This is a genomic window from Sinomonas soli, from assembly GCF_054782415.1.
This window is the reverse complement of sequence record NZ_BAAGSN010000002.1, coordinates 1-55,151: the sequence shown is the minus strand read 5'-3', so window position 1 is coordinate 55,151 and position 55,151 is coordinate 1. Positions and strand designations below refer to the sequence as shown.

The window sequence follows — 55,151 nt, the reverse complement described above, 5'->3', positions numbered from 1 at the left end:
CGAGGTACGGGCCCTTCAGAAGGCGCACCAGGACGTGGCGGACCCGCAGCGGGAGGACGCCGGTGTCGCCGTCGTACAGGGCCGTGCCGGGCACGAACGGCTCCTCCGGGGCGACCTCGGCGTCCAAAGGGGTGACCTCGGCAGCAGTTTCCATCAGTTCTCCTCCCGGGAGGTCGCAGGGGCCATGGTGCTCCCGGCGGCTGCCGGCGTCCCCGCCGGTCCCACGGTCACCGTCGTGTTGGGGACGAAGGCGGTGCGCCGCGTCCCGTCGACCTGTTCGAATTCCAGCGGCGCCCACGCGTCCCGGCCGAAGCCCACGCCCCGGTTGAGCAGGTGCCCGAGGAGCGCGCGGATCGAGTTGATGTGCTGCTCGTCGGCGGGCAGCTGGGACCAGATGTCGGGCAGCTCGGCGCGGCCGCCACCGGCCTCGAGGGCCACGTCCACGGCCTCCCGCAGCGCCGCGGCCCGGGCCTTCCCCGTGCGGGCGGAGCGGACGCGGTCCTCGCGCCCGAAGGAGATGGGGTCGGCGAGTCGGGGCGGCGGCGCGAGTTCGTCCGGGTCGAAGAGCTTGACCATGGACAGGGACTCGAACTCTGCACCGAACAGCTCGGGCGCCGGCGCGAACCCCGACTCCTCGCGGACGTACGGGAGCTGGCGTACGGCCTGCTCCGCCCGCCGGATCGCGTCGCGGAGCCGGACGGACTGGCGGTAGTCGTCGCTCTGGACATAGGTGTTCAGGCTCTCCGAGAGCTTGCCATAGATGCGCTGGATCTGGGCGTTGGCCTCGCGCAGCTCCGCCACGAGGTGCCGGAGGGTCTCGCGCTCCTCGTGCCCGAGGCCGTCGGCGAAGTCCCGCGAGAGGACCTCGGAGATGGCACCCCGGAAGCGCATCTGCTGCTCGGGGTCGTCCAGGAACGCCGTGAACGAGCGGAAGGTGCGGCCCTCGCTGGAGGCCCGCAGCCGACGGTCCGCCTCGAGGACCTGGGCCATCGTGGCGCCCTTGGTCAGCGACTCCTCGATGATCTGGTTGCGCAGCTGGCCCACCGAGTCCTCGATGCGGTCCCGCATGCGCTTGAAGTCGGCGGGGACGCCGGCGGCGAGGTCGAGGATGTTCTCGGCGGCCTCGAGGGCCGTCTCGTCGTCGAGGCTCCCGGTCTGCTCCCCGGCGCGCATCGCCCGCACGAGCTCGAGCCGCTCCTCGATCTCGGCCTCGAGGGCCTCGATCCTCGCGGTCGTGTCCGGATTGGTCTCGCGCGCGAGCCTCTCCACGTCGCCGAGGAGCGTGCCGAGGCGTGATCCGGTGAGCGTGGAACGCTCGGAGGAGAGCGAGTCGAGGAACGCCAGCACGCGCGCCGTCGCCTCGGTGAGCTCGTACACGATCCGGCCGCCGTGCGCGCGGCGGGCGAGGAACCGGCGGCGGGTCCAGTCGTCGGCGACGGCGCGGCCGGTCGCGGCGCCGGCGGTGGGCGCGGCCCCGGAGGCGGCGTCGTGGGCGCGGAGGTCCTCGAGGAAGGCGTCGAGCTCCTCGTGGAACTGTTCGAGCTCCACCTGCGGACGGTTGCGCGAGAACGCGGTCTGCAGCGCCGCGATGGTCCACGGGGCCGAGCGGGTGAGCGCCCACGCCGGCCCGCGGTGGAGCGACTCGAGCTCGGCGAGCCGGACCAGCATGGCGGACGACGGCGACCCCGCCGGCGCGGGTCCCTCGCCGCGCGCCGGGGTACCTGCAGGCGAGGGGGCCGGCAGCGGTCGCGGAGAGGGTTCTGGCACGGCTGACCACTCTACCGGGCGTCCACCCGGCGTCCACCGGCACGGCAGGAACCCGCCCGGCCGCTCCCCCGTTGGAACACGAGAGAGACTGCTCGGACCGGGGGGATACAGAACTGTCGGCGGCCCGGGACATAATGGGCCTTGGCTGGTCTGGGGGGAACCGCTCCTCGGCTCGTGCAGCCTATTGATTGCCGCCCGGCACCCCGGGCCTGAACGAGGAGCTCTGCGCCCTAGGTGTTTCTGAAGACGTTCGGTTGGTCCTTCGGCGTGAGCGCCGTGGCGCTCGTCGTGGCCTTCGTCTACGGGGGCCCGCAGGCCCTCTTCCTCGCGCTGGTCCTCGGCATCCTCGAGGTGAGCCTGAGCTTCGACAACGCGGTGGTCAATGCCCGCATCCTCGAGCGCATGAACCCGTTCTGGCAGCGGATGTTCCTCACCGTCGGCGTCATCATCGCCGTGTTCGGCATGCGGGTGCTGTTCCCGCTGCTCATCGTCGGCGTCACCGCGAAGCTCAACCCGGTCGAGGCGGTCCAGCTCGCCCTGGCCAAGGGCCCCATCGACGAGCCGGGCACCTACGCGTACGTCCTCCACCACGCCCACCCGCAGATCGCGGCGTTCGGCGGCATCTTCCTGCTCATGATCTTCCTCGACTTCATGTTCGAGGACCGCGAGCTCAAGTGGCTGCACTGGTTCGAGGCGCCGCTGGCGAGGATCGGCAGGATGAACGGGGCCTCGCTCGTGGTCGGGCTCTTCGCCCTCGGCCTCATCGGCCAGCTCTCCGGCCCCGAGCTCCAGGGCAGCGTCCTGATGGCCGGCATCTTCGGCATGGTGACGTACTTCCTGGTCCAGGGCCTCGGCGAGCTCTTCGACACAGGAGACGAGGACGAGGACGCCGAGCCCTCCGAGCAGGCGGCCGCGGCCGGGACGCGCCCCAACAAGGCGATCCAGGTGGCCGGCAAGGCCGCGTTCATGCTGTTCCTCTACCTCGAGGTCATCGACGCATCGTTCTCGTTCGACGGCGTCATCGGCGCGTTCGCCATCACCTCGGACCCGATCATCATCGCCCTCGGCCTCGGCCTGATCGGCGCGATGTTCGTCCGGTCGCTCACGGTCTACCTCGTCCGCCAGGGCACCCTCGACGAATTCGAGTACCTCGACCACGGCGCGCACTGGGCCATCGGCGCCCTCGCGGTGATCCTCCTGATCACGATCGGCGTCGAGGTCAGCGAGGTCATCACCGGCCTCATCGGCGTGGTCTTCATCGGCGCCGCCTTCGTCGCCTCGGTGATGCGCAACCGGCGCAAGGCCCTCGAGCCCGAGCACGCCGCCACCGCCTGAGAAGGACAACCGCACCCTGTAGGGACAACGTAAGGAGCACACCGTGGGACTGAGCTTGCAGAAGGGGCAGGGCCTCTCGCTGACCAAGAAGGACGGCTCTGGCATGACCCAGGTCCGCCTCGGACTGGGATGGGATGCGGTCGAGCAGCCCCGCAAGGGACTCTTCGGGAGCCTCTTCGGCGGGGGCGCCGCGGAGATCGACCTGGATGCCTCGGCCATCCTCTACAACGCCGGCCGCCAGCCGCTGGACACGGTCTTCTTCAACCAGCTCACGAGCAAGGACGGCTCGATCCGGCACACGGGCGACAACCTCACCGGCGCCGGCGAGGGCGACGACGAGACCATCATGGTGAACCTGCCCTCCGTCAACGGAGCGGTCGAGCACATCGTCTTCGTCATCACCAGCTACTCGCAGCAGACGTTCAACGAGGTCCGCAATGCGTTCTGCCGGATCGTGGACGACTCCGCAGCCGGCAGCCCCGAGGTGGCCCGCTACACGCTCACCGAGCAGGGGCCCACCACGGGCATGATCATGGCCAAGCTCTCCCGCGAGGGTGCAGGCTGGAAGTTCACGGCCATCGGGCAGCCTGCGAACGGCCGCACGGTGGGCGACCTCGTCGGCCCCTCGGCCGCCGTCCTGTAGACCACCGAACCACCGCACAGCACAAGGAGCACCGTGGCAAGCCTCACCCTCAGCAAGGGCAGCAACCTCTCCCTGACCAAGGCCGATCCCGGCCTCACCCGCGCCATGGTGGGCCTCGGCTGGGACCCGCGCACCACCGCGGGCGAGATGTTCGACCTCGACGCGAGCGCCCTGCTCGTCTCGGCCCGCGGCAAGGTCCGCAACAACGACGACTTCATCTTCTACAACCAGCTCGAGGCCAAGGACGGCTCGGTGGTCCACCAGGGCGACAACCGCACCGGCGAGGGCGAGGGCGACGACGAGCAGATCCTCATCGACCTGACGAAGGTGGCGGCCGACGTCGACAAGGTCGTCATCGTGGTCTCGATCGACCAGGCGGAGGCGCGGCGGCAGAACTTCGGCATGGTCAGGGGCGCGTTCTGCCGGGTCGTCAACGACGTCACCGGCCAGGAAGTGGTCCGCTACGACCTCACCGAGGACGCCGCGAGCGAGACCTGCATGATCTTCGCCGAGATCTACCGGCACGGCGGCGAATGGAAGTTCCGCGCGGTCGGCCAGGGCTACGCGAGCGGCCTGGCCGGGCTGGCGACCGACTTCGGCGTCGTCCTCGACTGACACCGCATCCGAGACGGAAGAAGGAGCACTTCACATGGCGGGACTGACCCTGACCAAGGGCGGCAACCTCTCTCTGACCAAGACCGATCCCGGCCTCACCAGGGCGATCGTGGGGCTCGGCTGGGATCCGCGCACGACGACGGGCGACGCCTTCGACCTCGACGCGTCGGCGCTGCTCGTGGGAGCCAGCGGCAAGGTCCGCTCCGACGCGGACTTCATCTTCTACAACCAGAAGCAGTCCCCCGACGGCGCGGTGACCCACCTGGGCGACAACCGCACGGGCGAGGGCGAGGGCGACGACGAGCAGATCCAGGTCGACCTGACCAAGGTGGCGGCGGACGTCGAGCGCATCGTCGTGGTGGTGAGCATCGACCAGGCCGAGAGCCGCCGGCAGAACTTCGGCATGGTCCGCTCGGCCTACTGCCGGATCGTCAACGAGGGCACGAACGCCGAGGTGGTCCGCTACGACCTCTCCGAGGACGCCGCGAGCGAGACCTGCATGATCTTCGCCGAGCTCTACCGCAACGCCGGCGAATGGAAGTTCAAGGCTGTCGGCCAGGGCTACGCGAGCGGCCTCGCCGGCGTCGCGACCGACTTCGGCGTGAACCTCGGCTGACGCAGCCCTCCCACCCACCTTCTGCAAGGAGCACCCCGATGTCCATCTCCCTGACCCCGCCGGATCCCACCGAGTCCGAGAACGCCCTCGTGCTGCAGGCGCCGGAGCCCGCCCCCGTCATCCAGGAGGAGCAGGCCCCCGGCATGGTCCCGGTCCCCACCGAGCGCCAGACCGAGATCGCCAGCCAGGCGAAGGCCTATGTGGCCGAGATCGCCGCGATGGACTCGCGCAGCCCGGAGTTCCAGCAGAAGGTCGAGGGCCTCAACCGGTTCGCCGGACGGGAGATGGTGGCGTCCTCGGACGCCTCGAGCCGCATGCTCGACCGCTCGAGCACCTCCCTCGCGAGCGCCAAGAAGTCGAACAACAGCGCACAGATGTACGTCGCGTCCACGCTCGGCGAGCTGCGCTCCACGGTCGAGGACCTCACCCCGGGCCAGGAGCTCAGTGCGGGCCGGAAGATCCTGGGCTTCGTGCCGGGCGGGAACAAGCTGGCCCGCTACTTCCAGCGCTACGAGTCCGCCCAGACCCAGCTGGACAAGATCATCAAGTCCCTCATGGCCGGCCAGGACGCCCTCATGAAGGACAACGCCTCGCTCGCCCAGGAGAAGACGAACCTCTGGGAGACGATGAAGCAGCTGTCGGAGTACGCGGTCTTCGCCCAGGAGCTGGACAGGGCCACGGTCGAGAAGATCGAGGAGGTCCGCCGCAGCGGCCAGACCGAGCACGCGCAGCAGCTCGAGTCGGACGTGCTGTTCCCGGTGCGCCAGCGCCGTCAGGACATCCTCACCCAGCTCGCCGTCTCGGTGCAGGGCTACCTCGCGATCGACATGATCCGGAAGAACAACACCGAGCTCATCAAGGGCGTGGACCGCGCCCGCACCACCACGATCAGTGCCCTCCGCACGGCCGTGATCGTCGCGCAGGCGCTCGCCAACCAGAAGCTCGTCCTGGACCAGATCGACGCGATCAACACGACGACGAACAACATGATCCTGCGCACCTCGGAGATGCTGAAGGACCAGACCGCCCGCATCCACCAGCAGGCCTCCTCCTCGGGCGTCTCCGTCCAGACGCTCGAGAAGGCGTTCGCGAACATCTACCAGACGATGGATGCCATCGACACGTTCCGCTCGCAGGCGGCCAAGAGCATGGAGAGCACGGTCCAGGCGCTCGAGACGGGCCTGGAGAAGTCGCGCCCGTACATCGAGCGCGTGCGCCGGCAGGAGGGCAACGCGGGCTAGGCCTGGTCGCCGGCCTCGTCCTCGTCGTCGAAGCCCTCCTCGAACTCGTCCTCGTCCCCGGCCTCCTCCTCGTAGTCCACCACCGCGTCGTACACGGCGTCGAGGGCGGCGACCGGCACGTTGACCATGCCGTCCGAGGTGTCGGCGAGGCCGAGGGCCTCGAGCTCGCGGATCTCGCGCAGCAGGGCCTCGGAGAGGCCCTGGAGCTGCTGGGCGGCCCCGGGGCCGAGCTCCTCCTCGTCCTCCTCGGCCTCGCCGTCCTCGGCGAGGCCGGTGCCGAGGGACGCGACGTCCTCGAGGGGGAACGGCTGCTGGTGGACCGCGGCGGTGAGGATCGTCGTGAGCACGGCAGCGGTCTCGCCGTCCGGAGTCCCGGGAGTGCCGTCGGTGCACGCGGCCACCACGATCTCCGTGCCGAGGAACTGGGCCTCGAGCCGCCCGAGACCGTCGGCGCCGCCCAGATCCGCGGCGCCCTCGCCGACGCGGGCCACGCCGCCGGCGGTGTCCACGAGCTCGGCGTTGACCATGGCCTCCCAGAGCCTCTGGGCGCGGGCCTCGGAGCCGACCACCTCGGCGGCGGACGCCAGCGCGTCGGCCGGGAGGGTCGCGTCCGGAGTGACCTCGCGGCCGGTGCCGAGCCAGTCGAGCAGGGCCCGGGCGTGCCGCACGAACGGGGCACCGGAGGCGAAGGCTGCTGCCTCCTCCTCGCTGGCCTGGGGCAGGTTGGCCCGGGGCCCCTCGTCCACGATCCCGCCGAGCGCCTCGGCCTGCGCGTCGAGCACCTCGGCGACGGCCTCGAGCTCCTCGGCGGTCCCCTCCCAGCGGGCGGTCTCCTCGAGGAAGGTGAGCCAGTCGATCAGGGTGCCGATCACGTAGCGCTGGTCGTCGATCGACTGGTCCTCGTTGTCCGCGGCGGCGGCGACGTCCTCGAGGAACGGCGGGAGGAAGCCGGCCACGTGGTCAGGGTCGAGCCGGAGGGACGGCGTGCCCTTGGCGAGGCTCGAGACGATCGTGACGAACATCTTCACGACGGTGAGCTGGCCGGCCGCGAAGCCCGCGAGGTCGGCCTCCTCCCGCGAGGCCCACGCGACGTACTCGGGGGTGAGGCCGTCGATCATGAGGTCGATGCTGCGGCGCCGCCGCTCGTAGTCGTTCCTCGAGGTCGTGGTGCGCGGGCGGGTGTTCTTCGGCTTGCGCGTGCGGCTCTTCGGCATGAGAAGAGCCTACGCCGCCCGCGCACGACGGCGGGTCCCCGGCCCGCGCCGGCTCGGCCGCGGCAGGCGGGGCGCGCCGCCAGCGGCCCAGGGGTCAGGGCGCGGTCCGCTCGCCGGTCCCCTGCCGGGCGGCGAGCAGGCCGAGGACGTCCTGAGCGGTCCCGGTCTCCCCGAGGCGCGGGAACACGGCCGAGACGGCGTACTCGTGGGCCCCGGGGCTGAAATCGGTCATGGCATCGACCGCGAGCGCCACCGAGTAGCCGAGGTCGTGGGCGGCGCGGGCCGTGGACTCGACGCCCATGCTCGTGGAGATCCCGGCCAGGACGATCTGGGTCACGCCGAGCCCGCGCAGGACCGCGTCGAGGTCCGTGGTCGCGAAGGTGCCCACGCTGCGCTTCGTGAGCAGCACATCGTCGTCGGCAGTGTGCAGGCCCTCGACGAGGGCCGCGAAGTCGTCGGGGAGCTGCGCCGGCAGGCGCCGCCCCAGGTCGGTCCGGCCAGCCGGGGCGCCGGCGACGTTGACGAGGACCACGGGCAGGCCAGCGGCCCGGAACGCATCGGCGAGCCGCGTCGACGCGGCGACGACGTCCGGGATGCGCGGCGCCCCGGAGGGCTCCTGAGGCCGGCCCGTGATCCCCTTCTGGAGGTCGATCACCACGAGGGCGGTGCGGGGGTCGAGGGCGGTGAGGGCCATTGCGGGACTCCTTGGGGCTGGGGGTTCGGTCGGGAACCGGGCTCAGGCGACGTCGGCGATGCGGGCCAGGAGCGCGAGGGCATCGCGGAGCCGGGCGAGCTCGTCCGCGTCCAGCTCGCGGGCCAGGGTGCGCTGCAGCCAGTCCTCCTTGGCGAGCCGGTGGGCGGCGAACCGCTCGCGGGCCTCCGGGGTGAGGGACAGGGGCGCCTTGCGCCCGTCGGCGGGGTCGGGGTCGCGGCGGAGCAGGCCGACGCCCTCGAGCGCCGCGACGGTGGCGCCCATGGACTGCGGGCGCACTCCTTCAGCGCGGGCGAGCCCGCTCACGGTGGCCGGGCCGTCCCGCTCGAGCCGGACGAGGACGTTGATCTGGGACCGGGTGAGGTCCACGGGGTCCGCCTGCTGGCGCAGCCGGCGGCTGAGGCGGGCGAGCACCGGCCGGAGCTCACCGGCGAGGGCTGCAGCCTCGGGGCTGGCCACGCGGTCTGTCTCCATCCGCCCATTCCAGCACATGCGAAGGAACCTGCACAGCCTCCTTCAGGGTTTCCCGGCGCCGAACACAGCGCGAGCGGCTAAGGTGAATCCATGGTCGGGAAGTTCTTCGGATCGCTGTTCGGCGGGGCCGGGCACGAGCCCGAGCATGGCCTCGATGAGCAGCTGCCCCTCACCCAGGCCCAGGAGCTCGAGCAGACGCGCGAGGCCCTCGGGACGCTGCGCAGCGCCATCCGCCGCGCGGGTGCCGTGCTGCCCACGCTCGCGTCCTCGCGGGTCCGGCAGACCGACGACCTCCTGGCAGGGCTCATCGGCTACATCGCCGAGCACGGCGCCTCCACGGAGCAGCGGGTCCTGCTCAACGCGATCGTCACCGACTACCTCCCCACGTCGCTGCGCGTCTACCGCGCCCTGCCGCCGTCCACCCACACGGACTCGAGCCCCGAGTCGGAGAAGCTGCTCGAGCAGCTGGACATCCTGCACTCGACAGCCCTGGACCTGGACAACCAGGTCCGCACCGGGGCCCTCGCCGAGCTCAGCGTCCACGGGCGCTTCCTGCAGGACAAGTTCGACGTCGGCGGCATCCGCCTCACCTCAGCTCCGCAACCCCGAGAAGGAGACGCACTCTGATGGCCACGATGGTCGCAGGCAGCAATGCCCCCCTCACGGCGGAGAACCCCGGGCTCGGCGGGGTGATGGTGGCGATGGGCTGGCAGATCGTGCCGAGCAACGGCCCCCAGTCCGAACTCACCTCGCTCGCGATCATCTGTGGCGAGGACGGGCGCGCCCTCTCTCCCGAGCACCTCGTCTTCTTCAATCAGCTCACGACGGCGGGCGGCGGCGTCCGCTTCACCGGCGGCGAGGAGGGCGCGCACGGCGCGACGCACGACCAGGAGCAGATCGACGTCGAGTTCGGGCTCATCCCGGCCGAGGTCGCCAAGATCGCGTTCCTCGCCTACGTGGACCCGGAGGTGCGCGGCCCGGGGACCTTCGGCGCCGTGCGCAGCGCCTACATCCGGCTCGCCCGGCCCGACGGCTCGGAGCTCCTGCGCTTCGACGTCCCGGAGCTGCACGGGGACCGGATCAAGGCCATGATGTTCGGCGAGCTCTACCGGCACCGCGACGACTGGAAGTTCCGGGCCCTCGGCCAGGGCTACGAGAACGGCCTCGCCGGCGTCTCCCGCGACTTCGGGCTCGACCTCTGATGAAGGGCCTGGCTGGCTCCGATGTGCCGTTCATGACCCGGCGGGTCACGACGCCCGCGCCGGCGGTTGATCCCCGCCGAAACGCCGAAGCGGCGGTTGAGCCCCGCCGAAACGCCGAACCGGTGGGTGAGCGCAGCCGAAACCCCCTCGACCTCGGCGAGCCTACGGTCCCCGCTCCCCCGTCCTCTGCCCGCGTGGCATCCGCCGGCCTCGACCTCTCCCCCGCCCCGGCCGCCGGGGGCCAGCCGCCCGCCACGGCCCGCAACCCGGGCCCGACCGCGCTCGAGTCCCGCCTGTACCCGGCACCGGCGTTCGGCGAGCTCCACCAGCTCGCGGAGGGCGCCGCCGTCGTGCGCCTGAACCCGCGCCAGTCCGGGATCGGGTCCCTCTTCGTCACCGGCGCGCGCGGCACGGCCTGGGAGGGCGAGGACCGCACCACGGGGGCGCAGAGCGTGCACCGGGAGCAGATCGGCACCCCCATTCCGACCCCCGGGAACCGGCCGCTCGTGGGCTTCGTTAATCGGGACGCCGTCGTGGTGCTGCGCCATGTGCGCAGGCTCCGCCGGGCCCTGTTCATCGGGGCCGGCGGGACCATGACGGTCCAGACCTTCGACGGCTCGGCCATCGCGGTCCAGGGCACCCTGGGCCCGAGCCAGCGCACGGTCCTGACCGCGACCCGCATCGGCGCGCTCCTCGAGCTGCGCGCCGAATCGGTCCCCGAGGACTGGGACGACGGCGAGATCTGGCGCGAGTTCGCCTTCACGATGACCGTGGGACTGGGAGGCCTGCGGCGCTAGCCTGGCCGCGCACCCGGCCGTCCCGACCGCCCCGGCCCCGCGGCTTGCGGAGCCGCCCTGTTCCTGCACGCACCGACACCTGGGGGACCCCGTGCTGCACTACTCGTACCTCACCACGAGCACCCGCGAGCGGCTCTTCGCCCGCCGGCCGCGCGAGCTGGGTCCCGACAGCGGCGCGGAGGCGCTCGCCGTCGGCCTCGGTGCCACGCTCTACACGCCGGGCACCCGGCCGGGCCTCGCCGAGGGGATCCTCCGCCGAGCCCGCTCCGGCTGCACGAGCACCGTGCTGTGCCTCGAGGACGCCGTCCCCGACTCGGCCGTGGAGAGCGCCGAGGACAACGTGGCCGGGGCCCTCGCGGAGCTCGCGGGGCTCGACGCGCCGACCCGGGCGCGGACGCTGCCGCTGCTGTTCGTGCGGCCCCGCTCCCCCGAGCAGCTGCTCGCCCTCGGCCGCCGGCTCGGGGACGCCGCGGAGATCCTCACGGGCTTCGTGCTCCCCAAATTCGAGAACTCCTCGGGCCGCGCCGAACGGTTCCTCGAGGCCCTCGGGCAGCTCAACGCCGAGCTCTCCCCGCGGGTCCCGCTGCGGGCCATGCCCATCATCGAGCACCCCGTGACCACGCACCGGGAGAGCCGGCCGGAGGCCCTGCTCGCCGTCCGCGACCTGCTCGAGGCGCACCGCGAGCTCATCCTGTCGGTGCGGATCGGGGCCACGGACATCGCCTCCACCTACGGGCTGCGGCGCTCGCGCGACCTGACCATCTACCACGTGGCCGTGGTCGCAGAGGTGATCGCGGACGTGGTGGGCATCCTCGGCCGGGCCGACGGCGGGTGGGTCATCTCCGGTCCCGTCTGGGAGCACTACACGAACACCGAGCGGATCCTGCGGCCCCTGCTGCGCGCCACCCCGTTCGACGCCGCGAACTCGGGCGTGCTGCGCGAGCAGCTCCTCGGCGCGAACCTCGACGGGCTCCTGCGCGAGATCGAGCTCGACCTGGCCAACGGCCTGCTCGGCAAGACCGTGATCCACCCCTCCCATGTCCCGCTCGTGCACGCGCTGCACGTCGTGGCGCACGACGAGTACGTCGACGCCGTGGACATCATGGCGGCCGAGGGCGGCGGGGCGGTCGCCTCCCGCTCGGGCGTGCGGATGAACGAGGCCAAGCCCCACCGGGCGTGGGCCCGCCGCACCCTCCTGCGGGCCGACGCGTTCGGCGTCGCCCGGCCGGACGTGACCTTCGTGGACCTGCTGGAAGCGAGCATGAAGTGACGGACACCGCCGAGGTCACCCCGTGGGACCGCGAAGTAACCCCGCCGGAGGACGAGTGGCCCGGCACGGTGGTCCGCGACCGCCTGGGGATCACGCTCGCGACGGCGCCGGGCAGCCTCCTGCCCGTCGACGCCCTCGTGGGCCTCGCGGTGCGGCGCAACCCGAAGCGGGCCCAGTTGCTCGTCTCGCGCGTCCTCGCCAAGCACGTGCCCACCCCGCCGGCGCTCGCCCTGGGCGCCGCCCGGCTCCTCGGCGCGGCCGTGGCCCGCGAGCTGGGGCTCACTCCCGCAGACGGCATGCCCCCCGGGCCCCCGCTGGAGGAGGCCGCCCGGGCGCTCCTGGCCCGCCTCGCCGGGGACGCGCCGTCAGACGCGCCGCCCCTCCCCCTGCCGCCGGCCCCCTCCGGCGGCGAGCAGATCGCGACCCTCGGCTACGCCGAGACCGCCACCGGCCTCGGGCACGTGGTCGCCGAGTACCTCGGTTCGTACTACCTCCACTCGACTCGGCTGAGCACGCCCGTGCGTCCCTTCGGCGGCTTCGAGGAGGAGCACTCGCACGCGACGGGGCACGCCCTCGTGCCGAGCGACCCCACCCGCCTCGCCCGCGCCGCCACCGTGGTGCTGGTCGACGACGAGCTCTCCACCGGCCGCACCGTCCTCAACACGGTCCGCGAGCTGCACGCCGCCTGGCTCCGGGAGGCCGCGCACGACGCCGGCCCCTCCGTCGGAGCCTCGCCGCGCCGGCGGTACGTGGTCGCCACCCTGGTTGACCTTCGTTCGGCCGAGGACCGCGCCGAGTTCGAGCGGCTCGCCGGGGAGCTCGGGTGCGCCCTGACGGTCGTGGCCCTCGGGGAGGGATCGGTGGGCCTGCCTGCCGGTGTGCTCGAGCGGGCCGCACACTGGCTGGCCGAGTCCCCCGGCCGCGACCTCGGCACTCCACTGGGCGACCTCGCGCACCCACCGGGTGACCTCGCGCACCTACGGGGTGACCTCGGCACGGCCCGGAGCGCCCGGTTCGGCGTCGACACCGCCGGGCCCCACGGGGTCCGGCTCGCGGACCTCGCTGCCCCCACCGCACGCGCCGCGGCCGCGGCCCTCGCCCGCGCCGGGTTCTCCCGGAACGCCCGGGTCCTCGTGCTCGGCGCCGAGGAGCACCTCGGGCTTCCCCTCGCCGTCGCCGACGCCCTCGCCGCCGACCTCCCCGGCGTCCTCTTCTCCTCGACCACGCGCTCGCCCGTGCACGTCCACGACGAGCCCGGCTACGCGGTCCGCTCCGCGCTGACGTTCGCCTCCCACGACCACGCCCTCGACGGCGCGCCGGGCACCGGCCGCCGCCACGCCTACAACGTCCTGACCCCCGGAGAGCGCTTCGACGCCATCGTCTACGTGCCCGAACCCGGCACCGAGCCTGAGGACCTCAGATCCCCGGGGCGCCCGGGAACGGAGGCCCACGGCGAGCCCAGCGTCGCCGAGGCCCTCGCCCGGGCGGCGTGCACCGTCGTCGTGCTCCACCTCGGCGCCGAGCCGCCGTACGCCGAGCCGCTGCGCGGCGGCGCCCACCCCGGGGGCTTCGGCTCCTACCCGCCCGAGGACGTCGGCTGGCTGCTCAAGGACCTCTCCGGCGCGCGCCTCGAGGCGCCGGCCCACGAGCGCGAGGCCGCGATCCAGTCGGGCCGGGCGAGCTACGCCGAGTCGCTGCCGCAGGAGTACGAGCCGAGCCCCGAGTACCAGGCGCTGTTCCACGAGGCCCTCGCGGCATCCGGGCAGCGCATCGCGCAGGCCGTCGCGGACGTCACCGAGCAGGTCCTCGCCCTGCGCGGGCGGGAGCCGGTGCTCGTCTCGCTCGCCCGGGCCGGGACGCCCGTCGGGGTGCTCATGCGCCGCTGGGCCGCGCACGCCCACGGGCTCGACGTGCCGCACTACACGATGAGCATCGTGCGCGGCCTCGGGATCGACGCCAACGCGCTGCGCTGGCTGCTCACCCGCCACCGGCCCGAGCAGATCATGTTCGTGGACGGCTGGACGGGCAAGGGGGCGATCGCGCGGGAGCTCGGCGCGGCGCTCGAGGACTTCGCCGCCTCGGACGGGGTGCGCCTCTCCTCCGAGCTCGCCGTCCTGGCCGACCCGGGGCACTGCGTGCGCGTGTTCGGCACCCGGGACGACTTCCTCATCCCCTCGGCCTGCCTCAACTCGACCGTCTCGGGGCTCGTGTCCCGCACGGTGTTCAACCGCGTGCTGGTGGGCCCGCACGAGACGCACGGGGCCAAGTTCTACCGCGAGCTCGCCGCCCGGGACGTCTCGAACGAGTTCGTCGACGCGGTGGCCGCGCACTTCCCCGGCGTCCGTCGGCGGCTGCGCGGGCCCCTCACCGAGCCCACGTGGGCCGGCTGGGCGGCCGTGGAGCGGATCGCCGCGGAACAGGGCCTCGGCCCGCTCGAGAACGCGGTCAACCTCGTCAAGCCCGGCGTCGGCGAGACCACCCGCGTGCTGCTGCGCCGGGTCCCCTGGAAGGTGCTCGCGCGCCCGGAGCTGCTCGCCACGGACGACGCAGGCCGCCTCCTGCGCGGCGACCTCGCCCACGTGCTCCTGCTCGCCGCCCAGCGGGACGTGCCGGTGGAGCCGTCGGCGGGCCTGCCGTACAGCTGCGTGGGGATCATCCATCCGCGCTTCACCCCCGCCGCGACCGGGGCCGACGGCAGGGCGGTGCGCGATGTCTAGGCCGGTCGTGGCGTGCGACCTCGACCGCACACTCATCTACTCCGCCAGGGCGCTCCACCTCGAGGGCCCCGACCAGGACGCGCCGCGGCTCGTGGTGAGCGAGGTGTACGAGAACGCCCCGCTGAGCTACATGACCCGCGTGGCCGAGGACCTCCTGCACGAGCTGCTCGGCCACGCCGTCCTCGTCCCGGTGACCACCCGGACCCAGGCCCAGTTCGCCCGAGTCCAGCTCCCCGCCACCCCGTACGCGATCACCACCAACGGCGGCATCCTCCTGCACCACGGGACGCCCGACGGCGCGTGGTCCGCGCGGGTGAGCGGCGCCGTCGGCCGCGGCTCGGCACCCATCGGCGAGGTTCTGGCACGCCTGTGCGAGAACGCTCCGCCATGGGTGGAGCGGGTCCGGACGGCCGAGGACCTGTTCGCCTACGCGATCGTCGACCGGGCCGCGCTGCCGGACGAGTGGCTGGCCGAGCTCACGGGCTGGTGCGCCGGGCGCGGCTGGGTCGTCTCGCTCCAAGGGCGCAAGCTCTACTGCGTCCCGGCGGCGGTGACCAAGGAGGCCGCCGTTGCCGAGGTGATGGAGCGGGCGGGGTCAGGGCGGCTCATCGCCGCCGGCGACTCGCTGCTCGACCGGGGGCTCCTCGAGCTGGCCGACGTGGCCCTGCGGCCCCGCCACGGCGAGCTCGAGGCCGCGCGCTACACGCGACCGGGGCTGCAGGTGACGGAGCGCGCCGGGGTCCTGGCGGGGGAGGAGATCCTCCGGGCGGCGCTGGAGGCCGCGCGCGCCCTGCCCGCCCGCGCTCAGCCGACGGCGGCGGACGCGGAGGCGTCCTTGGCCCACTCCTCGGCCATGAGGCGGTAGGAGCGCTCGCGCATCGCGGGATCGTGGGCGTAGCCGGTGAGGACGATCTCGTCGATGCCGTACGAGGCCGCGAAGACCCGCAGGAACTCGGCTGCCTCGCCGGGGGTGCCGACGGCGGAGAAGCGCAGCGCCGAGGTGGCCATCTGCTCCTCATGCTGGGCCCAGTCCATCTCGCGGACCGGCGGACGGAGCGGCCCGCGGGCGCCGCGGCGGATCGCCACGAACATCTGCTGGTGGGTGGTGAAGAGGAACTCCGCCTCCTCGCGCGTCGGGGCGACCATGAGGTTGGCCCCGGCCATGACGTAGGGGTCGGGGATCTGCGCGGTCGGCGCGGACGGGTTGAACATCTGCCGGTAGGTCCAGATCGCCTCCGAGAGCTGGAACGGGGCGAAGTGGCTCGCGGCCGCGTACGGCAGCCCGAGCTGGCCCGCGATCGCCGCGCCCGCCGTCGAGCTCCCGAGGATCCACAGTGGGACCTTGGTCCCGCGGGCCACCGCCGCGTGGACCCCCTGGGAGAGCTGGACGCTCTCGGCGTCGTCCTCCTGCACGCCGAAGAACCACGCGAGGAGCCGGATGTTCGCGGCGAAGGCGGCCTCGCCGTCGTCGCGCGCGCCGCGGCGCAGGAGGGCCGCCGTGCGCGGATCGGTCCCGGGGGCGCGCCCCAGGCCGAGGTCGATCCGGTCGCCGTAGAGGTTGGCGAGCGTGCCGAACGCCTCGGCGACGGCGAGCGGCGCGTGGTTCGGGAGCATGATCCCGCCCGAGCCGACGCGCAGCCTGGACGTGTTCGCTGCCGCGTTGGCGATCAGGAGCGCCGTGGCGCTCGAGGCGAGCGCGTCCGTGTTGTGGTGCTCGGCGTACCAGAGCCTCCGATAGCCGGCTTCGTCCGCGAGGCGCGCGAGGCGGGTCGAGGCAGCCAGCGCGCCGGCCACGTCGGAGCCTTCCACGATGGGGGCGAGGTCAAGGATCGAAAGTGCGGTCACAAGGGCGGCAACCGGTACGCGGGCCGAGATGTTCCCGAGACAAGTGTGAGCCCGATGTCACGTTGGATAACAGCTCCATTGCGTTTCAGCAACGTCCTCGATTCCGGGTGTTACAAGCGTGGCCAGCGGGAAAGAATGAAGGCGTTGTGGCCGGCCGGGGACATCCCGAGCTCGTGGGAGGAGCTGCTGTGGACGATGCGTTGATGGTGACGAACCTTGTGTACTTCGGGACGCTCATGATCGGGGGCGCGCTCCTGCTGTTCCTCGCGGTGGCCACCGTCATCACGCTCGTGATCGCCGGCGCGGGCCAGGGAGTCGCGTCGGCGGCCATGGCCGCTCTGCGGGCAGCGCGCGGACTGGTCCAGCGAGGGCTCGCACGGCGCGAGGCCGCGGCCCAGGGGCCCGCGGTCGAGACCGAGGATGCCCGCGCCGAGTACGCCCGCCGGGCCGTGATCGCCAAGGCGGATGCCCTCCTCGCCGCGAAGCGGTCCTCCGCCACCGCAGCCTCGGCCGCCGCGGACTCGCGCGCCCCGCGGGCCGTCGACGCCGAGGAGGCGCAGCCTGCCGACGAGGAGGTCGCGATACCGGTCCTGCTGCCCGCCCTCAGCGTCGCCTCGGCCCCCGCTCCTGCCCCCGCCCCGGCTCCTGCCCCGTCCGAAGACCACGCGGCGCCGGCGCGCCCGAGCGAGCCCGCCGCCGTCGCCCGCATGCGCCCCGCCCGGCCGATGCCCGCCCGGCCCGGCCCGCACACCGGGACCCAGCCGATCCTGGTGGTCAGCCGGGCCAGCTGACAGGACCAGCACGCTTCGGGGCCCGACGCCGCGCCAGCCGCGGTGCCGGGCCCCTTCCCTGTGTGGAGTTCTCCCCATCGCGCGGGGTGCCGGGCGGCGTATAGCGTGGAGCCAGTCCACGGGGGAAGCCCGAGGGGCAGGACGGAAGGGAAGACCATGGCTATTCAGCAGGGCGCCAACGTTGCCGAGCTCCGCGGTGTCGCGAAGCAGTTCGACGCGAAGGCCAACGAGGTGGACCAGATCAAGAACAACCTCAATGCGCTGATCAACAACAACATCCCGGCGAACTGGGCCGGCCGCGACGCCGAGCAGTTCAAGGGCGAGTGGCAGTCCACGGGCATGAAGTCCCTGGCCAAGCTCGTCGAGCAGCTGCGCGACGCCTCGCGCACCATGAACACCAACGCCACGGCGCAGGAGCAGACCTCCAGCAGCCTGCACTAGCGCCCGCACGGCCACCGCGCCGCCCGCGCACGCGAGAGGCCCCGCGGCATCTGCCGTGGGGCCTCTCGTTGCGTTCCGGCTCCCTTGCTGGAGTCCCGGGGGTCCTGCTGCGGCCGGGTCCGGTGTGACCGCTCGGGCCAGGGCGGTCGGTGTCCCGGGCTGGCCGTCGCCGCGCCGTCCGGGCCGGTGGGCCCGTCGGGCTGACTGCTACCATCAGAGCAAGTCACGGGCACCAGCGACAACTGTGCCGCCGATCGATGGTCAATCTGACCAAGAGAACCCGCTTTGAGCCGTGGAGAGTGATCAGAACGCAGCAGCTTGACCGCACCGACCGCCGGATCCTCCTCGCGCTCGACGAGGACCCGCGCGCGCCCATCATGGTCCTCGCGCAGCGCCTGGGCCTTGCACGGGGCACCGTGCAGTCCCGCCTCGAGCGGATGGGCGCGAGCGGCGTGCTGCGCGCCAGCAGTACCCGCGTGCACCCCGAGGGGCTGGGCCGCGGGGTCCTGGCCGAGGTCAGCGCCGAGCTGGACCAGAGCCACATCAACGAGGCCGTGGCCGCGCTGCGGCGCATCCCCGAGGTCCTCGAGTGCCTGGCCCCGGCCGGGGACACCGACCTCCTCATCCGGGCGGTTGCCACGAGCCCGGATGACCTCTACCGCGTGTCCGAGGAGATCCGCCTGTGCCCAGGCATCCGGCGCACGTCGACCCGGATGATCCTGCGCACGGTCATCCCGTACCGGACCACAGCGCTCCTCGAGGCCGATGACGGCGGCGCCCCTGCGCCGTCCCCCGCGGCCCCGCCCCCGGCGACCCGACCAAGGTCCCGCCGCCCCTGACCATTTCGGGTACGCATCTCGTCGCCCTTTCGCCGTTTCGGGTACGCATCTCGTCGCCCTTTCGCCGTTTCGGGTACGCATCTCGTCGCCCTTTCGCCATTTCGGGTACGCCAGGCGCGTACCCGAGACGCTGTTTCCGCAGCGAGATGCGTACCCGGAACCGGGCGAGTGGGGACAGGGCAGCGGCGGCTCGGCAGCGCCGGGTGCGCACCCGGCGTCGTCCGCAGACGGGCCGCCCGGCTACTCCCCTGAGCGGCGCTCGAGGTCCTCGAAGTCCTTCAGCCACAGCTCGCGGGCCTCGGTGTCCCGTGCGCGCCGGGCCTGCGTGAGCGCGCGCAGCTCCTCGAACGCCGAGGAGGGGGCGCAGGCGGCGGCGCCGCGCCGGCGCCGGGACACACCCAGCATGAGCAGCGCCCGCTCGGTGGCGGCGGAGTTCTTGACCGCGAACGCGGTGCGGCGGCGCCGCAGGGCCTCGCGGACGGCGGCAAGGGCATCGGCTCGGCGGCCGAGCTCGCGCAGGGCCCGCGCGCGGAGCACGAGGAGGGCCGCGGCGAGGTCGCTCGCGTTCGCCAGGCCGTCGGTCCAGGCCACGATGTCGTGCGGGCGTCCCAGCACCTCGGCGAGGCGGCACGAGGCCAGCGCCGTGGGCATCGAGGGCGGCAGCGGGGCGAGGACGGCGAGCGCCTCGTCCGGCCGGCCGACCTCCCGGAGGCTGTGGGCGAGCGCGAGGCACACGGCCTCCTCGCTGAAGAGGACCTCAACCTCGACCCCTTCGGAGACCTCGATCCAGTGCCGCACCGCTCCGAGGTACTCGGTCGCGAACGCGGCGGCGGCCGGCTCACTCGTGCCCGCGAGCCCGCGGGCCAGGAGCTCGGCGGCCTGAGCGTGGTGGTGGGACCGGTACGCCTGGAGGCCTCCCATGACGTAGCAGAGCCCGGACCAGCCGGGGTGCGCGCGGGCGATCATCACGAGCCGCTCCGGCTCCGCGTGGGCGAACACGGCCGTGTGGACCTGCTTCTCGACCTTGGACGCGAACGGCCGCAGGCGCGGGGCCCTGGTCCTGCCGGTGACCCGCTGGGCGAGACGGCGTCTGATGCCGCGGACAGGGGCGTAGACCTGCGCGCCGCGGAAGGGCGTGAGGTCGCGCGGGTCGTGGAACGGGGGGCGGCCGCCCAATTCGCGGGAAGGCATGCCCACCATGCTAGCGACGCGGCGCCGCCCACCCCCAGCCGGGCTTTCGGGTACGCATCTCGCCGGGGAAACGGCATTCCGGGTACACCGCTGCCCGCGCCGTTCCTTCCCCCGAGGGGAAACCCCGGCGAGACGGCCGACGGCGGCGCTGCGCGTCGTCGTGCGCGGAGGCCGCCACAGGGGGCGGCGCGGGCCTGCTGCGGGCTGGGCACGGGCAGCCGTATACCCGGAGGCCCTCAGAGGCGACGAGATGCGTACCCGGAACGGGAAAGGCGCGACGAGATGCGTACCCGGAACGGAGGCCGGGGGTCAGCGGGTCGCGAAGTGCACCCAGGCCCCGATGACCCAGACGGTCACAGCCACGGCGGCAAATGCGAACTCGGCGAGGCGCCCCAGCCCCAGGGCCTTGAGCGCAGCCCACGAGGACGCCCCGGCCGCCCGCAGGTCGCGGGTCCTCACCCATTCGCTCCCGAGCAGCCCCACTGCGAAGCCCAGGAACAGCCCGACGACCGGCACCGCGAACATGCCGATGACGGCGACAACGGTGGCGGCGAGGATGGAGCCGTTGGGGACCTGGCGGGCAGCGAGTCTTCGCCCGGTAAGCAGATAGGAAGCGCCCATACCGGCGGTGAAGAGCACCGTGCCGATGGCGAACACCGCCCATCCGCCGGCCCCGGCCCCGCCGAAGAGCGCCCACTCGAGCAGGGCGAGAATCCCGAGGACGCTCCCCGGGAGTACCGGCAGGATCGTGCCGAGCACTGAGACGGCGAGGGCGGTCGCGCACAGGAGGGCCGCGAGGAGGCTGGTGTCCACGCGGCCATCCTGCCACGGGCGGCCCCACGGCGCGGCCCGGCGGCCGGCCCGCCCCCGGGCCACGGCAGGGTGAGCACGGGCGCGGCGCGTCGCCGTGCTCATCCCGCCCTTGGTCGGGGGGGGGAGCGCCTACTCGCCCGGGACGACGGCGGCGGCCACCGCGGCGGTGACGGCGGGGGCGACGCGGGGGTCGAGGGGGCTCGGGACGATGCAGTCCGCGGAGAGCCCGTCCTGGGCGAGCCCGGCGATGGCCCTGGCGGCGGCGATCTTCATCGCCGGGGTGATCCGCCGTGCCCCGGCATCCAGGGCCCCGCGGAAGATCCCCGGGAACGCGAGCACGTTGTTGATCTGGTTCGGGAAGTCGCTGCGCCCCGTCGCCACGACGGCCGCGTGCCGGGCCGCGACCTCGGGGGCCACCTCCGGATCGGGGTTGGACAGGGCGAACACGATCGCCCCCTCGGCCATCCCGGCCAGGTGCTCCTCCGGAACCGTCGAGGAGGAGACGCCGATGAACACGTCCGCCCCGGCGAGGGCCTCGGCCGTTCCGCCGGCCACGCCGCGCGGGTTGGTCCGGGCAGCGTACTCGGCCTTGAGCCCGGACAGGCCGGGCCGCCCGGCGTGGATCGCGCCCCGGGAGTCGAGCAGGACCACGTCCGTCAGCCCGGAGGCCAGCAGGATCTCGGCGATGGCGATCCCGGCCGCCCCGGCGCCGGCGATCACGGCCCGCAGCGAGCCCAGCTCCTTGCCCACCACGGCGGCGGCGTTCGTCAGCGCGGCGAGGACCACCACCGCGGTGCCGTGCTGGTCGTCGTGCATCACGGGCATGTCCAGGGCCTCGATCAGCCGGGCCTCGAGCTCGAAGCAGCGCGGCGCGGCGACGTCCTCGAGGTTCACCGCCCCGAACGAGGGCGCGATCCGCACCAGCGTCTGGACGATCTCGTCCACGTCCGTCGTGTCCAGCACGATCGGGATCGAGTCCAGCCCGCCGAAGGTCTTGAACAGGGCGCTCTTGCCCTCCATCACCGGCAGCGACGCGGACGGGCCGATGTCCCCCAGCCCCAGCACCGCCGTCCCGTCCGAGACCACGGCGACGAGCCGCGAGGCCCACGTGTGCGTCCGGGCCACGGCGGGGTCCGCGGCGATCGCACGGCTCACCTGGGCCACCCCGGGCGTGTAGGCGATCGAGAGGTCGCGCTTGGTCGCCAGCGGGCGCTCCACCGCGACGGAGAGCTTCCCGCCCTCGTGCGCGGCGAAGATCTCCTCGGTGCTGATCGGCTCGGCGAGCGAGTCGGAAGAAGGGGCAAAGGTGTCGATGGGAGCAGTCACGGCAGTGTCTCCTGGGTCAGGTGCCGCCGCGCTCGCGGCTCGGGCCGCGGGTAGTGGGGGGCGCACGACGGCGTGGCGGGCCTCGCGCGGGAAGACGGCCGACCGCTGTGTCGGCGCAGGTCTCCCGTGCGCAGCCTGGTGGGATCCGGGGTGATTGCCGGGTTCGGCACTTCCGGGAGCCGGCTCATGCGCGGGGATGACCGCGCGGGTACCGGCCTCGGGAAAGAGGTAAGGACATCATAGGTGGATGGAGCCCGCCTTCCGCAAGGCGGAAGCCACAGTGGTCGTCACGCTGCCTGCGGGGCCGGCGAGCGCCCGCACCCCCCCCGCCCCGGGCGGTCCGAGGCCGCTGGCGTATAGTTGGACAGTCCCCCGGTCCCCCTCTCTGTCCGCGTGCCGAACGGCCCCCCAGCGTCCGGAATGAGGTTGCTTCGCAGTGCTCGAATTGCCCCACGATCTGGTGACCCCTGCTCCACCGCCGGCGACGCCCCGCATGGCTGCCCGGTACGAGCAGCTGCTGGACACGGCGGCGCAGTTCGCGACCCGCGAGTACCCCGAGGTGGACGTCACCGAGGTGGCCCACGAGGCCGGGGTCTCCTCGAGCACGGCCTACCGCTACTTCCCCTCGTCCGCACACCTGCTCCTGGGCCTCCACCGGCGTCAGCTCCTCGAGCTGAGGAACCGGGTCGAGGACCGCGTGGCCGCCTCCCGGACGGACGCGCAGCGGGCGAGCGCCCTCGCCGGCGCCGCCGGAGAGCTGTTCGCCATGCGGCTGGCCCAGCCTGCCGTCAACTCGTGCCTCGACGAGCTCGTGGTCCCGGCCGACCATGAGCTCGCTGCGCTCATCGGCGAGGTTGACGAGCTGTCCTGGTCCGTGCTGGGGCGCCTGGCCGGGGACGCGGAACGGGGACGGAGCATCGTGCTCGTCATCTCGGGGCTCGTCTCCGGGGTGCGGACCGGCCGCCTCATGCCCTACGAGGCCGAGCAGCAGCTCAAGGCTGCCTGCGAGATCGTCGCACGACGGCGCGTGGCCCGGGCCCGCTGACCCTCGCCTCCCGCTCTCCCCGTTCGCGCTCCCCCTCCCGCGGAGGAGTCATCTCCGCGGCCACGAGGAGCCACGTCCGCTACGGCGAGGGGTCAGGCGACGCTGCGGATGCGGGTGACGAACACGGCCCCGAGCAGGCCGATCACGGCGGCGGCGATGTAGAGCGAGACGTACCCGCCGAGGAACGCCACGAACGGGTAGGCGATCGCCGGGGCGATGACCTGCGGCAGGGAGTTGGCGATGTTGATGACCCCGAGGTCCTTGCCGCGGTCCTCGGCGCGCGGGAGGACCTGGGTCACGAGCGCGAAGTCGACCGCCTGGTAGGCGCCGTACCCGATGCCGAGCACGCTCGCGCCCGCGATCGCCCCGGCCCAGGTCGGAAACAGCCCGATCGTCAGCGAGGCGACGGCGATGACGCACGAGGAGATGATCACGAGCGGCTTCCGCCGGCCCATGCGGTCGCTGAGCCGGCCGCCCACCACGCTGGTCACGATGACGAGCACCGCGTAGATGCCGGTGAGGATGAGCACGCCGGTGGCCGGGGCGATCCCGGTGGTCTGCTCGATCCGCACCTCGTCGGTGAGGAAGTACACGAGGTAGAGCAGGATCATGTGGTTTCCCACGTTGACGAGCAGCTTGGTGAACCATGCCCACCCGAAGTCCGGGTAGCGCCGGGGGCTGATCCAGAACGAGGCGAGGAATCTGCGGAGCGAGAAGCCCCCGAACGCGCCGCGCGGCAGGGCGGCGTCCCCCGCGGTCACGAGGTAGACGACGGTCCCGAGGACGAGCACGGCCCCGCAGACCACGTAGCCGAGGGAGAAGCTGCCGGCCACGGCTGCGGCCACCACGGCGCCGAGGAGGATGCCCACCGTGATCCCCATCGCGGCCAGGCCGCCGACGGTGCCGCGCTGCGTCACCGGCACCTTGTCCGGGATGGCCGCGGTGATCGCCGCGTAGGCGGCGTTGCAGCCGGCCTGCACGAGGCACCACAGCGCCGCCATGACGGCAACGTTCGGCGCGCCGGCGAGGGCCACGAGGCCGAGCGCCCCTGCCACGGCGCCGAGGAGCACCCAGGGCCGCCGCCGGCCGAACCGGCCAGGGGTCCGGTCCGAGAGGGCCCCGGCGAGCGGGTTCCCGAACGTGGAGACCGCCGCCCCCGCGCCAGTGACCAGCGCGAAGATGGCCTCCTTCTGGCCCGGGTCGAACGCGGCCGCCTGCTGGGCCAGGAGCACCTGGAGCGGGCCGAAGAACGCGACATTGATCCCCACGTTGACCAGGACCACGCCCAGGATCCAGGGCAATCGGACCGGGGCCGTGGGTTCGGCGGCGACGGCCGTGCCGGGCTGGGCGGCGGCGGGGCGGTGGGGCACGGCCACGGGGACCTCCGGCTGGGCTGGACTGGTGCCCTCAGGGTACGGCAGATCGGGCCGTCTGGGCCCTCCATGACACCGCGGAGGCGCGCGGGCGCGGCCCGGGCAGCGGGTATCGTCGCCTCCGTGGAGAACGTGGAGAACGCGGCCAACGCTGAGAGCCCGGCGACAGCGCCGGACGAGGCGATGGCGGCTCAGGTGTACCAGCAGATCATCAACTCGATCGTGTCCGGCCAGCTCCAGCCGGGCCAGCGGCTGCGCGAGCGCGAGCTCTCGGAGCAGTACGGCGTCTCCCGCATCCCGGTCCGCGAGGCCATCCACCGGCTTGAGCAGGACGGCTTCCTGGTCACCGCCCCGCGCCGCGGGGCCGTGGTGCGGAAGCTGACGCTCAAGGACGTCGACGAGCTGTTCGACCTGCGGGTGCTGCTCGAGTCGTTCGCCGCGGCCCGGGCAGCGGAGCGGGTGGCCGAAGGCCGCGCGGACGCCTCGGTCCTCAGGGACACGCTCGCGGCCGCGCACGCGGCGCTCGCGGCCGGGGACGCCGAGCTCGCCTCAGACCTCAACGCGTCCTTCCACGACCAGATCGTCGCGCTCACGGACAACGCGCTCCTCGAGCGGTCCATCCGGCCGCTGCGGGGCCTGAACCGCTGGGTCTTCGGCCTGTCCGTCAACCGGCCGCTCGAGGTCAGCGCTCGCGAGCACGAGGGGCTCGCCGACGCCATCATCACCGGCCAGCCCCACCTCGCCCAGGCGCTGTCCGAGGCCCACGTCGAGGCGGGCCGCCGGCCCGTGCAGGAAGGGCTCGCGGAACAGCTGGGCGAGCCGGTCCGGTAGCGCCGTCCGGGACCAGCAGTCCCGGTAGGCTCGTCCTATGGCCGCGAGTCCCTGGACCACCCATGCACGGCGCTACCGCGAGATCGCGGACGTGCTGGCCCGGCACGGGCTGAGCCAGGTGCTCTCCCGGGCAGGCTTCGGCCGGCTGGTCCCCCGCGGGCGCGGCGGCGCGGCGCTGCCGGGGAGCCCCGTGGGCGGTCCCGTGCACGTGCGCCTCGCCCTCGAGGAGCTCGGCCCCACCTTCATGAAGCTCGGCCAGATCCTCTCGACCCGGCCGGACCTGATCCCCGAGGCCTACCAGGCGGAGCTGGCGAAGCTGCAGGACGCGGCGCCGCCCGTCCCCGCGGAGGCGATCCGCGCCGTCGTGCGCGAGGAGCTCGGTGAGGACGCCTTCGCGGCGTTCTCCGCGTTCGACGACGTCCCGCTCGCGAGCGCGTCGATCGGCCAGGTCCACGCCGCGCGCCTCGCGGACGGGACGAAGGTGGTGGTCAAGGTCCGCAAGCCGGGCGCGGTCGAGCGGATCCGGGAGGATCTCGAGATCCTGCACAACGTGGCGGTCAGGGCCAGCCGGGCATGGCCGGTGCTGGACCAGTACAACGTCGTGGGGCTCGTGGGCGAGTTCTCCCGCACGCTCACCAAAGAGCTGGACTACCTCGAGGAGGGGCGCAACGCCGAGCGGTTCGCGGCGAACTTCGCCGGGGACGGCCGCTACCGCTTCCCGCGGGTCTTCTGGCAGACGACGACGTCCCGCGTGCTCACCCTCGAGTTCATGGAGGGCCTGAAGATCAACGACGTCGAGGCGCTCGACGCGGCAGGGCTGGACCGGCGCGCCCTCGCGGACCACTCGGCGGCGGCCCTCGCGCAGATGATCTTCGAGGACGGGTTCTTCCACGCCGACCCGCATCCCGGGAACATGTTCGTGGAGCCGGACGGGCGGATCTCCATCATCGACTTCGGCATGGTCGGGGAGATCGACGACAAGCTGCGCGGGGACCTCGGGCACCTCCTCATCGCGCTCGCCCGCAAGGACGCCCGGCGGCTCGCGCGGGCGCTCGAGGGGATGTCGCTGACCGGCCCCGTCTCCGACCGTGCCCGCCTCGCGGCGGACGTGGCCGAGTTCATCCAGCTGTACGACGGCGTGGACCTCGCGGATGTGAACATCGCCCGCATGGCCCAGAAGCTCCTAGGGGTGGTGCGGCGCCACCGCCTGCTCATGCCCGCCGAGGCGGCGATCGTCATCAAGATGATGGTCATGGCCGAGGGCCTGGGCCGGGTCCTGGACCCGGGGTTCCGGCTCTCCCGCGTCCTCGAGCCCCACGTGCGCCGGCTGCTGATCGAGCAGTACTCCCCCGCAGCGCTCCTGCGGGGCCTCCGCGCCGCCGGCCTCTCGGCGCTGGACCTCGCCTCGGACGTCCCCGACCTCGTGGACAGCCTCAACCGCGTCCTGGACTCGGGCGGCTTCGAGGTGCACCTGCGGGCCTCGGAGCTCGAGCCCCTCGTGGCGCGGGCGGAGAGGATCGGGAACAAGGTGCTCGCCGGCGTCATCGCGGCGGCATTCATCCGCGGTGTGGGCGAGGTCGTCGCCTCCGACAAGCGCTGGCGCGGGTGGCGCGAGCCGCTCGTGCGGACTGGGCTCACCGGGATCGCGGGCCTGACGGGGTACCTCGCCGTGACCACGCTCGGTCGCCGCCGACGGCGGTAGGCCGGGCGCGCGGCGGCACGGGCTGGGTCCTGGCGGGGGGACGCGCGCAGCGATACCCCTCTGGGGTATGATGACCGGGACGGGGCGGATGCATCGAAGGAGGCGGAGCATGGAGCGACGCTGGGGCGTCCGCGGTCCACTGCACGCCGGCCTCTTCGGCCTCGTGGCCGCAGTCCTGGTGATCGTGGGCCTGCTCGGGATGCATGCGCTCGCCTCCGGCGGTTCGTCCCCGCACGCGGCCCACACCTCGGCGTCGGCCGCCATGCCGTGTGCCGCGACGGAATGCGCCGGGCCGGTGCCCTGCGCCGACGGCGCCCATGCAGCCATGTGCACGCCGCTGCCGCCCGAGGACGGCCCGGCCCTCGCGCTTCCGACCGCTTCTGGCACGCCCCTGGGCCTCCCCGCAGCAGCGGAACGCGGCGATGCGCACCGTTCCCCGCCGCCGATTCCGCCCTCCCTCCACGAGCTCTCGATCCTTCGCATCTAGGCAGCGGCAGCCAGGCAGCAGCCGCTCGGCCCGGTTCCGGGCCTGGGCGGCGCCCTGTGCGCCGGCACGACGCCCCCGCCTACCCGGGGGACGGCCGGCCTCCGCCTCCTCCACTGCCGCCGGCACCCGCCTGCCCGCGGCGTGCCACCACAGCAAAGGATCTTCCATGAACGCGACGCTCCCACCTCTCACCCCCGATCCCCAGACGGTTCCCGGCGCCTTCAGCGCGGCCATGACGCGCCGCCGGGTCCTGGGCCTCTCCCTCGCAGGCGCCTCGGCCGCACTCCTTGCGGCGTGCGGCGCCCCCTCGGGCAGCGGAAGCACCCGGGTCCTACCCACCGACGCCGCGGTCCAGGCCGCCGAGCAGTCACGCACCTCGACCGGGCGTACCGTGAGGGCCTCGCTCTCGGCGGCACCCCTCACGGCGGCGCTCGACGGCAAGCGCGTCCCCACCTGGGGCTACAACGGCGCGGTCAACGGCCCCCTGCTCCGCGGCGCGGTCGGCGACCGCCTCGAGGTCGCCCTCCACAACGCGCTGCCCCAGGAGACCACCGTCCACTGGCACGGCCTCGCGATCGAGAACAGCCAGGACGGCGTGCAGGGCGTGACCCAGAAGGCTGTGGCCGCGGGGGCCGACTACTCCTACGGCTTCCGCCTGCCGCATCCGGGAACGTACTGGTACCACTCCCACGTGGAGCTCCAGCGCGACCGCGGGCTCTATGGGCCGCTCATCGTCGACGACCCGGCAGAGGCCAAGGACTACGACCACGAGTGGGTCATCCTCCTGGACGACTGGCTCGACGGCGTCACGGGGATCCCGGACGACGTCCTCGCCGAGCTCTCCCGGGGCATGGGCGGCACATCCGGGGGCGGCTCCGGCACGTCCTCCGGCAGCGGCCAGGGCATGGGTGGCATGCAGGGCATGGACATGGGCGCAGCGCCCAGCGGCGGCACGCGCATGGGCTCCGGGGGCGGGTCCAAGTCCATGGGCTCCACGAGCGACTTCCTCGGCGGCGACGCCGGCGACGTGAAGTACCCCCTGCACCTCTTCAATGGGCGCACCTCCTCAGATCCGGACACGATCACGGCCAGGCCAGGCGAGCGGGTGCGGCTGAGGATCATCAACGCCGGCGCCGACACGGCGTACCGGGTCGGTGCCCCCGGGGTGAAGCTCACGCTGACCCACACGGACGGGTTCCCAATCGAGCGGAAGGAGGTCGACGCCGTCGTCCTCGGGATGGGAGAGCGGATCGACGCCCTCCTCACCGTGCCGGCAGGGTGGACGCCGCTCATGGCCCGCCCGGAGGGGAAGATGGGCCTGGCGCTGGGCCTGATCAGCACCGGGACCGGCAAGCGCCCCCTCCCCGCAGCGCTGCCCTCGACGCTGGGCGGAACCGTGGTCGACGGCGGGCAGCTCACCTCGGCGGCGGCCGTCCGGCTTCCGGAGAAGGCCCCGCGGTGAGGCACACGGTCAGGCTCACCGGGTCGATGATGGCCTACGACTGGGGCATCAACGGTCGCCGCTTCTCGATGGACGATCCGTACGAGGGGGCGCTCGAGGTGCGTCAGGGCCAGCGGGTCCAGATCGACTTCGTGAACACCACCATGATGTGGCATCCCATGCACCTGCACGGCCACACCTTCCAGGTGGGCGCCACGGGTGCGCGGAAGGACACGGTCATCGTCCGCCCCGGCCAGACGGTCTCCGTGGTCTTCGATGCCGCCAACCCGGGCCAGTGGCTCTACCACTGCCACAACGCCTACCACGCGGACCGGGGCATGATGGGCGTGCTCAGCTACATCAGGTGACGATGAGCTCGGCGAACATCCCGGCGAGGTAGTGGCCGGGGACGTTGCAGAGGAGCTCGTAGTGGCCCGCGGGGAGGGCGAGGGTGACCCAGGAGGCAGCCCCTGGGGCAATGCCCTCGCCCGTCCCCGCGGCGCAGGACGCCGAGGCCTCCCCGAGGCTCCCGGTCTCGTCGACGGTCCCGTCGGCTCCCACCGCCCGGGCGCCGAGGGCCTGGCCCTGGGGCAGGGGCAGAACCAGCAGCTCGTGCGGGACGCTGCCCAGATTGGTCGCCACGAGGGACACCTGCCCGTGGGGAACGGAGGCCCTGTCCACGGCCAGCCGCATGCCCCGACGCATCGCGGACCGCCCCATCATGCCGGCGCCCATGTCCGCCTCGGTGACCCTCACGGTGGTTCCCGGGAGGCTGGGGGCGCTGCACGCGGCCGCCGCTCCCGTCACGGCGGCGGGCGGTCCCAGCAGGGCCACGGCGAGCAGGGAGGCGGCGGTCAGCAGGAGCGCCGCGAGCGCGGCGAGGAGGACGGTGGGCAGGCCCCGCCTCGTCACGGCCTGCGCCTGAGGGCGTCGAGGCGGGCCCTGTACTCCGTCTCGTCGATCTCGCCGCGGGCGAACCGCTGGGCCAGGATCCGCTCGGGATCGTCGTGGGGCGCCCCGGGCGGGTAGTGGCCCGCCCCGCCGCGGGAACCGCGGATCAGGAGGACGACGACGGCCGCCACGCCTCCCCAGAACAGGAGCATGACGATGCCCATCACCACCCAGGCCCAGACACCCCCGCCGCCGTACCAGCCGTACATCATCGCGTCCTCCTTCGACACCACCGAGCATGGCCCCTGCCAGCCCGGCGGCGACAGGGCCCTCGGGCCCGAAGCCGGGGACGCCCGGGCCTACCCGGCGCCCTGCGCGGTCACGGCGATGGTGACGTCCTCGAGATTGGGCAGGGCGTGCCCGAGCCGGTGCGCCCCAGCGGCCCGAAGCTCATCCGTCTGGGCGGCCGTGGTGAGCGGGTCGACCCGGACCATGGCGGAGCCGTGGAGACGGTGGCCGATCCAGCGCAGCTGGACCCGTTCGACGGCCAGCACCCCGGGGGTATGAGCCAGGGCGTGCTCGGCCCGGTCGACGAGGTCGGGCTCGATTCCGTCGAGCAGCCGGCGGCCGAGGCTGCGGACCGTCCCCCACAGGAGCACGAAGATCGCGATGCTGATCAGCAGGCCCACGATCGGGTCGGCCAGCGGGAAGCCGAGCATGACGCCGACCGCGCCGGCGACGACGGCGAGGGAGGTGAATCCGTCGGTGCGCGCGTGGACGCCGTCGGCCACGAGGGCCGCCGAGCCGATCCTCCGCCCCACGCGGATGCGGTAGACGGCCACGGCCTCGTTGCCGGCGAAGCCGATGACCCCGGCGGCGGCGACCCACCAGAGGTTCTCGAGGGGCTGCGGGTGGAAGATCCGGTCGATGGACTGCCAGCCGGCCACGATGGCTGAGAGCGCGACGACCGCGATGATGAACAGGCCCGAGAGGTCCTCGGCCTTGCCGAGGCCGTAGGTGTAGCGCCGGGTCGCGGGACGGCGGGCCAGGATGAAGGCCACCCAGAGGGGGACGGCCGTGAGCGCGTCCGAGAAGTTGTGCACGGTGTCCGCCAGGAGCGCCACCGAGCCGCTGATGAGCACCACGAGGAACTGCAGGACCGTGGTGCCCAGGAGGACAAAGAGGCTGATCTTGAGTGCTCGGACGCCCTCGGTGCTCGCCTCGAGCGCGTCGTCGATCGAATCCGAGGAGTCATGGGTGTGCGGGACGAAGAATTCCTTGAGCGTGCCGAGGAAGCCGTGGTGGTGGTCGTGCCCGTGGTCATGGCCGTGCCCGTGGTCGTGACCGTGGTCGTGACCGTGGCCGTGGTCATGGCCGTGCCCGTGGTCGTAGTCGTGGTCGTGGCGCTGGTCCGCTTCGGTGGAGTGCGGGGCGTGCTCGGCGCTCATGCGCTCTCCTTCTCCTTCTGGCCGGCCTCGGCCTGCACGTGGTGGTGGCGCGGGACTCCTCCGAGGGAGTGCTCGGCCTGGAAGATCGCATCGGAGACCATCTGCGAGGCGTGCTCGTTGGCCAGCCGGTAGAAGGCCCTTGTCCCCTCCTGCCGGGCGGTGACGATCCGGGCCAGGCGGAGCTTGGCCAGGTGCTGCGACACGCCCGCCGGCGCCTTGCCCACCGATTCCGCGAGCTCGTTCACGGACAGCTCTCCCTGGGCGCGCAGCGCAAGGATGATCCGCACCCGGGTCGCGTCGGCGAGCATCGAGAAGACCTCTACCGCAAGGTCCACGTACTGGGAGTCGGGGTTGAGTCCGCAGATCTTCTTATCTGCATTCATACGCAGATGATGGCAGCTGGAGTGGCCCTGGCGCAAAGCGCGGCAAGCGGGTCAGTGATGCAGGTGCTCCTGGTCGCGGTGGGCGGCGTTCTCGAGCTGGAACGTGGAGTGCTCGACGGGGACGTCGAAGTGCTCGGCGACGCATTCCTGGAGCTGGACGAGGATCTGCTGCGAGTGGCCGTTGATGAGGCACTCGTCCTTGAGGGTCACGTGGCCGGTGATCACCGGGGTGCCGGTGCCGATGAGCGTCGCATGCAGGTCGTGGACGTCGAGCACGTGCGGCAGGGCGAGCATATGCTCCCGCACGGCACGGAGGTCAAGGCCCTTCGGGGTGGAGGCGAGGAGGACATCCGTGGTCTCCTTCAGCAGCCGCAGGGTCCGGGGCACGATCAGGGCGCCGATGAGGAGCGAGACCAGGGCGTCGGCGCGGGTGAACCCGGTCAGCGCGATCACGATCGCCGCGACGATTACGGCGGCGGAGCCGAGCGCGTCATTGAGCACCTCGAGGAACGCCGCGCGGAGGTTGAAGCTGCTGTGCCGTCCGCCGGCGAGGACCAGGAGGGCGATCGCGTTGCCGCACAGCCCGATCACGCCGAACCAGAGCATCGCGGACGAGCCGACCTCGGGCGGCGAGACGAGACGCCGGATGGCCTCCACGAGGACGAGGGTGCCGACCACGAGCAGCAGTCCCGCCTGGAGGGCGGCCGCGAGCACCTCGGCGCGCCGGTAGCCCCACGTGCGTTCGGGGGTGCGGGGCCGCATCGCAAGCGAGGCGGCGATCAGTGCGATGACGAGCCCGGACGCGTCGGTGAACATGTGTCCGGCGTCGGCGAGGAGCGCGAGCGAGCCGGACAGGACCGCGCCGACGATCTCCGCCGCGAGGATCAGCACGGTCACGCACAGGGCGGCGAACAGCCGCGCACGGTCCTGCGTCGCGTCGGCATGGGAGTGGTCGTGCCCGCTCATCGCCGGCCCCTCTCCGCTTCCGGGTCCGCTTCCCGGTCCGATGCCTGAGCCGGACGCAGGGTGATCTGGAGCCCGCCGGCCTGGCCGCCGGCCGCGCCGGGCGAGCAGCAGTCGCAGGCTTCCTCCGTGCCGGCCCCGGCCCCGCGGGCGTCCGCACGTCCGGCGTCCGGGCCGAACGAGGGGGCGCAGCAGACGTCCCCCCGGGCGGCCTCGATCCCCTCCTTCACGGCCGCCGCCGCGATGGCCAGGGCCGCGAGCGGGTCGGCCCACCACCAGCCGAAGAGGGCGTTCATCGCGAGTCCCACGAGGACCACGGCCGAGAGGTAGGTGCACAGCAGGGTCTGCATGGAGTCCGCCACCGCGCTGCGGGAACCGAGCTCCCTGCCCGCGCGCCGCTGGCCGTAGGAGAGCAGCGGCATGACGAGGAGGCTCACCGCGGTGAGGACCATGCCGACCGGCGACTCGACGGGCTCCTCGGCGCCGAACAGCTTCAGCGCCGAGGTCACCACGAGGTAGGCGGCCAGCACGAAGAACAGCCACGCGACGACCTGGAGGGCCGCCTTCTCCCGACGCTCGTGGTCATCGCCGGCGAACTGCCAGAAGATCGCCGCGGCCGAGGCCACCTCGACCACCGAATCGAGGCCGAACCCGATCAGTGCGACGGACCCCGCCGCAATGCCCGCCACGAGCGCCACGACGGCTTCGAGGACGTTGTAGCCGATGACCGCGAGGGAGAACTGCCGGATCCGCCGGGTGAGGACGCGCCGACGGTCGGTCGGAAGCGCGGCCGTCACGGCGCGCACTCCGGCACACCGCAGGTGCAGACCGGCTCGACGGCGAGGATCACTCCGAGGAGGTCCGCGAGCGCATGGGCGAGCTTCGGGTCGGAGAGCTCGTAGCGGACGCGCCGGCCTTCTGGCTCCGCGACCACCAGGCCGCAGTCGCGCAGGCACGCGAGATGGTTCGAGAGAGCCTGCCGGCTCACCCCGATCCGCTCGGCGAGGTCGCCCGAAAAGGCGGCCCCGTCCTTGAGCTGCATCAGCACGGCGGCCCGCGTCGGGTCAGCCAGGGCCTTCCCGAATCGGGCCAGGACGGCATGGGTCGTCAGCGTCTGCACACCTCAACGCTACAGAAGATCCTGTATCGACGAAACCGGCCCGGTCCTCGGCGGAGCCGGGCTAGTCCGCCCCGACAGCGGCGAGGGCCGCGCGGAGCCGGGTGCCGGCGTCGTCCGCAACCTCGCGGACCTGCTCGCTCGAGCTGAGCTGGACCATGGTCTGCGGATCGATCGCCTCGATGGTCGTGGAGTCCGCGTCCGCGCCGCGGCGCACCACCACGTTGCAGGGCAGCAGCGCCCCCATCTCGGGCTCGGCAGCCAGCGCGCGGCTGGCGAGGTTCGGGTTGCAGGCGCCGAGGATCACGTAGTCGCCCACCGCGTTGGCGGCGTCGGGGCCGAGCTTCGCGGCGAAGGTGGTCCGGATGTCGACCTCGGTCAGGACGCCGAAGCCCTGGTCCTTGAGCGCGGCGCGCACGGCCTCGACCGCTTCTGCGTACGGGAGCTGGACGTGGGTGGTGAGGGTGTAGGCCATGTCACGAGGCTCCCAGCATGGCGGCCGGGGATCAAGGGACCCGCAGGCGTTGAACACAGGGCAAAGCGCTGGGAACTGCACAACTCACGGCCCGAAAGCGGCCTCAAGACCCATTTCCCGGCCCGAGTTGTGCAGTTCCCAACGCCCACCATCGCTCTAGGCAACGCGCCGGGGGTCCAAGTCGAGGCGTCGCAGCAGCTGCGCGTTGAGCGCCACCACGATCGTGGAGAGGGACATGAGCACGGCGCCCACCGCGGGCGAGAGCACCACCCCGGCGAAGGCGAGGACGCCCGCGGCTAGGGGCACGGTGATCAGGTTGTAGCCGGTGGCCCACACGAGGTTCTGCCACATCTTGCGGTAGCTCGCCCGCGAGAGCTCGACGACCGAGACCACCGAACGGGGGTCGTTGCCGGCCAGGACCACGCCGGCAGACTCGATTGCCACATCGGTTCCGGCGCCGATCGCGATGCCCACGTCCGCGCGGGCGAGGGCGGGAGCGTCGTTGACGCCGTCGCCGACCATGGCGACCTTCAGCCCGCGGCCCTGGAGCTCGGCGACCTTGCGGTCCTTGTCCTGCGGAAGGACCTGGGCGAAGACCTCGTCGATCCCGAGGTCCTTGGCCACGGCATCAGCCACCTGCTGGGCATCACCGGTGATCATCGCCACCCGGATCCCGCGGCTCTGGAGCGCGCTGACCGCAGCGCGGGACTCCTCGCGGACGGCATCCTCCAGCGCGAGCGCACCAATCACCCGGCCGTCGCGGACCACGTGGAGCACGGAAGCGCCGCGGCCAGTCCACGCCGCGACCTGCTCGGAGATCCCCGCTGGGCTCGTGAGCCCCAGCTCGGCGAGCAGCGCCGGGCCGCCCACCTGCACCAGGGCCTCGCCGCCCGCATCGGTGACGCGCGCTTGGACTCCCCGGCCGGAGCTCGACTGGAAGCCGGCCGCAGCGGGAACGTCCAGGCCCCGATCCCGGGCCGCGCGGACGATGGCGCGAGCCACGGGATGCTCGCTGTCCGACTCGGCGGCGGCAGCGAGGGCGAGGAGCGTGCCCTCGCCCACACTGCTGTCCGCGCCCGCTGCGCCCGGCACCGCCGCGACGGCGACCACGTCCGGCGCGCCCTGGGTGAGGGTGCCGGTCTTGTCGAACAGGACGGCGGTGACCGTGCGCATGCGCTCAAGGGCCATCCGGTCCTTCACGAGGACCCCGCCCTTGGCTGCGCGCTCGGTCGAGATGGCGATGACGAGGGGGATCGCGAGTCCGAGGGCGTGGGGGCACGCGATGACGAGGACCGTGACGGTGGCGGTCACCGCCGTCGGGAGCTCACCGAGGAGGGTCCATGCGGCGAACGTGAGGATGCCGGCGCCGGCAGCGAAGTAGAACAGGAAGGCCGCAGCGCGGTCTGCCAGGGCCTGGGCCCGGCTCGAGGAGGACTGCGCGTCGGCGACCATGCGCTGGATGCCGGCGAGCGCCGTCGACTCCCCGACCGCCTCGACCCGGACCCGCAGGCTCGTGTCGGTCGCGACGGTGCCGGCCACCACGGAGTCGCCGGGGCCGCGGCTGACCGTCTTGGACTCGCCGGTGATCATGGACTCGTCCAGCTCGGCCGTGCCCTGCTCGATGCGGCCGTCGGCCGGGAGCCGTCCGCCGGCGCGCACGAGGACCACGTCGCCCGGCGCCAGATCGGCCGCTGGGACCGTCTCCGTCGCGCCCGAGCCGAGCACCCGGTCCGCCTCGTCGGGGAGCAGCGCGGCGAGGGCCGCGAGCGCCCCTTGGGACGCGCCGAGGGCGCGCATCTCGAGCCAGTGCCCGAGCAGCATGATGGTCACCAGGAGCGCGAGCTCCCACCAGAAGTCGAGGTCGAATCCACCGATCCGCAGGCTCGTGGCCCAGGAGGCGAGGAACGCGACGGTGATGGCCATCGCGATGAGCAGCATCATGCCGGGCTGGCGGGAGCGCGCCTCGCCGAGGCCGCCCTTGAGGAAGGGCATCCCGCCGTAGAAGAAGATCACCGTGCCCAGCACGGGGCCGATCCACTCGCTGCCGGGGAACATGGGCGGCATGGCGCCGAAGAGGTGCCAGAACATGGGGCTGAAGAACACGACGACGACAGACAGTCCCAGGGTGAGCCAGAACCTGTCGCGGAACATCGCCACCGAGTGCCCGGCGTGCTCGCCGTGCGTATGCATCGTGTGGGAGTCGCCGTGGCCCGCATGGAGCTGGGCCGTCGTGGCGTGGGAGTGCCCCTCGTGGGCGTGCTGCAGGGTTGAGCCCCGCTGGTGCTCGTGGCCGTGCTGGTTCACCGTTCTACCCGTTCTTTCCGCATCTGAGGTCAGTTCGGGCTGTGGGGCGATCGGCGGTAGCGGGCTGTCCCGGACCGCATTCATCGCTGACAGCGCACTGCAAATATACCCCCGAGGGGTATGTGGGTCAAGCCGTCAGGGGGCGGTGGGAACGAGGACGCCGGCCAATGCTTCGGGCGCGAGCTCGCCGAGCACGCCGCGGACATGGCGCTCTGCGAGGGGCGCGGTCTGCGTGAAGACCGCCACGAACGACTCGCGCGCGCGCAGGAGCGGCCAGTCGTCCGGAAGGAGCTCGTAGGGCATCCCCGGATCATCCCACGGGAAGGCGCGCCACTCGTCCAGGACCTCGACGCGCACACGGAACCCCTCGGCGGGACTGGCCTCCCCCGCGCGCAGCCTCTCGAGGCGGACGCGGTTGGCGTCGGCGAACTCGGCGTACCTGCGGGGTGGTTCGGCAGTGTTGACGATGGAGGGCCGGCGCCCCTCGAACGCGCTGTCCTCGACACGGAACGCCATGTAGTCCTCGACCCCGTACGCGTCGGCGATCTCGTGCACCTGCGCCATCCGCTCTCTGGGCGAGAACCAGAGGGCGCCGTAGACGGGGGCGAACCCCAACCACTTCAGCCGGGCCCGGAAGGCTTCGCGGATCTCCCGTGCGGACTCGGGCACCGAGAAGGCCACGGCAGTCCACCTCCGGTCCCAGCTCAGGCCTGGATCGCCGAACTGGCCCACCTCCCGTGTCCCGATGACGAGCCGGGCGCGCGCCGCGGCAGTGAAGCGGTACCGCGAGGCCCGCCCGGCGCCGTCGTTCTCCAGGACCCCGCGGGCAGCGAGCCGGCTCAGCGCAGTGGTGACGGCGGACCGGCTCAGCCCTACGTCCTCGGCGAGCCGGACGATCGCCCGGGCCGGGAGCCACAGGTCAGTGTGCCGCCAGAACTCGCCCAGCATGGTCACGAGGAGGTGCTGGCTGGTGCCCCCTCGTTGGGGCCGGGGGAAGTCGACGATGGCAGCGCCGGGCCGCCCCTGTCCGTCATAGCGCACCCCCTCATCCTTGCAGCCGGGAAGTAACTTTGCAGTTTTGTTGACGCTCGCAAGTTTTAACGCAACGATTGGCTTTCAGGTGACGCGCACCACATCCTTGACACCGTCGTCCTCCAGGAGATCCGCATGACCGCCGGACCAACCTCCCCCGCCAGCGCCGTAGCCGCCCGAGTCCCCGGGCAGCACGCGCGCAAGGCCGCCGTGGCGAGCTTCGCCGGAAGCACGCTCGAGTACTACGACTTCTTCATCTACGGCTCCGCCTCCGCCCTGATCTTCAACAAGATCTTCTTCCCCGGGATCGACCCGCTCCTCGGGCAGTTCCTCTCGATGGCCACCTTGGGCATCGGGTACGTGGTCCGCCCGCTCGCAGCGGCCTTCATCGGCCACTTCGGCGACCGGATCGGCCGCAAGCAGATGCTCGTCTTCACACTCGTCTCGATGGGCCTGGCGACCTTCCTGATCGGCTGCCTCCCGTCCACCGCCGCGATCGGCGCCGCCGCCCCGGTCCTGCTCGTGCTCCTTCGCGTGGTCCAGGGCATCTCGGCCGCGGGGGAGTCCGTCGGCGCCGTCACGCTCTCCCTCGAGCACGCCCCGGCCGGCCGACGCGCGTTCTTCGCCAGCTGGGTCAACACCGGCGCCGCGGCGGGGATCATGCTCGCCTCGCTCGCCTTCCTCGCCGTCTCCTTCATGCCGCAGGCGGACCTCATCGCGTGGGGCTGGCGCCTGCCCTTCCTCGCGAGCATCGTGGTCGCCGTGGCCGGATTCGTGATCCGCCGCCGTATCCCCGAGGCCGAGGTGTTCGAGGAGGTGCGGGAGGCCGGGGAGACCGAGCGGGAGCTGCCCCTCAAGGTCGTGCTGCGCGACTACTGGCCCACGGTCATCAAGGTCATCTTCTTCGGAGTGTGGGCCGTCGTGTCCACGATCGTCTCGGCCTTCGGCCTCTCCTACGCCACGAACGGCCACTTCGTCCCGAGCAGCGTCATGCTCACCACCACCATCGTGACGGCGGCCCTCGGCATCATCGCCCAGCCCCTGTTCGGCATCCTCGCCGACCGGATCGGCCGCAAGCCCGTCTTCATCACCGGCAACCTGATCTGCGCGGCCGCGATCTTCGCCTTCTTCTGGTCGATCTCGCAGAAGGACGTCCCGCTCGTGTTCGCCACCTCGATCCTCGTCATGGTGGTGGGCTACGGCATGGTGAACCCGCTCGGCCCTGCGATCGTCGCGGAGATGTTCCCCACCCGCATCCGCTATTCCGGCGCCGCAATCTCCTCGCAGCTCGGACTGATCGTCACCGGCTTCGCGCCCACGATCGCCGCCGCCGTGGTGCGGCCCGGCCCCGACGGCTGGGTCCCGGTCGCGGTCTTCACGGCCATCTGCTGCTGCCTCTCTGCCCTCGTGACCCTGGTGTGGGTGCGGGAGACGTACAAGGTGGACACCCACGAGCTCGGCACGCGGGCGGGGGCCTGAGGCATGGGCTACAACGTCCTCGTCGAGAACGACGTCGAGACCCCCCTCAGCGACGGCGCCGTCCTCCGCTCCACGGTCTACCGGCCGGCCGCCGATGGCGAGCACTTCCCCGTCCTCCTGACCCGCACCCCCTACGGGCGCGACCTGTCCGTCAACTCCGCCTACTTCAACCCCGCCACCGTTGCCGCGGAGGGCTTCGTGGTGGTCCTCCAGGACGTACGCGGCAGGTTCGGCTCGGACGGCGACTTCTCCCCGAGCGGGCAGGAGGCGGACGACGGCGCCGAGACGGTCGCCTGGGCATCGCGCCTCCCGTACTCCTCGGGGAAGGTCGGGATGTGGGGCCGCTCGTACTTCGCCGAATCCCAGTGGCGCGCCGCCCTGCGCACCCCGCGGGGCCTCGCTGCGCTGGCCTCTGGCGTCTGCGCCGCGGGCAACGCGGACCACGGCGCCCTCTTCCGCGGCGGTGCGTTCGAGCTCGGTTCACGCCTGAGCTGGGGCCACGGCTCCATCTCGCTCGAGACGATCCGCCGCGAGTTCGCCGACGACGCCGCCCGCCTGGACCGCGAGACCGCCGCCTGGCGGGAGCTGGACGCAGCGTTCGCCGACGGCTCGGCGTACGGCACCCTGCCCCTGAACGAGCTCAAGTCCGGCGCGTGCACCTTCATGCAGTCGTTCATCATCCCCTCGGCCGGCGGGGATCCCGGCGGCGAGGCGTCGGAGGCATGGAACTGGCCGGCGGCCGAGCCCGTGCCGCTGGCCACACTCCACATCGGCGGCTGGTTCGACATCTTCCTCCCGAACACGCTCGACCAGTACCGCCTCCAGCTGGAGGCCTCCCGGCGAGATCCCGCCGTGCCCCGGCCGCGTCTGGTCCTCGGCCCGTGGAGCCACGCAAGCTTCACCGGGCTGTTCCCGGACGCCGCATTCCCGGGCGGCTCCGCTGCCGCACTCGGCCCCTACGGGGACCTCTCCGCGCTCCACGCCCGATGGTTCCGCCACGTCCTCGCGGGCGGCCCCGAGCCGGAGATGCCGCCCGTGCTTGTCTACGTCCTCGGCGAGAACCGGTGGCGTGGCTTCAAGGAGCTGCCCGAGCCGAGGGGGCAGCGCGAGCTCTTCCTCGGCGCCGACGGGACCCTCGCCGGCCGGCCGAGCGAGGACGCGGCAGTGGCCTACGACTACGACCCGCTCGACCCCGTCCCGTCCACCGGCGGTGCCACGATGCACCTCGGGGCCGACTTCCCTGGGCCTGCCGAGCAGTCGCGGGTCGAGGCCCGCGCGGACGTCCTCACGTTCACCACGGACCCCCTCGCGGAGCCGCTCACCGTCTTCGGCGAGGTGACGGCGCGACTGTTCGCGTCGTCGTCGGCCGTCGACACCGACTTCGTGGTGCGGCTGTGCCGGGTGACCCAGGACGGGCGCTCGCTGGCGGTGGCGGACGGGATCGTGCGCGCCTCCTGGCGGGACGCGTGCGCGGAGGACGGCGCCTTCCGCGCCGGGGTGCCGCGGCGTCCCCTCACGCCGGGGGCGGTCGAGGAGTTCACCATCAGCCTGTGGAGCACCGCCTGCACCTTCGCCGCGGGCGAGCGGATCCGGGTCCAGGTCACCTCGAGCTGCCATCCGCGGTGGGACAGGAACCTCAACACCGGGGCGAGGGCGCTCGACTCCTCGGACACGGCGGTGGCCCACCAGCGCGTGCACCTCGGCGCGGGCACGCCGAGCCGGATCACGTTCGGGGTCCTCGGGTGAGAGGGGTACTGTCCCAGCCATGACGCAGATGCCGCAGCCGCCCGCCCTGGTGCACGCCGGGACCCTCTCGGTCCTCATCGGCGATCCGATCGACGTGGGCCCCACGCCGGAGGGCCACCGCCGGATCATCCCCATCACCGGCGGCACCGTGTCCGGCCCCCGCCTGAACGGGCGCGTGCTCCCGGGTGGGGCAGACTTCCAGATCCTCCACACCCCGGAGCTCTCCCAGCTCGACGCCCGCTACGCGGTCGAGACCGAGGACGGCGCCATCATCTCCGTGGACAACGCCGCGATCCGCTCCGGCTCCGCCGAGGCGCTGGGCCGGATCGCGCGCGGAGAGCCCGTGGACCCGGGCGAGATCTACTTCCGCTGCGCCCCGCGCCTGCGCTCCTCGGCGCCGCAGTGGGACTGGGTGAACCGCACCCTGTTCGTGGGCACCGGCGAGCGGTATCCGGACCGCGTCGTCGTGCACGTCTTCGCGGTCGGCTGACATCCGGCGCGCGCGGGGCGGCCGGCACCCTTGCCCTGCCGCCCCGCACGCATAGGGTGAAGGCATGGCTGATGCAGTGGGGCTCCTGCGCGAGCTGGCCGAACGGCACCAGGTGGCGACCTCCTACGCGGGCTGGGACGGTACCCGGCGGGAGGTCTCGGCGGAGACACTCAGGGCGGTGCTCGGCGCCCTCGGGGTGCCGACGGACTCGGGGGAGGCGATGCGCGCGGCCCTCGAGGAGATGGAGGCCGCGCCCTGGCGCCGGCTGCTGCCGCCCGTCGCCGTGGTCCGCCAGGGCGCCGGCGCGACCGTCGACGCGCACGTCCCGCACGGCAGCGCCGTCAGCGTGTGGGTCACGGCCGAGGACGGCACGGAGTACGCGGCGGAGCAGGCCGAGAACTGGGCCGAGCCGCGCAGGGTCGACGGTGTCCTGATGGGCCGCGCCTCCTTCCTCCTCCCTCCGGACCTCCCCCTCGGGTGGCACACCCTCCATGCCCGCAACGAGGACCGGAGCGCCGAGGCGACCCTCGTGGTCACTCCGGACCGGCTCGCCACCACGGCCCGGCTCTCGGACCGCCAGCGGTGGGGGCTCATGGCCCAGCTCTACTCCGTGCGGTCCCGGCGCTCGTGGGGCATCGGCGACTTCGCCGACCTCGCCGACCTCGCCGCCGTGGGCGCCGGGCAGGGCGCGAGCTTCGTGCTCGTCAACCCCCTGCACGCGTCGGCGCCGGTGCCGCCCCTCGAGGACTCCCCGTACCTGCCCTCGACGCGGCGCTTCGTGAACCCGCTGTACGCGCGTGTCGAGGCCATCCCCGAGTACGGCTACCTCGCCCCGGAGGACCGCGCCCGCATCGAGGAGCTCGCCCAGGGCCCGCGGTCGGCCAACGGCTCCGCCGCGCTGCTCGACCGCGATGCCACCTACGCCGCGAAGCTCGCCGCCCTCGACCTGGTGTGGCGCGTGCCCCGCAGCCCCGCCCGCGAGCAGGCCTACACCCGGTTCTGCGCGGGCGCCGGGCAGGGCCTCGCCGACTTCGCGCTGTGGTCCGCGCTGGCCGAGGGCCGCGCCACCGCGGCGGCGGACGACGGCGCGTCCCCGGCTCCGGCGCTCCCCACGCCCCAGGAGGCCGCCGGCCTGCGCGAGGAATACGCCGACCGGATCGAGTTCTACCGCTGGCTCCAGTGGGTCTGCGACGAGCAGCTCGAGGCCGCCCAGAGCACCGCGCTCGCGGCGGGCATGGAGATCGGGCTGCTCCACGACCTCGCCGTGGGCGTGCGCCCGGACGGCGCGGACGCGTGGACGCTCTCCGACGTCCTCGCCGGCGGCGTCTCGGTGGGGGCCCCGCCGGACGTGTTCAACCAGCAGGGGCAGAACTGGAGCCAGCCGCCGTGGCACCCCACCCGGCTCGCCGAGTCGGGCTACGCGGCGTACCGGGACATGCTCCGCACCATCCTCCGGCACGCCGGCGGCATCCGCGTGGACCACATCCTGGGCCTGTTCCGGCTCTGGTGGATCCCCGAGGGCTCCTCCTCCCCCGCCGAGGGCACGTACGTGCACTACGACCACGAGGCCCTCGTGGGCATCCTCGCGCTCGAGGCCCAGCGGGCGGGCGCGATCGTGATCGGCGAGGACCTCGGCGTCTTCGAGCCGTGGGTGCGGGACTACCTCGCCGAGCGGGGCGTGTTCGGCACCTCGATCCTGTGGTTCGAGCGCGAGGCCGGCGTCCCCCTTCCGCCGGAGAGGTACCGGCAGGCGTGCCTCACGAGCGTGAACACCCACGACCTCCCGCCGACCGCGGGCTACCTCGCGGGCGAGCACGTGCGGCTGCGCGAGTCCCTCGGCCTGCTCGAGCGGCCCGTCGAGGAGGAGCTCGAGGCGGCCAGCGCCGAGATCGCCGGCGTCCTGGACCTCGCCCGCGATCGCGGGCTCCTGCCCGCTCCGCCCGCGGACGGGGCCGAGGGCGGCGCCGACGAGCAGCACATCATCGAGGCGCTCTACGAGCTCACGGCGCTCGCGCCGTCGAGCCTGCTCGGCGTCGCGCTCGTCGATGCGGTCGGGGACCGCCGCACCCAGAACCAGCCCGGCACGCACCGCGAGTACCCCAACTGGTGCATCCCGCTCACGGGGCCCGACGGCGCCGCGGTCCTGCTCGAGGACCTTCCGGCCACCGCGCGGTTCGCCTCCCTGCTCGCCGCGATGCGCGAGGCGGTGGACGGCGGCGACGGGGCCGGAGGATGATGAGCATCACGGCGGCAGCGGGCTGAGCTGGCGCGTCGGCCTTGGGAACAGCGGCCGGACGGTGCCAGACTAGGCGGGCGCTCGCGGGGCCCACCGGCGCCGGGGGCCATTCCTCATCCGACACAGAAGCAGGAGCCACCGTGGCGAACAACCCAGCCAGAACCCCGGACGACCCCCAGCCCCCGCAGAGGAAGTCCGCGGCGAAGGTCGCCGGCCTGGCCATCGCGGCGGCCGTGGGCGGGTTCCTCTTCGGATTCGACTCCTCGGTGGTCAACGGAGCCGTCGACTCGATCCAGGGCGCCTTCGGCCTCTCCCACGCCGTGACCGGGCTCGCCGTCGCGATCGCCCTCATCGGGTGCGCCATCGGCGCGTGGCTCGCCGGGGCCCTCGCCGACCGCTACGGCCGCATCCCCGCGATGAAGCTCGGCGCCCTGCTGTTCCTGGTGAGCGCCATCGGGGCAGGGCTCGCCGTGGGCCTGTGGGACCTCATCCTGTGGAGGCTCGTGGGCGGGCTCGGAATCGGCCTCGCCTCCGTGGTCGCCCCTGCGTACATCGCAGAGATCTCCCCGCGCAGGATCCGCGGCCGCCTCGCGTCGTTCCAGCAGCTCGCCATCACCCTGGGCATCTTCGCCGCGCTCCTCAGCGACGCGGCGCTGGCCTCGATCGCCGGCGGCGCGAGCCACGCCCTGTTCTTCGGCATGGAGGCGTGGCGCTGGATGTTCATCGCCGGCGCGATCCCCGCGGCCGTGTACGGGTGGATCGCCTTCACGCTCCCCGAGTCGCCGCGCTTCCTGGTCCTGAAGGGGGACGAGGCCGGCGCGCGCCGGATCTTCGAGACCACGGCGCCCTACGAGAGCATCGACCGGGCGCTCAAGGAGATCCACGAGGCGATCGAGGCGGACAAGCTCTCCGAGCGCAAGGGCGCCCTCCGCGGCAGCGCGCTCGGCCTCAAGCCCGTCCTGTGGATCGGCATCGCACTGTCCGTGTTCCAGCAGTTCGTGGGCATCAACGTGATCTTCTACTACTCGACCACCCTGTGGAAGTCGGTCGGCTTCGGCGAGCAGTTCTCGCTCCAGATCTCCGTCATCACCTCGGTGACCAACGTCCTCGTCACGCTCATCGCCATTGCACTCGTGGACCGGGTCGGCCGCAAGCCGATCCTGCTCGTGGGCTCGGCGGGCATGGCCGTGTCGCTGGCCGCCATGGCGGTGGCGTTCTCCACCGCCACGCTCGTGAACGGCGAGCCGTCCCTCAGCGGCGTGTGGGGCCCGGTCGCACTCGTCGCGGCGAACGTCTTCGTGGTCTGCTTCGGCGCCTCATGGGGCCCGGTCGTGTGGGTCCTGCTCGGCGAGATCTTCCCGCCCTCCATCCGCGCGCGGGGGCTGGGCATCGCGGCCGCGGCGCAGTGGATCGCGAACTTCCTGATCACGGTCTCGTTCCCGCCGATGGCGGCCTGGTCGCTGACCCTCACGTACGGGATGTATGCCGCGTTCGCGGTGCTCTCGTTCGTGTTCGTGCTCGCGAAGGTCCCCGAGACCAACGGGATGTCCCTCGAGCAGGCGGAGACGCTGTTCGTCCGTCCCGCGAAGGGCGCCTCGAAGGGGGCCAAGGGCTAGTCGACCGGACCGCGGGGGGCGGCCACTCGGCGTCGTACGCCAGAGTGCCGCCGCGGGGGCGGTCAGGCGCCGGTCAGGCGCAGCGCTGCTGCGTGACGCCGAAGGGGACGCTCTCGTCGAGGGCGACCCGGTACTCCCCCGCCCCCTCGCGGGTGACGAGGATGCCGCAGCACGGATTGGCGACCGCGTGCTGCTGCAGCGTGCCGATGGCGCTGCTGAGCGCGGAATCGAGCTCGCGCGCAGAGTCGACGCGGACGGTCAGCGACCGGTGGGCGTGGTTGCCGTGAAACATGGGATCTCCTGGCGAAACGGTGGAACGACAGGATCTTAGGGCCCAGGAGTTTGACTGGACAAAACGAGAGATCTCTGCACCCATGCCCGGTGACGCGACATCTGTCGCATATCTGATGTGATCATCCAGACACTGTGTATGGTCAGGACCACATCTGGTGCGCGGTAGGCTGGAAAGGCCCTGTTGCAGGGGTCACATTTGAAGCCATTACTGCGAAGGTCTGCGCATTATGACAACGCCCAATCCCTCGGGCTCAGCGTCGAGCCACATCGAGGAGCCGCACCTCTCCCGCGGCCTGTCCAACCGCCACATCCAGCTCCTGGCCATCGGCGGCGCCATCGGCACCGGCCTGTTCATGGGTTCCGGCAAGACGATCTCCGTTGCCGGCCCCTCGGTGATCTTCGTCTACATGATCATCGGCTTCATGCTCTTCTTCGTGATGCGCGCCATGGGCGAGCTGCTGCTGAGCAACCTCAACTACAAGTCCTTCTCCGACTTCGCCGGGGACCTCCTGGGCCCGTGGGCCGGCTTCTTCACCGGCTGGACCTACTGGTTCTGCTGGGTCGTCACGGGCGTCGCGGACGTCGTGGCAATCGCCGGCTACTCTAACGAGCTCTGGCCCGGCATCCCGCTGTGGATCCCCGGCATCGCCACGATCCTGATCCTGCTGGCCCTCAACCTGCCCACCGTGAAGGCGTTCGGCGAGGTCGAGTTCTGGTTCGCCCTCATCAAGATCGTGGCGATCCTGGCCCTCATCATCACCGGCCTGTACATGATCTTCACCGGCTTCTCCTCGAACGCCGGCACTGCCTCGTTCGCGAACCTGTGGCAGTTCGGCGGGTTCTTCCCCAAGGAGTTCATGGGCTTCGTGGCGGGCTTCCAGATCGCGGTGTTCGCGTTCGTGGGCATCGAGCTGGTGGGCACCGCCGCCGCCGAGACGAAGAGCCCGGAGCACAACCTGCCCCGCGCCATCAACGCGATCCCCGTCCGCGTCGGCCTGTTCTACGTGGGCGCCCTCGTGATCCTCATGTCCGTCACGCCGTGGATGGAGTTCAAGGCGGGCCACTCGCCGTTCATCGGGATGTTCTCCCTCGCCGGGCTCGGCGCGGCGGCGACCCTGGTCAACCTCGTGGTCCTCACCTCCGCCATGTCGAGCGCCAACTCGGGCATCTACTCGACCTCGCGGATGGTGTTCGGCCTGGCGATCGAGGGCGACGCCCCGAAGGCCTTCGGCAAGCTCTCCTCCCGCAAGGTCCCGCAGAACGCGCTGTTCCTCTCGTGCGTGCTGCTGCTCTCCGGCGTCGTGCTGCTCTACTCGGGCAAGAGCATCGGCGCGGCCTTCGACATGGTCACCACGGTCTCCGCCGTGTGCTTCATGTTCGTCTGGTCGATCATCCTCGCCAGCTACCTCGTGTTCCTCAAGCGCCGCCCCGAGCTCCACGCGGCCTCGAAGTACAAGATGCCCGGCGGCCGCGCGATGGTCTGGGTCGTGTACGCCTTCTTCGCCTTCCTCGTGTGGGCGCTGACCACCCAGCTGGACACGCTCATGGCCCTGTGCGTGACGCCGATCTGGTTCGTGGTCCTGTTCGTCGCGTGGCAGTTCGTGAAGAAGTCCCCGGTCCACCAGGCCCGGATCGCGAACCACCAGGAGACCCTGCGCGAAGAGGCCAAGGTCAACGCCTAGCCCCCCGGCTCCGTTTCGGGTACACATCTCGTCGCGTTATCGCGCTTTCTGGTACGCATCTCGTCGCACTTTCCGGGTTACGGGTACGCACGACGGCGGGTGGCCGGCTCACACGAGCCGGCCACCCGCCGTCGTGGTTAAGGCAGCAGCCCAGGCGGTGGCGCCCGGAGCGGCCCGCATCGGCTGCTGCCCCCAGCCGCCGCGCGGGTCCCCCGCCCAGCTGCCCGGACCCCCGCTACGCTGGGCGCATGAGCCGCTACGCCCCGCGCACCACGCCCGCACCCGAGCCGGCGGAAGCGGAAGCCCTCGGCAGGGCGCTCGCGGCCAAGGACGTCTCCCTGTTCGTCGACGGGACGGCACACCGGCTCTCGGGTGCTGTCGACGAGGCCGTCCGGGATCTGCTCGCCCGTCTGGCCCGCGGCGAGGCAGTCACCGTCACCAGCGCGGAGGAGGTCCTGACCGTCGCGCAGGCCGCCGAGCTCGCGGGCATCAGCCATTCGTACGTGCGCAAGCTGACCGATGCCGGGACGTGGCCTGTCCAGTACCGGGGCACGCACCGGCGCATCCGCCGCGAGGACGTGCTCGCCTGGGTCTCGGCGCAGAAGAAGGGTGCACAGGGAGCTGACCCCTCAATCTAGGGACATGACCCCTCAACGGAGGGAGCACCTCAGATCCGGGGGCGGCCCGCCCAGCGCCTGGCCTTGATCGCCAGGTGGAGCTCCTGCCGCACGCGCCCGGAGAGCGGCTCTGCGCGGATCACCTTCCGCACGCGTGCGAGCCGGTGGTACACCGTGGAGCGGTGCACGTGGAGCCTGTCGGCCACGGCCTGGACGGCGCCGTCGGAGTCGTAGAGCATCTCGAGCACCGGCAGGAGCTCGCCGTTGCGGTCCTCGGCCTCGAGTGCGGCGAAGAACACACTCGTCGGCTCGGCCGCGAGGGCCCCCATCAGCTGGTAGGCGCCCACGGAGCGCACGTCGACCAGCTCCCCCAGCTCGGGGTCGACCGCCGCGGCCTGCGCCGCGACCTTGGCCTGGCTGTACGCCGCGCCCAGGTCCCGCAGCGCCGAGAAGGGCTCGGAGATCCCCACGAGCACGCGGCCGGCGGGGCGGCCCGAGCGCTTGGCGAGCTCCCGCTCGTAATGGGTCAGGACGGCCGCATGGCTCGCGCGCGCGGTGGTCCCGGCGAAGAGGGCCACGGCATGCGTCTCGGTCCCGGCGGTGAAGAGGGCGGGGTCGATGCCAGCGGTCGCCTGCATCGCCGCGGTGCTCGTGGCCACGACCGCCGCCTGGGGGTCCCGCGGGGTGACGCCGTCGGGGTCCAGCAGCACCACGACCTGCCACGGGGCGTGCCCGTGCACCTCGCGCCACCCGGCGATCGCCGCGAGCGCGGACTTGTCCCCGGCCGCAGCGGCGAGGAACTCGGCCTCCCGCCGCCGGCGGTGTTCGGACTCGGCGGTGTTGGACTCCAGGAGGAGCTGGCCGATGAGGTCCAGCTCGAGGCGGATGCCGGGCAGCGCAGCGAGGACGTCCGCGGAGCTCTCCTCGTCGGCAGCCTGCTGCACCCACAGGTAGCCGACCCGGAACCCGCGCACGAGCAGCGGGACGCACACCCGCCCGTACATGCCGAGCTCGGCGTTGGCCGGGACGGTGACCGGGCGCACCGCGGTGGCGATCCCGTGCGAGAGCTGCCACGCCTGCACATCGGGCGGGAGCCGCTTGGAGAGCAGGAAGTTCACGCGCACGGGGTCGGCCTGCGCCTGGTTGGACGAGTAGGCGATCAGCAGCCCGTCGAGGTCCTCGACGCTGAGCCCCCGGCCCAGCTTGGCCGCCGCCGCTTCCACCAGATCTTCGACGCCGTGCCGCATACGCCACAGCATACGTCCCCGCGTGAACCACGCGGAGACAACTGACGCCCCATACTGCGACATCTGTAGAACACCAGCAGACGAAATCCCCGGAATGACGCGGTTTGCACCCGCGGCAGCCTCCGGTCCCATGTAATGCGCCTCACAACCGGGCCTACGCTGGAGACACCACCGAAAGCTCCCCGCCAGCGGGGAACCCAGAGGGCCCACCGGCCCCGCCGAACACAATGGAGACGAAAGTGATCATCGGAGTCCCCAAGGAGATCAAGAACAACGAGTTCCGCGTGGCCATCACGGCTGCGGGCGTGCACGAGTTCGCGTCGCACGGCCACACGGTACTGATCGAGCGCGGCGCCGGCGTGGCCTCCGGCATCACCGACGACGAATACCACGTGGCCGGCGCCGAGCTCGTCACGGACGCCGCGGACGTCTGGGCGCGCGCCGACATGGTCATGAAGGTCAAGGAGCCGATCGCCTCGGAGTACCACCACTTCCGCAAGGGCCTGATCCTCTTCACCTACCTCCACCTCGCTGCCGAGCCGGAGCTCACCCGCGCCCTGCTCGACGCCGGCGTCACCGCGATCGCCTACGAGACGGTCCAGGACGGCCGCAGCCTGCCGCTGCTCGCCCCCATGTCCGAGGTCGCCGGGCGCCTCTCGGTCCAGGTGGGCGCGCAGGCCCTCACCGCCCCGACCGGCGGGAAGGGCATCCTCCTCGGCGGCGTCCCGGGCGTGCGCCCGGCGAAGGTCGTGGTCCTGGGCGCCGGCGTGGCCGGCACCAACGCCGCGGTCGTCGCGATGGGCCTCGGCGCCGATGTGACCATCCTGGACATCAACATCGCGCGCCTCACCGAGCTGGACGCCCTCTACGGCGGGCGGCTGAAGACGGTCGCGTCGAACAAGTACGAGATCGAGAAGTCCCTCGTCGAGGCAGACCTCGTGGTCGGCTCGGTCCTGATCCCGGGGGCGAAGGCCCCCAAGCTGGTGCCCAACGAGCTGGTGGCCCGGATGAAGCCCGGCAGCGTGCTCGTGGACATCGCGATCGACCAGGGCGGCTGCTTCGAGGACTCGCACCCGACCACGCATCAGGACCCGACGTTCCGCGTCCACAACTCGATCTTCTACTGCGTGGCCAACATGCCCGGCGCGGTGCCGAACACCTCGACCTACGCGCTCACCAACGTGACGCTCCGGTACGGGATCCTGCTCGCCGACCTCGGCGTGAAGGGTGCCCTCGAGAAGGACGCGGTCCTCGCCGGCGGGCTCAACGTCGCCGCGGGCCAGGTCACGCACCGCTCGGTGTCCGAGGCGCTGGGCCTGCCGCTGGTCGCCGACTGGCGCGAGGCCGTCGCCGCCTAGCGAATCGCCGCACCGCCCGGCAGCCGGGCGGAACCGACGCACGACGCCGGGCCGGTCACCTTGGGGGGGCCGGCCCGCCGTCGTGCGGCGTCCGCGGGAGGGAGTGTGGCGAAGCGCACCCCGGATCGTGGAATGCACGGGGCGACAAGGTAGTTGACGCATCACAGATGCCCCGCCCCCGCGGGGACCGCACTACCCCAAGGAGCCCCCATGGCAGAGATCCTCACCCTCGTCGGCAGCCTCCGCACCGAGTCCGTCAACAGCAAGTTCGCCCAGGTTGCGGCCGCGTCCGCCCCGGAGGGCACCGCCGTGACCACGTTCGAGGGCCTCGAGGAGATCCCCTTCTACAACGAGGACCTCGACGTCGAGGGCAAGGTCCCCGCCAAGGCCGCCGAGCTCCGCGCCGCCGTCGCCGCCGCAGACGGCCTCCTCTTCGTCACCCCCGAGTACAACGGCACCATGCCGGCCATCCTCAACAACGCGATCGACTGGATCTCCCGGCCCTTCGGCGCCTCCTCCGCGACCGGCACGAAGGCCGCCGTGATTGGCACCTCAGCCGGCCAGTACGGCGGCATCTGGGCGCATGACGACGTGCGCAAGTCGCTCAAGGTCGCCGGTGCCGAGGTCGTCGAGGATGCCACGCTCGCGATCGGCGCATCCTACTCGCGCTTCGCCGAGGTCGAGCCCAAGGACGATGCCGAGGTCGTCGAGGGCATCGCCAAGGTCGTTGCCGCCCTTGCCGAGACGGCTGGGGCCCCCGCCCCGGCGGAGCTCGCCGAGGCCGCCGCCCGCTGATCCCGCCGCTCGCTGATCCCGCCCCCGTCTGGGAGTCAGCTTCTGAGGGTCATGTTCTGGAGGTCACATCAGGTGACTTCCAAAACATGACCCTCAGAAGTCTCAAGGGGGGCACAAAGCCCGTAGCCGCCGCGCCCCGGCCCTCCTACGCTTCCGCCATGGGGCACGACGGCGGGACTCACCTGAGCTTCTTCGGCGCCACCGACTCGGTCACCGGCTCCCGCTACCTCCTCGAGCACGGGGGCCGGCGGATCCTCGTGGACTGCGGGCTCTTCCAGGGGTACAAGAAGCTGCGCGAGCGCAACCGGGCCCCGCTGCCGGTGCGGCCCGAGGCGATCGACGCCGTGGTCCTGACCCACGCCCACCTCGACCACTCGGGCTACATCCCGGCGCTCGTCAAGCGCGGGTTCCGCGGCCCCGTCTACGCGACCCCGGGCACCACGGACCTGTGCACGCTCCTGCTGCCGGACAGCGGCCACCTCCAGGAGGAGGAGGCCGAGACCGCCCGGGCCCGCGGGTCGTCGCGGCACAGCATGCCGCAGCCCCTCTACACCGCACGGGACGCCGTCGAGTCCCTCGGGAGCTTCAGCCCCCAGCCGTTCCGCGAGCCGCTGGACCTCGGGGCGGGGATCGAGGCGCGCTTCGTCCCAGCCGGGCACATCCTCGGCGCCGCCCAGGTCCGCTTCCGCCTCGACGACGGCAGGGCCTCCGGGGCCACCGTGCACTTCACGGGCGATCTGGGGCGCGAGGACGATCCGCTCATGAACCCGCCCGCGCCCTTGGAGCCCACGGACGTCCTCGTCACGGAGTCCACCTACGGCGACCGCGCCCACCCCCGCGATGACCCGACCGAGGCCCTCGGCGACGTGGTGCGCCGGGTGGCGAAGCGCAATGGGGTGGTGGTCATCGCGGCCTTCGCGGTGGGCCGCGCCGAGACCCTCATGCTGCACCTCGCCCGCCTGCGCCGGCGGGACCGGATCCCGGACATCCCGGTCTACCTCAACAGCCCCATGGCGGTGGACGCCACGGAGCTCTACCGGAGGTACCCCGAGGAGCACCGGATCAGCGAGCGGGAGTTCCGCGAGATGTACGCCCTGCCGACGATGGTGCGCGACCCGGACGAATCGCGGCTGCTGAACCTGCGCGGCGGCCCGATGGTCGTCATCTCCGCGTCCGGCATGCTCACGGGCGGCCGGGTGCTGCACCACGTCGAGGCCTATGGCCCGGATCCACGCAACGCGATCGTCCTCAGCGGCTACCAGGCCGGGGGCACCCGCGGCGCCCTGCTCCTCGACGGGGCCACAAGCCTGCGCATCTACGGTCGCGACGTCCCGGTCCGCGCCGAGGTGGTCAGCCTCGACAACCTCTCCGCGCACGCGGATGCCGACGCCATCCTGCAGTGGATGCGGACCTGCCCGCGGCCGCCGCGGATGGTCTACGTGACCCACGGGGAGATCGGGGCCTCGGACACCCTGCGCCGGCGGATCCAGCACGAGCTCGGCTGGCGTGCCAGAGTCCCGGAGCACCTCGAGCGGGTGGACCTCACCGCCCCACGCTGACCAGCCGAACCCACGAGGAGGATGCCATGAAGCCCATCCGACCGGTCCTGGGCGCCGCCGCCCTCGCGGCGGTGCTCACCCTCGCAGCCTGCTTCGGGCCGCCGTCGCCGGCGCCGTCCCCGTCGTCGCCCTCCCCGAGCGCGACGGCGAGCAGCGCGCCTGCGTCCACCGCCTCGGCGGGCACGACGGCGAGCGGCACCCCCGCGCCGTCGTCCTCCTCTGCCTCGCCCCCGGCGCAGACCACCTCGCCGGGCGCCCCGACGCAGCCCACCGCGGCACCGGCACCCCCGGCCTCCTCGGCGCCGGCGGCCGAAGGGCAGCTGCCCGAGCAGACGGCCCCGCTGACCCTCTACTACATCGCCATCGAGGACGGCGGCGTGTCCGGCCCGAAGGTCGGATGCGGCGACTCCGCCGTGGCCACCTATACCGAGCCGGTGACCTTCCGGGACCAGGTCGGGCCGAGCCTGACGCGGCTGTTCGCCAACCGCAGCCGCGAGATCGGCGAGTCCGGGCTCGTCAACGTGCTCTACCAGTCGACGCTGAAGTACCTGGGAGGATCCTTCGACGGCACGACCATCACGGTCTACCTCTCCGGCTCGTTCTTCCTGGGCGGCGTGTGCGACATCCCGCGGGCCGAGGCACAGATCAACCTCACGGCCATGGCCGCGGCAGGGGCGAAGCGGGCTGAGGTGTTCGTCAACGGCCGGCCGATGGCCGATGTGCTGAGCCTCAAGTAGCGGCGGAACCCTTCGCCATCTCGGCCCGGCGGACCTACGCTGGAAGCGTGGGGCCGGTGGCGTTCCCGCCGCCCGCGGGGCAGGCCCCCTTCGCGAACCGAGGCGGACGACATGGCTGGATTCGAGCCTGACGACGACGAGCGCGTGCATACCGAGGCGCCGGCCGAGGGTGACACCGAACTCGAGGGCGGCGGGATCCGCGCCCATTCCGAAGACGCGGCGGAGGGGCCCGACGAGGACTGAGGGCGCCCGCCGCCCTCCGGTACCGTGGAGGCCATGGACAACGCGTACGAGGTCGAGGTGCTCCACCTCCTCGTCTCGCCTGCGCATGCCTACTTCGGCAGGGCGCACGACGGCGCTGCCGCGGTGCCGTCGGAGGATGCGGACGCCATCGACGTTGTGGCCGGCAAGGGGATCGTGGGAGACCGGTTCTTCGGCAAGGCCGCACACCTGGACGCTGCCCTGACCGTACTGGCCGTCGAGGGGCTCGAGGCGATGGCCGCCGAACTCGGCGTGGCGCCGTTCGATCCGCTCCTCACGCGCCGGAATGTGGTCCTGCGCGGGGCGGAGCTGCCGCCCCTCGTGGGCAGCTCCTTCTCGCTCTGCCAGGGCGAGGCCGCGGTGCGGCTCCATGCCGGCCGCCAGGCCCACCCCTGCGCCTGGATGGACCGGGTGCTGGCCCCGGGGGCCCACGCTGCGATGCGCGGACGCGGCGGACTCCGGTGCCGCCCGGTCACCGGCGGGACGCTCCGCCGCGGTCCCGCGGTGCTGCTCAGCCCGGTGGAGCTTGATGCCTCGGCCGCGGGAGCGGCGCGGGTCCTGCGTCCGTCGAGGCTGCCGTAGCCGGGCTCACCGGCTCGCTGCCACCACGTGGGCGAGGTTCGCCAGACCCTTCTCGAAGTCCTTGCCCACCATGCTGTCGAGGTTCACGAGCTTCGCGAACACGCCAGAGATGCCCTTGTTCTCGCCCTTCATCACCCAGGTCACCCGGGTCCCCCCGCGGTCCGGCTCGAACGTGAAGCCGGTGGGATTGACGGCCTTGAACGGCTTGACGAACACGAGCCGGAGCCGGATGCTCCTGGGCTCCTCGGCCTCGAGGATCTGCAGGGAGCCGGCACCCGCCCGGCGGTTCCCGCGCCAGGAGTACTGGGCGCCGGTCCCGGCAGCCGGACCGCTGAAGGTCCGTTCCATCGCCGGATCGAGCGCCTCCCACGGCGACCAGTCCGCCCACTTGTGGAAGTCCACCACGTGCGGGTAGACCTCCTCGGGCGGGGCGGGGATGAAGGCGCTGCGGGAGATCGTGTAGGCGGCCATGGGGCCATGCTAGGCGGCCCGGCCGCCCTCGCGGCAGAGGCGGGCGCGGTGTTCGGGCGCACCCACGCCGGAAGAGAGGGTGCGGCCTGACGTCTGGGCTAGCGCCTGCCGCTCCGCGAACGGCCGAGGATGTACCCGATGAGCGCCAGGATGAGCAGGATGATGCCCACCCAGAGCAGGAAGTTGACCGCCTTCACGAACCCGCCGACGAACAGCAGGATGATGGCGATGATGCCCACGATCACCAGAAGAGTGTTCATGCCGCTCAGTTTCCCGGTTCGCGCAGGATGAAACACTCGCCCCGCCGCGGTAACCCCGCGATAACGCAGGCCTGTTCGGCCCAGCTGTCCCGGGGTGCTGTGGTCCGGTGGGCTGCCCCGCTGTGTGGGGTCCAGCGCCCGGTGGGAGCCGCCAGTCAGCCCCGGTGCGGGGCCCGTCGGGCGGGCGTCGATAGTTCTCGTGCTGTTCTCGGGTTGGTCGGGGGTCAGGCGGCCATCTTGCGGCGCATGCGGTCCAGGAGCCGGCGCAGCAGGCGCGAGACCTGCATCTGCGACACCCCCAGCTCCGCAGCGATTTCCGACTGGCTCATCTCCTCCACGAACCGCAGCCGCACCAGCCGACGCTCCTGCTCGCTCGCCCC

58 protein-coding genes (1 of these 58 running past the window's edge) are annotated in these 55,151 nt (G+C 72.5%); 33 read left to right on the top strand and 25 right to left on the bottom strand.

What is annotated here, in order from left to right; translation table 11 throughout:
* Positions 1–154, bottom strand: partial view of a DUF4194 domain-containing protein gene (locus ACYVKZ_RS00825; RefSeq protein ID WP_460990142.1) — the start only. The gene continues 713 nt to the left of window position 1, outside the view; the window shows 154 of its 867 coding nt (coding positions 1–154); the start codon lies at positions 152–154; its stop codon lies beyond the left edge, outside the window.
* A complete protein-coding gene (locus tag ACYVKZ_RS00820) occupies positions 154–1,668 on the bottom strand; it encodes a DUF3375 family protein (RefSeq protein WP_460990200.1) in 1,515 nt (504 codons plus the stop codon). Before ACYVKZ_RS00820 ends, ACYVKZ_RS00825 begins: the two co-directional genes overlap by 1 nt.
* A gap of 333 nt (positions 1,669–2,001) precedes the next feature.
* On the opposite strand from ACYVKZ_RS00820, the gene ACYVKZ_RS00815 reads away from it, so the two are divergent.
* From ACYVKZ_RS00815 to ACYVKZ_RS00795, 5 genes are read left to right on the top strand one after another with little or no spacing between them, the layout of a single operon-like run.
* Entirely contained in the window at positions 2,002–3,102 is a 1,101-nt protein-coding gene (locus ACYVKZ_RS00815) for a DUF475 domain-containing protein (protein WP_460990141.1), read from the top strand.
* 43 nt (positions 3,103–3,145) lie between these two features.
* Positions 3,146–3,745 carry a TerD family protein gene (locus ACYVKZ_RS00810; protein WP_460990140.1) on the top strand — a complete coding sequence of 200 codons (600 nt, stop codon included), beginning with the start codon at positions 3,146–3,148 and terminating at the stop codon, positions 3,743–3,745.
* A gap of 33 nt (positions 3,746–3,778) precedes the next feature.
* Entirely contained in the window at positions 3,779–4,360 is a 582-nt protein-coding gene (locus ACYVKZ_RS00805) for a TerD family protein (protein WP_460990139.1), read from the top strand.
* Positions 4,361–4,394: 34 nt separating this feature from the next.
* Complete coding sequence (locus ACYVKZ_RS00800) at positions 4,395–4,976, top strand: TerD family protein (RefSeq protein WP_460990138.1); 582 nt, start codon at positions 4,395–4,397, stop codon at positions 4,974–4,976.
* A 38-nt stretch (positions 4,977–5,014) separates the two neighbouring features.
* The gene (locus tag ACYVKZ_RS00795; protein WP_307006453.1) at positions 5,015–6,217 is read left to right on the top strand and encodes a toxic anion resistance protein; all 1,203 of its coding nucleotides are present in this window, start codon (positions 5,015–5,017) and stop codon (positions 6,215–6,217) included.
* Here the strand turns inward: ACYVKZ_RS00795 and ACYVKZ_RS00790 are convergent.
* The 3 genes from ACYVKZ_RS00790 to ACYVKZ_RS00780 all read right to left on the bottom strand — a co-directional run bounded on the left by ACYVKZ_RS00790 (position 6,214) and on the right by ACYVKZ_RS00780 (position 8,617).
* Complete coding sequence (locus ACYVKZ_RS00790; protein WP_460990137.1) at positions 6,214–7,431, bottom strand: hypothetical protein; 1,218 nt, start codon at positions 7,429–7,431, stop codon at positions 6,214–6,216. The genes ACYVKZ_RS00795 and ACYVKZ_RS00790 overlap by 4 nt on opposite strands.
* 94 nt (positions 7,432–7,525) lie before the next feature.
* Positions 7,526–8,125 (bottom strand): cysteine hydrolase family protein, encoded by a 600-nt coding sequence (locus ACYVKZ_RS00785; RefSeq protein WP_460990136.1) that lies wholly within the window; start codon positions 8,123–8,125, stop codon positions 7,526–7,528.
* 42 nt (positions 8,126–8,167) lie between these two features.
* Positions 8,168–8,617, bottom strand: coding sequence for a MarR family winged helix-turn-helix transcriptional regulator (locus ACYVKZ_RS00780; RefSeq protein ID WP_460990135.1), 450 nt, complete (start codon positions 8,615–8,617; stop codon positions 8,168–8,170).
* Between the two features lie 90 nt (positions 8,618–8,707).
* On the opposite strand from ACYVKZ_RS00780, the gene ACYVKZ_RS00775 reads away from it, so the two are divergent.
* The 6 genes from ACYVKZ_RS00775 (at position 8,708) to ACYVKZ_RS00750 (ending at position 15,468) form a co-directional block, all read left to right on the top strand.
* On the top strand, positions 8,708–9,244 hold the full coding sequence (locus tag ACYVKZ_RS00775) for a hypothetical protein (RefSeq protein ID WP_460990134.1): 537 nt from the start codon (positions 8,708–8,710) through the stop codon (positions 9,242–9,244).
* Positions 9,244–9,819 (top strand): TerD family protein, encoded by a 576-nt coding sequence (locus tag ACYVKZ_RS00770; protein WP_460990133.1) that lies wholly within the window; start codon positions 9,244–9,246, stop codon positions 9,817–9,819. The genes ACYVKZ_RS00775 and ACYVKZ_RS00770 overlap by 1 nt, the downstream gene beginning before the upstream one ends.
* Before the next feature lie 194 nt (positions 9,820–10,013).
* Positions 10,014–10,616 carry a hypothetical protein gene (locus ACYVKZ_RS00765; protein WP_460990132.1) on the top strand — a complete coding sequence of 201 codons (603 nt, stop codon included), beginning with the start codon at positions 10,014–10,016 and terminating at the stop codon, positions 10,614–10,616.
* 91 nt (positions 10,617–10,707) lie between these two features.
* Positions 10,708–11,886 (top strand): HpcH/HpaI aldolase/citrate lyase family protein, encoded by a 1,179-nt coding sequence (locus ACYVKZ_RS00760; RefSeq protein ID WP_460990131.1) that lies wholly within the window; start codon positions 10,708–10,710, stop codon positions 11,884–11,886.
* Positions 11,883–14,603 carry a phosphoribosyltransferase domain-containing protein gene (locus ACYVKZ_RS00755; protein ID WP_460990130.1) on the top strand — a complete coding sequence of 907 codons (2,721 nt, stop codon included), beginning with the start codon at positions 11,883–11,885 and terminating at the stop codon, positions 14,601–14,603. Before ACYVKZ_RS00760 ends, ACYVKZ_RS00755 begins: the two co-directional genes overlap by 4 nt.
* Positions 14,596–15,468 carry an HAD family hydrolase gene (locus ACYVKZ_RS00750; RefSeq protein WP_460990129.1) on the top strand — a complete coding sequence of 291 codons (873 nt, stop codon included), beginning with the start codon at positions 14,596–14,598 and terminating at the stop codon, positions 15,466–15,468. The genes ACYVKZ_RS00755 and ACYVKZ_RS00750 overlap by 8 nt, the downstream gene beginning before the upstream one ends.
* On the opposite strand, the gene ACYVKZ_RS00745 is transcribed toward ACYVKZ_RS00750, so the two are convergent.
* Positions 15,408–16,448 carry an LLM class flavin-dependent oxidoreductase gene (locus tag ACYVKZ_RS00745; protein ID WP_460990128.1) on the bottom strand — a complete coding sequence of 347 codons (1,041 nt, stop codon included), beginning with the start codon at positions 16,446–16,448 and terminating at the stop codon, positions 15,408–15,410. The two genes, ACYVKZ_RS00750 and ACYVKZ_RS00745, sit on opposite strands and share 61 nt — an antisense overlap.
* Before the next feature lie 203 nt (positions 16,449–16,651).
* On the opposite strand from ACYVKZ_RS00745, the gene ACYVKZ_RS00740 reads away from it, so the two are divergent.
* From ACYVKZ_RS00740 to ACYVKZ_RS00730, 3 genes are all read left to right on the top strand, one after another.
* Positions 16,652–17,239 (top strand): hypothetical protein, encoded by a 588-nt coding sequence (locus tag ACYVKZ_RS00740; RefSeq protein ID WP_460990127.1) that lies wholly within the window; start codon positions 16,652–16,654, stop codon positions 17,237–17,239.
* A 156-nt stretch (positions 17,240–17,395) separates the two neighbouring features.
* Positions 17,396–17,680, top strand: coding sequence for a WXG100 family type VII secretion target (locus ACYVKZ_RS00735; RefSeq protein ID WP_307006054.1), 285 nt, complete (start codon positions 17,396–17,398; stop codon positions 17,678–17,680).
* Between the two features lie 257 nt (positions 17,681–17,937).
* Positions 17,938–18,519, top strand: coding sequence for an Lrp/AsnC family transcriptional regulator (locus ACYVKZ_RS00730; RefSeq protein WP_460990126.1), 582 nt, complete (start codon positions 17,938–17,940; stop codon positions 18,517–18,519).
* 240 nt (positions 18,520–18,759) lie between these two features.
* On the opposite strand, the gene ACYVKZ_RS00725 is transcribed toward ACYVKZ_RS00730, so the two are convergent.
* The 3 genes from ACYVKZ_RS00725 to ACYVKZ_RS00715 all read right to left on the bottom strand — a co-directional run bounded on the left by ACYVKZ_RS00725 (position 18,760) and on the right by ACYVKZ_RS00715 (position 21,837).
* The gene (locus ACYVKZ_RS00725; protein WP_460990125.1) at positions 18,760–19,710 is read right to left on the bottom strand and encodes a hypothetical protein; all 951 of its coding nucleotides are present in this window, start codon (positions 19,708–19,710) and stop codon (positions 18,760–18,762) included.
* Positions 19,711–20,019: 309 nt separating this feature from the next.
* Positions 20,020–20,523 (bottom strand): DUF456 domain-containing protein, encoded by a 504-nt coding sequence (locus tag ACYVKZ_RS00720; RefSeq protein ID WP_460990124.1) that lies wholly within the window; start codon positions 20,521–20,523, stop codon positions 20,020–20,022.
* A gap of 129 nt (positions 20,524–20,652) precedes the next feature.
* A complete protein-coding gene (locus ACYVKZ_RS00715; protein ID WP_460990199.1) occupies positions 20,653–21,837 on the bottom strand; it encodes an NAD(P)-dependent malic enzyme in 1,185 nt (394 codons plus the stop codon).
* Positions 21,838–22,309: 472 nt separating this feature from the next.
* Here ACYVKZ_RS00715 and ACYVKZ_RS00710 point away from each other — a divergent pair, with 472 nt between their 5' ends.
* Positions 22,310–22,894 carry a TetR/AcrR family transcriptional regulator gene (locus tag ACYVKZ_RS00710; protein WP_307006473.1) on the top strand — a complete coding sequence of 195 codons (585 nt, stop codon included), beginning with the start codon at positions 22,310–22,312 and terminating at the stop codon, positions 22,892–22,894.
* A gap of 92 nt (positions 22,895–22,986) precedes the next feature.
* Here the strand turns inward: ACYVKZ_RS00710 and ACYVKZ_RS00705 are convergent, their stop codons facing one another.
* Positions 22,987–24,270, bottom strand: coding sequence for an MFS transporter (locus tag ACYVKZ_RS00705; RefSeq protein WP_460990123.1), 1,284 nt, complete (start codon positions 24,268–24,270; stop codon positions 22,987–22,989).
* A 120-nt stretch (positions 24,271–24,390) separates the two neighbouring features.
* Between ACYVKZ_RS00705 and ACYVKZ_RS00700 the strand changes: the two genes are divergently transcribed.
* From ACYVKZ_RS00700 to ACYVKZ_RS00680, 5 genes are all read left to right on the top strand, one after another.
* The gene (locus ACYVKZ_RS00700; protein WP_460990122.1) at positions 24,391–25,098 is read left to right on the top strand and encodes a GntR family transcriptional regulator; all 708 of its coding nucleotides are present in this window, start codon (positions 24,391–24,393) and stop codon (positions 25,096–25,098) included.
* 37 nt (positions 25,099–25,135) lie between these two features.
* The gene (locus tag ACYVKZ_RS00695; protein ID WP_460990121.1) at positions 25,136–26,800 is read left to right on the top strand and encodes an ABC1 kinase family protein; all 1,665 of its coding nucleotides are present in this window, start codon (positions 25,136–25,138) and stop codon (positions 26,798–26,800) included.
* Between the two features lie 109 nt (positions 26,801–26,909).
* Positions 26,910–27,287, top strand: a complete 378-nt coding sequence (locus tag ACYVKZ_RS00690) for a DUF6153 family protein (RefSeq protein WP_460990120.1) — start codon at positions 26,910–26,912, stop codon at positions 27,285–27,287.
* A gap of 166 nt (positions 27,288–27,453) precedes the next feature.
* Positions 27,454–28,749, top strand: coding sequence for a multicopper oxidase family protein (locus ACYVKZ_RS00685; RefSeq protein WP_460990119.1), 1,296 nt, complete (start codon positions 27,454–27,456; stop codon positions 28,747–28,749).
* The gene (locus ACYVKZ_RS00680; protein WP_460990118.1) at positions 28,746–29,096 is read left to right on the top strand and encodes a multicopper oxidase domain-containing protein; all 351 of its coding nucleotides are present in this window, start codon (positions 28,746–28,748) and stop codon (positions 29,094–29,096) included. Before ACYVKZ_RS00685 ends, ACYVKZ_RS00680 begins: the two co-directional genes overlap by 4 nt.
* Here ACYVKZ_RS00680 and ACYVKZ_RS00675 read toward each other — a convergent pair.
* From ACYVKZ_RS00675 to ACYVKZ_RS00630, 10 genes are all read right to left on the bottom strand, one after another.
* Positions 29,089–29,640 carry a sulfocyanin-like copper-binding protein gene (locus ACYVKZ_RS00675; RefSeq protein WP_460990117.1) on the bottom strand — a complete coding sequence of 184 codons (552 nt, stop codon included), beginning with the start codon at positions 29,638–29,640 and terminating at the stop codon, positions 29,089–29,091. The genes ACYVKZ_RS00680 and ACYVKZ_RS00675 overlap by 8 nt on opposite strands.
* Positions 29,637–29,891 carry an SHOCT domain-containing protein gene (locus ACYVKZ_RS00670; protein ID WP_460990116.1) on the bottom strand — a complete coding sequence of 85 codons (255 nt, stop codon included), beginning with the start codon at positions 29,889–29,891 and terminating at the stop codon, positions 29,637–29,639. The genes ACYVKZ_RS00675 and ACYVKZ_RS00670 overlap by 4 nt, the downstream gene beginning before the upstream one ends.
* An 87-nt stretch (positions 29,892–29,978) precedes the next feature.
* Positions 29,979–31,067 carry a cation diffusion facilitator family transporter gene (locus ACYVKZ_RS00665; RefSeq protein WP_460990115.1) on the bottom strand — a complete coding sequence of 363 codons (1,089 nt, stop codon included), beginning with the start codon at positions 31,065–31,067 and terminating at the stop codon, positions 29,979–29,981.
* Positions 31,064–31,450: an ArsR/SmtB family transcription factor gene (locus ACYVKZ_RS00660; RefSeq protein ID WP_460990114.1), complete on the bottom strand. Its 387-nt coding sequence runs from the start codon at positions 31,448–31,450 to the stop codon at positions 31,064–31,066. The genes ACYVKZ_RS00665 and ACYVKZ_RS00660 overlap by 4 nt, the downstream gene beginning before the upstream one ends.
* A 51-nt stretch (positions 31,451–31,501) precedes the next feature.
* Positions 31,502–32,416, bottom strand: coding sequence for a cation diffusion facilitator family transporter (locus tag ACYVKZ_RS00655; protein ID WP_460990113.1), 915 nt, complete (start codon positions 32,414–32,416; stop codon positions 31,502–31,504).
* Positions 32,413–33,210, bottom strand: coding sequence for a cation diffusion facilitator family transporter (locus ACYVKZ_RS00650; protein ID WP_460990111.1), 798 nt, complete (start codon positions 33,208–33,210; stop codon positions 32,413–32,415). The genes ACYVKZ_RS00655 and ACYVKZ_RS00650 overlap by 4 nt, the downstream gene beginning before the upstream one ends.
* Positions 33,207–33,533 (bottom strand): ArsR/SmtB family transcription factor, encoded by a 327-nt coding sequence (locus ACYVKZ_RS00645; protein ID WP_447420080.1) that lies wholly within the window; start codon positions 33,531–33,533, stop codon positions 33,207–33,209. Before ACYVKZ_RS00645 ends, ACYVKZ_RS00650 begins: the two co-directional genes overlap by 4 nt.
* 61 nt (positions 33,534–33,594) lie before the next feature.
* Complete coding sequence (locus ACYVKZ_RS00640; RefSeq protein ID WP_460990108.1) at positions 33,595–34,005, bottom strand: DUF302 domain-containing protein; 411 nt, start codon at positions 34,003–34,005, stop codon at positions 33,595–33,597.
* Positions 34,006–34,161: 156 nt separating this feature from the next.
* Positions 34,162–36,309, bottom strand: coding sequence for a heavy metal translocating P-type ATPase (locus ACYVKZ_RS00635; protein WP_460990106.1), 2,148 nt, complete (start codon positions 36,307–36,309; stop codon positions 34,162–34,164).
* Between the two features lie 135 nt (positions 36,310–36,444).
* Positions 36,445–37,350 (bottom strand): PaaX family transcriptional regulator, encoded by a 906-nt coding sequence (locus ACYVKZ_RS00630; protein WP_460990104.1) that lies wholly within the window; start codon positions 37,348–37,350, stop codon positions 36,445–36,447.
* A gap of 126 nt (positions 37,351–37,476) precedes the next feature.
* Here ACYVKZ_RS00630 and ACYVKZ_RS00625 point away from each other — a divergent pair, with 126 nt between their 5' ends.
* The 5 genes from ACYVKZ_RS00625 to ACYVKZ_RS00605 all read left to right on the top strand — a co-directional run bounded on the left by ACYVKZ_RS00625 (position 37,477) and on the right by ACYVKZ_RS00605 (position 44,908).
* Positions 37,477–38,820: an MFS transporter gene (locus ACYVKZ_RS00625; RefSeq protein ID WP_460990102.1), complete on the top strand. Its 1,344-nt coding sequence runs from the start codon at positions 37,477–37,479 to the stop codon at positions 38,818–38,820.
* Between the two features lie 3 nt (positions 38,821–38,823).
* Positions 38,824–40,566 (top strand): CocE/NonD family hydrolase, encoded by a 1,743-nt coding sequence (locus ACYVKZ_RS00620; RefSeq protein ID WP_460990100.1) that lies wholly within the window; start codon positions 38,824–38,826, stop codon positions 40,564–40,566.
* A 19-nt stretch (positions 40,567–40,585) separates the two neighbouring features.
* Positions 40,586–41,056 carry a DUF3237 domain-containing protein gene (locus ACYVKZ_RS00615; protein WP_460990098.1) on the top strand — a complete coding sequence of 157 codons (471 nt, stop codon included), beginning with the start codon at positions 40,586–40,588 and terminating at the stop codon, positions 41,054–41,056.
* Positions 41,057–41,120: 64 nt separating this feature from the next.
* Complete coding sequence (malQ, locus tag ACYVKZ_RS00610; RefSeq protein ID WP_460990096.1) at positions 41,121–43,292, top strand: 4-alpha-glucanotransferase; 2,172 nt, start codon at positions 41,121–41,123, stop codon at positions 43,290–43,292.
* A gap of 215 nt (positions 43,293–43,507) precedes the next feature.
* On the top strand, positions 43,508–44,908 hold the full coding sequence (locus ACYVKZ_RS00605; protein ID WP_460990198.1) for a sugar porter family MFS transporter: 1,401 nt from the start codon (positions 43,508–43,510) through the stop codon (positions 44,906–44,908).
* A 73-nt stretch (positions 44,909–44,981) separates the two neighbouring features.
* Here ACYVKZ_RS00605 and ACYVKZ_RS00600 read toward each other — a convergent pair whose 3' ends face one another.
* Entirely contained in the window at positions 44,982–45,200 is a 219-nt protein-coding gene (locus tag ACYVKZ_RS00600) for a hypothetical protein (protein ID WP_460990094.1), read from the bottom strand.
* 229 nt (positions 45,201–45,429) lie between these two features.
* On the opposite strand from ACYVKZ_RS00600, the gene ACYVKZ_RS00595 reads away from it, so the two are divergent.
* Positions 45,430–46,884 (top strand): amino acid permease, encoded by a 1,455-nt coding sequence (locus tag ACYVKZ_RS00595; protein WP_460990092.1) that lies wholly within the window; start codon positions 45,430–45,432, stop codon positions 46,882–46,884.
* Positions 46,885–47,132: 248 nt separating this feature from the next.
* Positions 47,133–47,522, top strand: coding sequence for a helix-turn-helix domain-containing protein (locus ACYVKZ_RS00590; protein WP_460990090.1), 390 nt, complete (start codon positions 47,133–47,135; stop codon positions 47,520–47,522).
* A 29-nt stretch (positions 47,523–47,551) separates the two neighbouring features.
* On the opposite strand, the gene ACYVKZ_RS00585 is transcribed toward ACYVKZ_RS00590, so the two are convergent.
* Positions 47,552–48,748 (bottom strand): PucR family transcriptional regulator, encoded by a 1,197-nt coding sequence (locus ACYVKZ_RS00585; RefSeq protein ID WP_460990088.1) that lies wholly within the window; start codon positions 48,746–48,748, stop codon positions 47,552–47,554.
* Between the two features lie 239 nt (positions 48,749–48,987).
* Between ACYVKZ_RS00585 and ald the strand changes: the two genes are divergently transcribed.
* From ald to ACYVKZ_RS00555, 6 genes are all read left to right on the top strand, one after another.
* On the top strand, positions 48,988–50,106 hold the full coding sequence (gene ald, locus ACYVKZ_RS00580; protein ID WP_460990086.1) for an alanine dehydrogenase: 1,119 nt from the start codon (positions 48,988–48,990) through the stop codon (positions 50,104–50,106).
* 210 nt (positions 50,107–50,316) lie between these two features.
* Positions 50,317–50,901, top strand: a complete 585-nt coding sequence (locus ACYVKZ_RS00575; RefSeq protein WP_460990084.1) for an NADPH-dependent FMN reductase — start codon at positions 50,317–50,319, stop codon at positions 50,899–50,901.
* 158 nt (positions 50,902–51,059) lie between these two features.
* Positions 51,060–52,460: an MBL fold metallo-hydrolase RNA specificity domain-containing protein gene (locus ACYVKZ_RS00570; RefSeq protein ID WP_460990082.1), complete on the top strand. Its 1,401-nt coding sequence runs from the start codon at positions 51,060–51,062 to the stop codon at positions 52,458–52,460.
* Positions 52,461–52,486: 26 nt separating this feature from the next.
* Positions 52,487–53,197 carry a hypothetical protein gene (locus tag ACYVKZ_RS00565; protein WP_460990080.1) on the top strand — a complete coding sequence of 237 codons (711 nt, stop codon included), beginning with the start codon at positions 52,487–52,489 and terminating at the stop codon, positions 53,195–53,197.
* A 111-nt stretch (positions 53,198–53,308) separates the two neighbouring features.
* Positions 53,309–53,440, top strand: coding sequence for a hypothetical protein (locus ACYVKZ_RS00560; protein ID WP_460990078.1), 132 nt, complete (start codon positions 53,309–53,311; stop codon positions 53,438–53,440).
* 33 nt (positions 53,441–53,473) lie between these two features.
* Entirely contained in the window at positions 53,474–54,040 is a 567-nt protein-coding gene (locus ACYVKZ_RS00555) for an MOSC domain-containing protein (protein WP_460990076.1), read from the top strand.
* Between the two features lie 6 nt (positions 54,041–54,046).
* Here ACYVKZ_RS00555 and ACYVKZ_RS00550 read toward each other — a convergent pair whose 3' ends face one another.
* The 3 genes from ACYVKZ_RS00550 to ACYVKZ_RS00540 form a co-directional block, all read right to left on the bottom strand.
* Positions 54,047–54,511 (bottom strand): SRPBCC family protein, encoded by a 465-nt coding sequence (locus ACYVKZ_RS00550; RefSeq protein ID WP_460990074.1) that lies wholly within the window; start codon positions 54,509–54,511, stop codon positions 54,047–54,049.
* Positions 54,512–54,609: 98 nt separating this feature from the next.
* Complete coding sequence (locus ACYVKZ_RS00545) at positions 54,610–54,771, bottom strand: hypothetical protein (protein WP_169803085.1); 162 nt, start codon at positions 54,769–54,771, stop codon at positions 54,610–54,612.
* Between the two features lie 224 nt (positions 54,772–54,995).
* The coding region (locus ACYVKZ_RS00540; protein WP_460990197.1) for a sigma-70 family RNA polymerase sigma factor at positions 54,996–55,151 on the bottom strand (156 nt) is incomplete at its 5' end.

Bases quoted from the DNA above. Each gene is read 5' to 3' on its own strand.
- ACYVKZ_RS00820 (WP_460990200.1), bottom strand. From the start codon at position 1,668: ATGCTGGTCCGGCTCGCCGAGCTCGAGTCGCTCCACCGCGGGCCGGCG.
- ACYVKZ_RS00800 (WP_460990138.1), top strand. From the start codon at position 4,395: ATGGCGGGACTGACCCTGACCAAGGGCGGCAACCTCTCTCTGACCAAG.
- ACYVKZ_RS00795 (WP_307006453.1), top strand. From the start codon at position 5,015: ATGTCCATCTCCCTGACCCCGCCGGATCCCACCGAGTCCGAGAACGCC.
- ACYVKZ_RS00790 (WP_460990137.1), bottom strand. From the start codon at position 7,431: ATGCCGAAGAGCCGCACGCGCAAGCCGAAGAACACCCGCCCGCGCACC.
- ACYVKZ_RS00785 (WP_460990136.1), bottom strand. From the start codon at position 8,125: ATGGCCCTCACCGCCCTCGACCCCCGCACCGCCCTCGTGGTGATCGAC.
- ACYVKZ_RS00780 (WP_460990135.1), bottom strand. From the start codon at position 8,617: ATGGAGACAGACCGCGTGGCCAGCCCCGAGGCTGCAGCCCTCGCCGGT.
- ACYVKZ_RS00775 (WP_460990134.1), top strand. From the start codon at position 8,708: ATGGTCGGGAAGTTCTTCGGATCGCTGTTCGGCGGGGCCGGGCACGAG.
- ACYVKZ_RS00770 (WP_460990133.1), top strand. From the start codon at position 9,244: ATGGCCACGATGGTCGCAGGCAGCAATGCCCCCCTCACGGCGGAGAAC.
- ACYVKZ_RS00750 (WP_460990129.1), top strand. From the start codon at position 14,596: ATGTCTAGGCCGGTCGTGGCGTGCGACCTCGACCGCACACTCATCTAC.
- ACYVKZ_RS00740 (WP_460990127.1), top strand. From the start codon at position 16,652: ATGGTGACGAACCTTGTGTACTTCGGGACGCTCATGATCGGGGGCGCG.
- ACYVKZ_RS00735 (WP_307006054.1), top strand. From the start codon at position 17,396: ATGGCTATTCAGCAGGGCGCCAACGTTGCCGAGCTCCGCGGTGTCGCG.
- ACYVKZ_RS00730 (WP_460990126.1), top strand. From the start codon at position 17,938: ATGGTCAATCTGACCAAGAGAACCCGCTTTGAGCCGTGGAGAGTGATC.
- ACYVKZ_RS00725 (WP_460990125.1), bottom strand. From the start codon at position 19,710: ATGCCTTCCCGCGAATTGGGCGGCCGCCCCCCGTTCCACGACCCGCGC.
- ACYVKZ_RS00695 (WP_460990121.1), top strand. From the start codon at position 25,136: ATGGCCGCGAGTCCCTGGACCACCCATGCACGGCGCTACCGCGAGATC.
- ACYVKZ_RS00690 (WP_460990120.1), top strand. From the start codon at position 26,910: ATGGAGCGACGCTGGGGCGTCCGCGGTCCACTGCACGCCGGCCTCTTC.
- ACYVKZ_RS00685 (WP_460990119.1), top strand. From the start codon at position 27,454: ATGAACGCGACGCTCCCACCTCTCACCCCCGATCCCCAGACGGTTCCC.
- ACYVKZ_RS00670 (WP_460990116.1), bottom strand. From the start codon at position 29,891: ATGATGTACGGCTGGTACGGCGGCGGGGGTGTCTGGGCCTGGGTGGTG.
- ACYVKZ_RS00665 (WP_460990115.1), bottom strand. From the start codon at position 31,067: ATGAGCGCCGAGCACGCCCCGCACTCCACCGAAGCGGACCAGCGCCAC.
- ACYVKZ_RS00660 (WP_460990114.1), bottom strand. From the start codon at position 31,450: ATGAATGCAGATAAGAAGATCTGCGGACTCAACCCCGACTCCCAGTAC.
- ACYVKZ_RS00655 (WP_460990113.1), bottom strand. From the start codon at position 32,416: ATGAGCGGGCACGACCACTCCCATGCCGACGCGACGCAGGACCGTGCG.
- ACYVKZ_RS00640 (WP_460990108.1), bottom strand. From the start codon at position 34,005: ATGGCCTACACCCTCACCACCCACGTCCAGCTCCCGTACGCAGAAGCG.
- ACYVKZ_RS00625 (WP_460990102.1), top strand. From the start codon at position 37,477: ATGACCGCCGGACCAACCTCCCCCGCCAGCGCCGTAGCCGCCCGAGTC.
- ACYVKZ_RS00620 (WP_460990100.1), top strand. From the start codon at position 38,824: ATGGGCTACAACGTCCTCGTCGAGAACGACGTCGAGACCCCCCTCAGC.
- ACYVKZ_RS00615 (WP_460990098.1), top strand. From the start codon at position 40,586: ATGACGCAGATGCCGCAGCCGCCCGCCCTGGTGCACGCCGGGACCCTC.
- malQ (WP_460990096.1), top strand. From the start codon at position 41,121: ATGGCTGATGCAGTGGGGCTCCTGCGCGAGCTGGCCGAACGGCACCAG.
- ACYVKZ_RS00600 (WP_460990094.1), bottom strand. From the start codon at position 45,200: ATGTTTCACGGCAACCACGCCCACCGGTCGCTGACCGTCCGCGTCGAC.
- ACYVKZ_RS00595 (WP_460990092.1), top strand. From the start codon at position 45,430: ATGACAACGCCCAATCCCTCGGGCTCAGCGTCGAGCCACATCGAGGAG.
- ACYVKZ_RS00590 (WP_460990090.1), top strand. From the start codon at position 47,133: ATGAGCCGCTACGCCCCGCGCACCACGCCCGCACCCGAGCCGGCGGAA.
- ACYVKZ_RS00585 (WP_460990088.1), bottom strand. From the start codon at position 48,748: ATGCGGCACGGCGTCGAAGATCTGGTGGAAGCGGCGGCGGCCAAGCTG.
- ACYVKZ_RS00575 (WP_460990084.1), top strand. From the start codon at position 50,317: ATGGCAGAGATCCTCACCCTCGTCGGCAGCCTCCGCACCGAGTCCGTC.
- ACYVKZ_RS00570 (WP_460990082.1), top strand. From the start codon at position 51,060: ATGGGGCACGACGGCGGGACTCACCTGAGCTTCTTCGGCGCCACCGAC.
- ACYVKZ_RS00565 (WP_460990080.1), top strand. From the start codon at position 52,487: ATGAAGCCCATCCGACCGGTCCTGGGCGCCGCCGCCCTCGCGGCGGTG.
- ACYVKZ_RS00560 (WP_460990078.1), top strand. From the start codon at position 53,309: ATGGCTGGATTCGAGCCTGACGACGACGAGCGCGTGCATACCGAGGCG.
- ACYVKZ_RS00555 (WP_460990076.1), top strand. From the start codon at position 53,474: ATGGACAACGCGTACGAGGTCGAGGTGCTCCACCTCCTCGTCTCGCCT.
- ACYVKZ_RS00550 (WP_460990074.1), bottom strand. From the start codon at position 54,511: ATGGCCGCCTACACGATCTCCCGCAGCGCCTTCATCCCCGCCCCGCCC.
- ACYVKZ_RS00545 (WP_169803085.1), bottom strand. From the start codon at position 54,771: ATGAACACTCTTCTGGTGATCGTGGGCATCATCGCCATCATCCTGCTG.